Origin of the sequence: Coprococcus sp. AF38-1, assembly GCF_003603945.1 — a bacterium.
Lineage (GTDB): Bacteria > Bacillota > Clostridia > Lachnospirales > Lachnospiraceae > Coprococcus > Coprococcus aceti.
Genome location: NZ_QVGO01000004.1, coordinates 115344 through 163949 on the forward strand (window position 1 = coordinate 115344; position 48606 = coordinate 163949).

The window sequence follows — 48606 nt, forward strand, 5'->3', positions numbered from 1 at the left end:
GCTTCATCGGGCACATCGTACAACAGGCCATGGACAACACCTGCCAAATCAATAATCGGCGGTGCGATGTATATCGGAGAGTCCTACATCAACAAGGGTCAGAACACTCTGTATACTCAGAAGTTCAACGTAACCTACACAGACTGCCTGTACTGGCATCAGTACATGGGAAATGTACAGGCCCCTACAACAGAGGCATGGAAGGTATATGATGCCTACAAGTCTTCAGGAGCACTCAACAAAGCCATAACATTTGCCATACCTGTTTACAAGAATATGCCAAGCACAGCAATGAAGATGCCTGCGGCTAATCCGGGCAACCAGAACAACTACCTGAAAACACTCTCTGTAAGCGGCCAGAAGCTGTCACCTACATTTGCAATAAACAGCACTACACAGTACACGGTAAATGTGCGCTCATCTGTATCAAGTGCGACAATAAACGCTTCACCTGTAAGCAGCTACTCCACAGTGAGCGGAACGGGAACAAAAACCCTGAAATCAGGAAAGAATACATTTAAGATAGTATGTAAATCCCAGAGTAAAGCTACACGTACTTACACCATAATAATTAACAGAGGATAAGGAGGACTCGGTGGATAACCGTATATGAATATTATGAGGACTACAAGATTTAGCTTTAGAACGTTTATGACAGAAGTTGCATGTGTGTTGACTATGATGCTTTTCATGCTTCATACCACTTATGCCGCTACAGTCGCATTTAGTGTTGAGGTTCCATCCACCACGGTCGTTGTTGGCGATACCGTGGAGATCAAGGTAAGTATAAACGCAGCCGATCAGGCTTTATCAAGCTACAGCTACAATATCACATATGATTCCACATTGCTCAAGGCTGTGAGCGGCGGCACCGTGGAATCTGAGGGCACCGTAAGCTACTCCCAGGCAAATGTAAAGCCTGGAGATGCAATGACAGCAACATTTACATTTACCGCCATTGCGAGCGGAACTGCCAGCATAGAGACATCAGCAGTTGAGGTCATCTCCGACACAGAAGAGTCGATAGACATGACACCGTCATACAACTCGGTAACCATCAGCGACAAGTCAGCCGCCGCTTCCACCGAAGCAGCTTCATCTACTGTCAGCGATACCGGTTCAGAAGCCGAGCCTGCAACACCTCTTGCATTGATCGACAGCGAGACCAAGCCTGTTGTTACTGAGGATGAGGTAGGAACACTCACAGAGGCAGATCAGAACGCATCCGCACCTGCAGATACCCTTGTAAGCGTTCACTCAAACAACAACACTTATAACATCATTCCAAAGCCTAATTCAGTCTCAGTGCCAACCGGATATCTTCCAGTGAAGATCAACCTGAACGACACGGACATCAGAGCTTATATGAAGGGAAGCAGTTCCAACACCGTTCTCCTCTACGCAGCAACAAACGACGGACACCAGGGCTGGTATTTCTTCAATCCAAATGAAGGAACTTTCCTTGACGCAACGGATCTCATCGAGGAGACGGATTCGCTGTCCAGCTTCATAGACAAGCACAAGTTCGTAATAATGCTCATAGCCATCATAGTTCTTGTGATACTGGTCGTTGTCATCATCATCCTTGCTGTCTCACTCAAGGGTCTCATCGCTGATTACGAGGCTCAGATAGACAAGCTGAAGAAGGACAACGAGGAGAAGGAAAGCACAGCAAATGAAACATCAGAAGCTGCCGAGCCTTCCGCAAAAGCCGCTGAACACGTCAGAATGCCTCACCACGACAATAGCGAGGTGCCCACCATCAACAACAAGGCGCTCTTCCCTGGGGACGACGAGGTTATCCACGAGAGTTACGCAGACTCCGATTACGACAATCAGGTATCTCCTGATGAGGACGATGTCATCCACACTGACGACTATGACGACACTGCATTTGAGGATGTCGCCGATGACAGCGAGCCTATAGATTCAGCATTTGACGTCAAAGAGGATACGGAGAGCAAGATCCAGGCATCCCTCGACGAGATAGATGCGGCACTTGAATCCGCAAAGAAATACAAAGATTAATACTCACGGAATAACGTGATATACAAAAAGCACATGTATCAGTTTCAATCTGATACATGTGCTTTTATATTTGTCTGAATTTTTTTAATCTGCTTATAAGTATGCTTTCAGCACATCCACCTTGTCCAGCTTCTCCCATGGGAGATCAAGATCTGTTCTTCCGAAGTGTCCGTAAGCTGCTGTCTGCTTGTAGATAGGTCTTCTGAGGTCAAGCATCTTGATGATACCTGCTGGTCTTAAGTCAAAGTGCTCTCTAATGATCTCGACAAGCTTCTCATCTGAAAGCTTTCCTGTGCCAAATGTGTCTACCATGATGGATGTAGGTCTTGCAACACCGATAGCGTATGAGAGCTGTATCTCACACTTGTCAGCCAGACCTGCTGCAACTATGTTTTTAGCCACGTAGCGGGCCGCATAAGCCGCTGAACGGTCTACCTTGGTACAATCCTTGCCTGAGAAGGCTCCGCCGCCGTGACGGGCATATCCGCCGTATGTGTCAACGATGATCTTACGTCCTGTGAGACCACTGTCACCATTTGGTCCACCTATTACGAATCTTCCTGTTGGATTGATGAAGAACTTGGTATTCTCATCGATGAGCTCCTGTGGAAGAACCTCGTCGAATATATACTTCTTAACGTCTGCGTGGATCTGCTCCTGGCTGACTTCCTCTCCGTGCTGTGTTGAGAGAACGACTGCATCAAGTCTTACAGGCTTGTCATTCTCATCGTACTCAACTGTTACCTGTGTCTTACCGTCCGGTCTTAAGTATGGGAGTGTTCCGTTCTTTCTTACCTCTGTGAGCTTTCTTGCAAGCTTGTGGGCAAGTGCTATTGGATATGGCATGTACTCAGGTGTCTCATTTGTTGCAAATCCGAACATCATACCCTGATCTCCGGCACCGATCGCCTCGATGTCATCCTCGCTCATGAGGTGCTCCTTTGCCTCGAGTGCCTTGTCAACTCCCATGGCAATATCTGATGACTGCTCGTCTATGGCTGTGATAACGCCGCATGTATCGCAGTCAAATCCGTACTTTGCTCTGTCGTATCCGATCTCTCTGATCGTCTCACGAACGATCTTCTGAATATCCACATAAGCGTTGGTTGTGATCTCTCCCATGACAAGCACAAGACCTGTCGTGATGGATGTCTCACATGCCACACGGCTCATTGGATCCTGCTCCATCAGCGCGTCAAGCACTGCATCTGATATCTGGTCACAGATTTTGTCAGGATGTCCTTCTGTTACTGATTCCGATGTAAATAATCTTCTTTCCATACTACTTCCTTTCCTTTTTGTACATAAGAAAAACCGCTTCGTATGAGCGGTTTGATCGTGTCTGTCAAGCCTCTCATTGTTCGAGCACAGATCTTGTATCACCTACATATCTGCGTCGCTCAGGTCGGCACCTTCCGAATCTGACATCGGGGTTGCCATGGCTTCTTCGTCCCTTCTGACTCCACCATTCTGAATAAGAGCGTTTTTCTAATATCTATAAATGCAACCATTACTCTATATCATTGAGAGTTATTAGTCAACATATTTTTGGGGAAAATGATGCTTAATGAGTTTTTTTATATATAATGGGCAAAGGAGATGTGGCTATCCCCTTTGCCCATACCAATAACTTAGTTATTATCCTTCTTTTTCTTTCTTACAAGGAATATAACTATTCCCGCAATAATCAATACCACAATAACTATGATCAGTATAATGATCCATGAGATGCTGCCAGCCTCAGCCATAGCCGTCTGAATAGCATTACTCGATACAGTAAATGTTATTTCTGAACCATTATCCGATGCGCCATTACCTGCTGCATCAAAACATTCCACAACTATTGTGTGCTTCTTTGCAGATGCCTTTATATCGTCAAGCTTAACCTCTCCGCCGAGCTTTTCAATGTCCTTAGCTTCATATCTCGTCTTGACTCCGTCAACCGTGATGTCCGCATATCCCAGCGCAAGATTATCATGGAATGAAACCGACGCACTTACAGAATCCGTATTCTCATACACAGCACCATTTTCAACACCAGCTACATGATACTCCGGTGCTGTTCTATCTATACAGAACTTAACCGCAGCATTCTTTACTTCATTATCTGTTTCTTTTCCCGCTGCATCCTTGGTATGGATAACTATACTGTACACACCCTCGTCCTTGAAGGTATCAGCAGGAATTGTAAATGAACGCTTGTTCCATCCATTTGACGGCTTGTCTTCCTTGACTGTATACTCATTGCTCTCAAGGTTTACTACCTTGTCGCCAACTGTATAGTACACATCAGAATCCGCAAAACCGGCAACATTATACTCATCTATAACTATGTCACCATCGCTCAGATTCGTATAATATCTGTCGACGCTTGCCTTTGCAGCCTTTCCAAGTACGAAATAAGATCCAAATCTATCTACCTTAAATCCTATTTCCTGACTTGTTTCATTTCCAGCCATATCCTTAGCAGTCACAACCAGAGTATAATTGTCATCAACATTCTCGCTCTGTTTAAAGTTAGAATATGAATATTTCTCACCATTTGAAACCATCTCGGCGCTGTATGCCACATCATCACTGCCAGCTTCGCCTCTTGTGCCGGTCACACTTATTGATATGCCATCCTTGTTATAGTTTGTATCCGTTACAGATATAACCGGCGATACCTCATCTGTGTATACTCCATCCTTTTCTACCTGCGATATGCTAATCTCAGGAGCAGTCATATCAATGGTAAATGAATCATCAACTGTATTTGATGCAGTATTTCCCGCACTGTCTGTTGCGCTTACCCTTATACGGAACTTTCCATCTGCAGAGAAATTGACTGTCGCAACGTGCGTATCACCATTTGATGTAAATCCACTTGCTCCCGGAGCTGCGGATGTTCCATCCTCTGATGTTACAGCTATATTAACTCGTGAAGCATCAAAGTTATGCTCCTCAACCCTTATTGTAGCCGTTCTGGATGCATTGTAATATGTGCCATTCTGAGCACTGTTATTATCGTACGAAACCTCCAATACAGGTGCTGTCGCATCCACTGTGAACTTTCCTGACGAATAATCATTTGCCTTATTATCAGCCTTATCTCGACATGTAACTGTAAGAATATAATCTGCATCGTCTGAGAATACATAGTCCATTACATATGTATTACCATCCTTACTGAAGTTATTCTTAAGCTTAGTCACAACACCATTCTTAGACACTGACACAGTAACCTTTTCAGGATCAAAATTCACTTCATCAATTCTGATATGTGCCGTTCTTGCCCTGTTGTAGAAGTTTGAGTCATTATTTGAATCATATGTACAGCTTATAACTGGAGCTATGGTATCAATCACATATCTGCGATATACACCAGATGTAATTACGTTTCCCGCATTATCAGTGAGCGTTGCCATCACACGGTGCTCTCCCTCGTTTTCTTCTGCGGAACCTATCGTGTATGATCCACTGAACTTTGTCTTAATGGATGTTTTATCAGTATTATCACATAGAGTCTGAACGTTTCCATTGTCCTTAAGCACAACATTCTTTATTCCCGAGAAATCATCATTTGCCTTTATTGACAGGCTTACATTCTCATCCTTGCCATAATAATATACGTTACCATATTTTGTTGCAATTGAACTGTTCTCAGTGATATCCACAGATGACGTTCTCTCATGAAGATTACTGTCCTCTCTGACTACACCAAAATACTTTGTCACATCCTCTTTGCTCTGATATGCCTTATTGCCTGCAACATCATATACAGTTATGTTTATTTTACCCTTAAAGTTCTTGTCTATAAGCTTGGTAAACGCCTTAGTTAGCTTCTCTCCTGATCCGCATGTCCATACCTCAGAATCAATTGTGTCACTGTTCTTTTTATCTGCCGATTCAAAATCAATGACAACCTTTCCTACTCCACTGACATCATCATTTGCACTGAATGATAACTGGATTGCTCCATTGGAGAAGGACTTATAATCCTCGTATTTTGTATCGTCAGACATCGGCTTAACAGAAAAACCGGATATATTGGCTGATGTCTTGTCATAATAAAATCTCATAGACAGCCTGCATATGTTACCCACAACATCTTCAGCCTTAAGATTTACTGTATACTTTGCCTCAGCAGGAATCTTGCAGCTTCCGGTACTGTATGTGCCATCATTGTTCTTGACAAACTGTGTGGCCTGACCCGGATATGTAAATGTATCTGTTACGATCTTCTTGATATCCTCTGCGCTCTTTGATGAGTCGCCAACATTAGCAATATCAACGCTCTCTACACTTATACTTTTAAGATTGTTCTCAACAGCCTTTACTCCCCATGCGCTATTACTTGATGCGTTAAGATATGTATAGCTGCTGTCTCCAAACTCCTTGTTCGCAGTCAGTACAGGAGCAGTGTTATCTACTGTAAAATGTGCATGAAGCATATTATCCAGCTTATTTCCTGCAGCATCCTGAACATCCATATACACATCGTATACGCCATCAGCATCACTACCCTTAGGTATATCAAATGTTCCTGTTACGTCATATGCTCCCTGCTCTGTATTTTCTGATACACTTATATTATCTATTGCAATCTTGTTGTTCTGATTTCCAGCCTTAACGTAATAGAACTTGATATAAGCTGTATCTGAGCCATACTCCTTATCCACATCTGTTTCATATATTCCAAATGAACCATTTACTGTGAAATAAACACTGTTTCCAGCCTTTGTAAAACCATCCTTAAGCTCATTTTTATACTTGACTGCGCCACCCTTTATCTGTGGAAGTGCACCAATATCACAGGTGATCATAGTACAGTTTCCGGATTTGTCAAATGTATAGAAATAATACGTATTCCGAGCGTCATTGCTTGGATTCTTATCTGCAGTAACTGTAAGCTCTGCTCTTCCTGAATTGACGGATATTGTCTGATTACTGTACTTACTCAATATCTTATTTACACTGTCCGTAGTCGTATTATTTACATCGATATCTGTCAGCTCGTGATCCGAATACACAACCTTGTCAACAAGGCCTGACTCTGGATCGGATATGTCAAGTGTCACAACCTTCTTATATGCCTCAGGTATTTTCTCAGATGCATTGTCTATCTGAATTTCTGTTGAGTTCTTTGCATAAAATTTCATGTATGAAACCTTTGCTTCAGGAGCATTGAGATCAACATATACAGGGACTTCATCCTTCTTATACTTGAAATTATTCTTATCCGTAGAGGAATCCTGATTTTTGTTATCACCTATTGCTTTGGTTGTAATATTTACTTTAGTTTCCTTTTCAAAATAGCTGTTACTGTCGTCTGCATATATATCTTTCTGAGATGAGTCTCCTATTGATGTATATGCGCCATCATTTACCTTATAGGATACAACCTTATCAGTATCAAAGCCCAGTCGGAGGAATACCGGCCTATTCATCCACACATAGCTGTTGTCAACCATTGTCGGGTAAGTGGTGTTGTTTTTATCTACATATACATAATTGAAATTGTCAAACTGACCATACTTCACCGTTCCCTTGATAGAAACCGTCTTCTCAGTATCACATATTTTGTATGTTGCCTTAATCTCAAATGTAGAATTCTCCTGAGCATCCTCCGCAATTGTGAATACTCCGGTTTTTGCATTGATCGACTCTATTGCAGCAGAGTCAGAGCTAAATTTCACGCTATACTCATCTATTGCATTCTCCGGTTTCACGTTTCTCGTTGTGAAAAATGCAGTATATTTATATGTAGGATAGAACTCGTTACTCTTTATATTCTTTGCAAAGGACAATACTCCCTCGCCCTGTGCATCGGAAGTCTCAATCTGAACTTCATGATTATTTCCATCAAAAGCTATATCTACGCTCGTCTGAGAATACACCGTGCTGTCAGATTTGCCAGAAGCCGTTGAAGTAAATGCCAGGTTATTTCCATTGTCAGTTATACTGCTTATAATTGGCTTTGGTGAATTTGCCTTTATTTTTAATGTTATCTTCTGATTTTTTAAAAGAGTATATCTGCCATCTATAGCTGTCTGGTCATTTTTTCCGCTGACAGCTAAAATCTCTACATTGTCAGGATACTTAACCGTAAGATATGTCGAATTCGTCACAACTTTTGTAGTTACCTCTGCCAATGCGTTTCCATAAGCATCTATACCGGATACTTTCACATAGAAATTCTTTTCCGAGATATTCTTTACAATTGAACTGAGCTCTATTTCACTTGTTCCATCTGATGTAACAAGCTCATATGGCTGTCCCGCAAGAGACTTTCCATCATCTGTTCCAATTATATCTACACTGTATTTTCTTTTGCCCTCAAAGCTTGTGTTTATATTAAGCTTATAGCTGCCGTTATCCTCAGATACATATGCTCTGTCAATTCCATGTATTATATTTATATCTGAATCAACATTGCCGGTCCATGCAGTAAAATCACCCTGAAACGGATAGAATCTGACACTCAGCTCATCCCCGGCTTTCAACTGGGAACCCAATAAATCAAAATCATAATATTCTTCATCCACATAATCTTTAGTGTGAATACAGCTTGCACATATAGACCCTATCCAGAACTCCACCTTATCAACACTATTCTTGAATTCTTCTCCATTGTCTATGGCTACCCTCAAGCCCGTTGTAACCTGTCCAAGCCCGCTTTTGATCTCATTCTGTATAAATGTGATATCACCGACTCCTGCCGGTTTTTTAAATTCTTCTGAAGCAGGCTCTTTGAGCTGATCCTTCTGGCTCTGCCCATCCTGTCCGTCCTGAGATACAGGTGTGCTCTCTACTGCTCTTGATGTAAGTACACTTCCTGCATTTGCGGTTATCATAATCACAACCAGTGTCCATGCCATCAACGCTTTAAAAAACCTTGATTTTCTCATTTCTCTTTGCTCCTCTCTTATACTTATATGATTTCTTCTGTATTAATCAGAATTATCTGCTGCGTTATATTGAACACACTGCTTCTTGTTGACTTCTCCGGCTTTGCTTTGGCAACCAGAACATCAGTCGCCCCTGCACCACCGCCATTGTTTGATAACAATACAGTGTTTTCAGAATTTGCCAGCTTGACAGTCGAATCAATGTTACTCGAATTCTGCCCCGCCAGCATTGTCGTCTGCATTTGTCCGGCATTCATCTGGTATGCACTATTCTGCTGAACACCAGGTGGCTCAGGCTGTACAGTTTTTCTTTTCTGTACCGACTTATGCCGTGCAGTCTGTGCCTCTGTTCCGACATTCTCCGTGATCTCCTTGATCTGGCGTTTTCTCTCAATACCTGTGAGGTTCATGAACACCCTTGGAATACGAAACACAATAAACAATACAACCGCTGCAACAAGAAATACACATGCCGCTATCATACACACAAGCCACGCTGTATGATATGTATTCATGGTACGTTCTATCTCATCTACACTAAGTGACATTACTTCTCACCCCCAGTCTTACCTGATCCGGTGACTGCACTGTTCACCTTTCCCCGCGCTGTATCTATAAGGCTGTCAAACACTCCATCATAGCTGTTACCGACAACCTCCACCAAAGCACCCTTTACCTGTGTCTCTATGTTGTCTATCATTTCATACATTTGGGACGCATCTATATAACCGTTATATTCCCTTGCCTTTGCAACAATCTGGTTAAGAATAAGCTGATATGTATACGCTTTGAATTTATCATCAGTATAATTGTCATCCTGTGATATCGTGAGGTCATACAAGCTTACCAGATCATCCCACTCGGCAGAATAATCTACATCCTCATCAAATATATCCACTCCGCTTCCACCTGAAGAATTCACATATCCTCCAAGCCTTATGAAAAGTTTTGCATTTGACGCATTCTTATTGTTGTTTTTATTTCCATCCGAATATGGTTCAACCTTGCTAAACCACGCTATTGCGTCGGAGCTTCCGTTATTCATATATGCCCACAAATTAAGTCCGAGATTGTAACAGAAATTGTAATATTCAAGAGGATCTGCTTTTTTGAAATTATCCAGATGTCCATCCTTTTCAATCAGTTCCTTTATACTGTTGAGCTCATTGAATGTTATCGATTTATCCCCAGAACCCTGAGGCTGTCCATTCTCAAAATATTCAAGATACTTAGTACGTATAAGATCATATGTCTCAGGTGAAGTATCATCCAGGCTTAAAGCATTGCTAACCATGTCTTTAAACTCCGCTTCCGATGTCGCCGTACCCGCATATGTATAATACGTATCAAAGTTCTGACTCTTGTAAGATTTCTCTTTGTAATTCATATATCCTGCTGTACCAAAGAGCGCCGCCGACAACACAACCGCCGTTGCGAAGCCGAACATTTTTCTTTTCTGTGATTTCTTATATGTAATGTCCAGCTCGTTGTAATGCTCCAACGCATACATCAATTCACTACATGACTGATATCTGTCATCAGGGTTCTTTCTGGTACATTTTAGAATTATCTCTTCAAGTCCTGATGAAAGCTTCGGATTCCACTGTCTTATCGGATACATCTCATATGGAGGTTTAGCCGGATTATGACCAGTAACCAGATGATACATAGTTGCTCCCAGGCAATAAATATCCGTTCTGGCATCAGTCTGACCATGCCCTCCAAACTGCTCCGGAGCCGCATATCCCTGAGTTCCAAGACAGGTTGTATCCTCCACCATGTTCTTATTTTTGTATTCTCTGGCAGTACCAAAATCAATAAGCATAACATTGCCGTCAGGCTTTAGCATTACATTGGACGGCTTCATATCTCGATAAATAATAGCCGGTGTTCTGCTGTGAAGATATCCAAGCACATCACACAACTGTTTTGCCCAATCGATCACGTCCTCCTGCGACTGGGCTCCCTGTTCATTGACCAGAACATTTAAAGGATTACCTTCGATATAATCCATAACTATAAGGAAGGTACCATCTCCATCTATAACATCGACTATACTCGGCAAATGCGGATGCTTTAGCCTTTTAAGCATGTCCGTCTCTACAACAAGCCCCTGCCGTATTACGTCAAAGTCCTTCTTGCCATCTTTTCGGACCTCCTTAATCGCCCACTGCTTATTTGCCTTCTCGTTCATGGCAAGGTATACAACACTCATACCGCCCTGTCCGATTTTATTCAGGATCTTATATTTTCCATCTACAAGAGAACCTATCTCAAGCATAGCGCTCCCCTCCTATGATACTATTCTCGCCATTGCAACTGATATATTGTCCGTCTCTGCCCTGTATTTATTGAGCTCTGTGAGATATTCCATATTATTCTTCATTCTCACCTCATCCGGAGTCATTCCGGCGTTCAGGTATTTATATATCTCGTTCATGCCTATTTTGTGTCTGAAACCGTCGGAGCACAGAACAAAGCTGTCACCAGGACTGGTAGTTCCTGAAAAGAAATCGGGAAATATATCATCCGAAGCACCTATACACTGCAATATTACGCTTCGCTGAGGACTTACCTCTGCTTCCGCCTCTGTCATTCTTCCCGCATCTATCTCTCTCTGAACATATGAATGGTCTTTTGTTATAAGCTCTATTCCATTGCTCAATCTGTATGCTCTGGAATCCCCCAGATTGCATATGATATACCGGTTACCGTAAAATAATGCAGCCACAATCGTAGTACCCAGACTTATTCCATTTACTGCTCCATATGCTTTTATTATTTCATTCTGTTTTTTTAACAGATCATTCCATTCCCTGCGCACACCGTCATCGCTGAATCCGCTGCCAACCAGATAGGTTAATCTGTTGGCAAACCAGTCATTTAAGGCTCTTATAACCGTGGCAGATGCCAATTCTCCTTTAGCAAATCCACCCATTCCATCACATACGGCAATCAGTGAAATTTCACCCATATCCGTATCAGCCTTAACAGCGAGAACCGAATCCTGATTGGTACTCTTTTTTATTCCGATATCACTATGTACAACTAATAAGCAACTCATAAACCCTCTCCTCCATTTCGGCAGATTTAGTCGTATCTAAGTTCAAATTCCTCATCGCCCAGCTTCACTCTTGAACCTACACGAACCATTGTTTTACAGTTACTTGTTATCTGCTGATCATCAACAAATGTTCCATTTGTTGAATTAAGATCCTCTATGTAGCAGGCATCATCAACTCTATAGAAAATTGCATGACATCTGCTGATCGCCGGATTTCCATCTATGCATATGTCTACAACCTCTCTATTTTTACCGATTCTGTTTGTTTTCTTATCTAAGTATATCTTTCGGCCATTCTTGACCTGATACAAATATGGATGTCTCTCAACCTTTGTTGCCGCATTGAGCACCGTTGTTCCAGCATCATCCGTATTACCAGTATTTTTTATAAGCGTTGTCTGATCATAGTCATCCTGCATTCCGCCCATCGCTGGCATCTGTGGTGCCGGATATGGATTGTTCATAACTGGTGCCTGTGGCTGTGCCGGTGCTGTCTGATATGGACTGTTCATAGCCGGTGCCTGTGGCTGTGCTGGCGCCGCCTGATATGGATTTGCCATTGCTGGTGCCTGTGGCTGTACAGGGGCTGCCTGATATGGGTTATTCATTACTGGTGCCTGTGGCTGTGCTGGCGCCGCCTGATATGGATTTGCCATTGCTGGTGCCTGTGGCTGTACAGGGGCTGCCTGATATGGGTTATTCATTACTGGTGCCTGTGGCTGTACCGGTGCTGCCTGATATGGGTTATTCATTACTGGTGCCTGTGGCTGTGCTGGCGCCGCTTGATATGGATTGCCGACAGGCGGTTGCTGAACTGCTGATGCTGCCATCGGCTTGATCACTGACGCCTGCTTCTTTGCAACAGGAGCCTCTGTAGCTGTACTTCCAGACTTCTTTCGCTCCTTTGCCGCTTTATATTTTTCTTTATTTTCTTTGCTGTAATGCTGCATCAGATAGAACAATGAGATGTCATCCTCTGATGAACCACTGTTCTTCTTTCCCTTAGAAGCCTTCTGTGCCGGTGCTGCAGATACTGCTTTCGGTTTACTTGCGTACTGGTTTGTACTCATGCCCGGAACTGCAAATCCCATATCGACATTCTCCGGTGCTATAGGATTCCTTGCCATCTCCCTAGCTCTTTCTTCCTCCTGCTGCTTGAGCATTTCCTCTCTTTTTGCCAGTTTTATATCCTTTGCACTCGCCCCAGAGGACACATATACATTCTGTATAGCAGGTTCCTGGCCAATATCTGTTGGTCTGTTCTGTGGCTGTACAGGTGGAACCGGCTGCTGCATAACAGCAGGTTTCATATTCATCTGCGGCTGTGCCGGAGCTCCCGCAGGAGTCTGCTGATAAGGATTGTTCTGCATGTAAGGAGCACCCATGGCAGGCTGTACATTCTGCATACCGGCCGCAGGCTGCTCTGACATAAGCCCCTCAAGCATCTTCTTGAAATCCTGAAGCTGGAAGAGTTCAACACTATTCAAATAAGCAAGTATCCTTGCCACATAGTCTCCATTCTCATTTGCCGCAAAGCTGACAGAGAAAATAATGTTTTTAAAGAATTCCCTCTCATCTATAGGAGCAAACTCATCTACAACAGGCACGCATATCATAGATACGTCTGATGTTGACGCATCCACATATATGTAATCTCTGTCCAGCATGATTGTTCTTCTATCAAGCATATACGCATCAAGCATCTGCATTGCATCCACAATATTGACGAATGTCTTAAGAAGACGCATCTTGCGGACATCTCCCATAAAGAGCTTACTGAGTGTTACATGTGACGACACATTGTACTTGATGAATTTCTGATTATCTATCTCTGTATATATAGCCGGAGCAAACCCCTTTATCTTATTGTTGGTCAGCATACCAAGAGCCATTGTATCTATCGGTCTGTCGTCAAACTGATATACAAGATATGTATTCTGTCCCTGATTTTCATAAGTAAATCCCTGCATGTGTGTTCTCTCCTTTACTAATTCTCGTATCTGAGCAGTTTTAACATCTGCCATGTTCCACAGTCCTCTACAAGGGCATTCCCTGCATCATTAAAGTCTCTGGCATCGCTAAATATATTTTCAATGACCATTTCATTATTTTTGTCTATATATCCCCATTTGCCATTTTTCTTTACTGCTGCCACCCCATTTGCAAAGCTTCTGGCATCCTCATATTCAGGTTCGATCACCTGTTTTCCTGAGGCATCAACAAATCCCCATTTGCCATTAATCATTACTGCGGCATAATCACTTCCCGGATTAAATAATCTTGCATTATCAAACACTCCATCGCCTATTGCATTGCCATCAATATCATACATTCTGTACTTTCCATTCTGTTTTGCAAAAAAGCAGTATCTATATGCAATTCCTTTATCATCAACAACTATATCTGTATATATCTTGTCTGTAGCCTCTTTACCTTTTTCATTTATCAACTGCCAAGAGTTCCCTTTTCTGACTGCAGCATAACCATTCGCCATTGCCATTGCCTCGTCATATCCTTCAGATATCAGTTTCTGGCTGTCAGTATAATAGGCCCATGTCTCACCATTAAATACAGGAATCGCATCACACACATATCCAATTCCTTTTACGTTTTCTATCTTGTTAAGAACCTTCTTCTTATTACCTTCCTTATCTATGAAATACCAGATATTATTTACAGTCTCTACAGGTGCAATTTCATTGATAAACGGACCCGCATATTTGTACTTGTAGTCTATCTCTCTTCGTCCTGTACTTCCTATATACCCCCATTCTGAACCATCGTCCCCTCTTTGTACCGCACATAAACCATTAGAAAAGCACGATACCTCAGAACCATATTCATTTCCAATCTCATACAACCACTTTATTTCTGAATATAATTTGTCCAACTCATCATTTTGTAAATTTTTCTTTTTATATTTTTCATATATCTTATATATTTCTGAATAATTTTCATAATTTTTATATATTTGCGCGCAATAATTATAAGCCATCCCATCTTCTGGATATGTGCTCACTAACTTATCTGCTATTTCTTCCGCCTCACTCTCTTTGTTATCTTCCATATAAATTTCTGCAAGTTCGTTGTAAATAGAAAGACTTTTTTTTATTTCAAGAGCCTTCAAATAATCAGTCTCTGCATCCACATAAATCTCATACGAAGCAGCCTCCCTAGCTTGATTTATATATTCGTTATAATTATCAACTTTTTCACTATTGTTTTTTGCTGTAGAAAATATTGAAACTATCAGTAATCCTGTTAATGCTGGTGGAAATAAAGCTCTATATTTCATATTTTTCTCCTAATTTTGTTATTTATTATATTCCTGTCAAAAATATTGACAAATAAGTACCTATTAAAATTGCCGGTGCAAATGGAATGTTATCCTTTCTATTTACCCTTTTAGTTGCCAACGAGAATACTGCGATAACAAATGATACGATCAACGAGCAGAAAATTGCACTCCATATTCCCTCTAACCCAAGATATATCGCCATAACACAAAAGAGTTTAATATCTCCCATTCCTATTGCCCCTTTTACAATAAGGCAACACAAGACGCAGGCAATTATTACAGCTACTGTCGCAATCACCATAGATATCAATGTTTGTGATATATTTCCAAGAAGTGCAAGTTCTGGTATTAAAATAACCGCCCGCGCAATAAGCATAATTATTAAAATTTTATTTGGAATTCTCTTTTCTTTGAAATCGATATACGCAATAGGCCACATCATAGATATAAGAATCATAAGCTTGGCATTAATAATATTTGATCCGTTATAGATATAAACAATAAAATTAGCCAATATAATATTCATCGCAAACATAGCAACTACAAATATTTTGTTAACAGATTTTTTTTCATTATTTCCATGTTCATATCTAAACGCATATAGATTTAGAATGTTTACCAATACTGTGATTATATTGATTACTACATAAGAATTTATTTTCATAATATAATATTCCCCTATTTACTCATTTTCTATATCTGTTTTACTTCTCTTTGTATTGGTCCACAAATATGTAATAGTTCCACTATGAAATTTGTATGTTATATCAATGTTCAAAAGATCTATCACTTTCACCTCATAATAGGCTCCAGCAACAAGGACATCATTATTTGTAATAATCGCATGAACTTTTGGTTCTGTATCCATATTCAACCATTTTACCAGTGATGATGAATTTCCATTTTTAGACAACTTAAATTCTCTATCAACCAAACTCTGCATTGTCGCCCGAGCACCTTCATTAACAAGAATTCCGGTCAAACTTGTCTTTCCCAACATTTCGGACATTCCGCTCAAAGTTTCATTTTGAATCCCCCACTCATTCATTGTTTCATTCAACTTCGTACTTATCTTCTGGGTCATATCTGACGATTTGCCGTCTGAATATCCCCCAGCATCAGCTAAATTACTTGCATATGCAACGTATGCAATCTCAGAAAACTGTCTAGCTGCTGAATTAAGTGCTATTTGAACCTTTGCCTGTGCATAACATATATTAACTAATGTCAAGATAGTAAATATAATAAATGCATACACCGGCACAGCAATAGATGCCTCTACAACAATTGCCCCTTCATCGTTATTTTCCCTCATAACCACAATCCTCTCTTATTTTTCTAGAGTTATAAACTCTATTTTATTTTAGTTTTTGTATCAGATTTTGTCAATAATTAAACATAATTAAGTTCTAATGCCTTTTTAGAGTTATGTACTCTAAAAATGTGAAGAATAAAGGGATGGTCTGTCAATAAACCACCCCTTCATTCTTATAAGCTCATACATATTCTATTTTGTCTTCAAAAAATCTGACACAGCATTTGTGCCATACACGTCCTCCAAAGAACCATATGTCGAAGGAACATAGCTTACACTTATGTTGCCAACGCTTACACACAACGATTGCTCATCCTGGGAACTTATTTCTAATAAACGTACCATAATTCCACAATCTTCAAACTGCCATCCAACATATGTGCTGTATACCGTTGTATTATCGCTACTATACTTAGCTGGATTTCTCATTGTATCAATATATCTCTCTGTATTATATAATGAACCATATTTAGTCTCATTATCAAAACCGCAAGCCCAGCCTACAAAATTTGGGCATCCAAGCATATCATACATCTTGTCCATTAAAATATAATTTACATCGGCATTATAATTTTCATTGCATATCTTATTATACTCGATCTCTGTAAATCCTAGATCGCTGAATGACAATATCGACAATGGCATTATCCAGTTTCCATCACGAAGCGCTTGACTGATTGTTGTTTCTATACCACTATCCATAGTACCTAATGTAATGTCTGGTACATATCTACTTAAAGTTCCCGACTCATCATATACTGTCATATCCATAGTCTCAAAACTATCTGTATAACAATCAACCATCGAAGAAAAAGTTTTCTTCCCATCCCGGCCAGCTATCTGTACCTGACAGTCCATAAGGTCATAAAGATTTAGCGGCATTGCCAACTGACCTGTAAACATGCGTACACCCTCTGGTAAATCCAAGACAACTCTGTCTGTTACATCTTTATCCAGTATCCATGGTATACCACCAGTATTCTCATCGTCGTTTTCTTCATCAACCACTGGATATGGCGCACTACATCCATAATCATCTTTAAGAAGATCATCCATACTTACACAGCCAGTCAAGAGCGACATCCCTATTATTGTCTGCACCAGCAATGATATTTTCTTTGTTCTATTCATATTCTAACTATTTTGCTGCCAAAAAATCAGCTATTGCATTTGTACCGCATTCATCCTCGATGGTGCCATAAGTCGCCGGAATGTAGCTAATCACAACACTGTACACGCTTGATTTCACATCACCACCATAGTTATCACTTGTCTCCGAAATATCTAATGCAATTCCATAACTATCAAACTGCCATCCAACGATTGTTTCATAAGATGTAACTCCATCACTTCCATATTTTCCAGGATCTCTCATCATATTAAGATATGCTTTTGCATCATATCCCTTTCCATATTGTGTGGAATTTTCTGAATCGCAATACCAACCAATATAATTTGGAGTTCCTAATCTATCATATATTTTGTCTGCAATTATATACAAGCCATCTTTATCTGGATTCTCATTACATATAGAGTTATATTCATCCTCCGTAAGTCCAACAGTTTCATATGTCACCATAGATGGTCCAAGTTTCCAATTTCCATCCGTTATAGCCTGTTTTACAGTTGTTTTCTCTTCACTATCTTCCTTTCCCAGTACAAGATCAGGCATATATGAATACGTTGTTCCTGTCTTATCGTATATTGTAAATTCCTCAAACGTGAAAGTATCTGTATAACTGTCAACTATTGAAGATAGCTTTCCCTGTTCAATGCCAACTGCTTCCGCAGGATAATCCATTAAAGTGTTTATATCAATCGGTAAAGTCAAATTGTCTGCAAACATCGCAACACCTGATGGTTCATCCAGAATCTGTTTATCCGTAAATTCCTTTCTTAACACCCAAGCACTTTTTTCTGAATCCATATAACTATCTTCAGATTCACTATTAGTATCTTGTGAATCCTGTGTATTTATTACCTCAGTCGTATTCACATTATTAGCCCCATCACTTGCTTTGCTTCCACATCCTGTTATCATCGATAATGCAGCAACACTAATTATTCCGTATAATATTTTTTTATTCATTTTTACCTCCTGTTTTATACGTTTTATATTAGTAATTCTATTTCTTCTGTTTTTTTAATATCCTCTACTCATTTTTAGAGTATATCGATTCCATTGTCCATTGTCTAGGTATTTTCTATAATCACTTGCCAGTGGTTGATCCATCATCATTGGTGGCACTTCTATTTCTGCTGTGATCGTAAACATTGTTTTTGAATTTTTCAAATCATAGCTTGAATCGCCTGTCACCTTCTGCATATTAGCTTCTATAACCCTTCCAATTCTGCTATACGCCGCGTTTGTTAATTTATCACCTTTTTCCAATGTAGAATACAAAAAGACAAACAAATAATCACTATATTGCATGCGAATCCCATCACCCTTTTGTGGATCTTTAGGATTATTACTAGAAACATCTTCTCCTGAACCACCCATACTGTATGCCCACTGTTTATCTGTTTTTTTATACACCTCCAACGGAATCCCCTTATTCAATATTTTCATATCATTTACACTTTCCAAAGCTGCTAACAAAGCTATTAATACACACTTTGTAACTGGAGCAGGAATTATCCCCTGAGTTGCCTTTTCGATTAACCGTGCAGCACCCCGTATTGCTTTCGCTGTTTCGTTGTCCTTTTTTTCTGGCCAAAAATTTACAAATCCAGACGCAAGATTTAAAGCCATTCTTAATTCGTAAATAGAAAGATACGCTTTTTCTAAATTTTTCTCGTTTGTCTTACCATATAAAATATACTCAATTTCTGCATTATTAGCCGCATTATTCTCCAAATTAATCATCTGATTTGTTAAAGATTTATTATATACAAACGTTTTATTTTCATCCTGCCATTTAGATTCCAATCCTGCATATTTACTGTTACAATTAGAATATGTTATTTCTGCACCATTATTATCCTCGTTATATTTATACTTACCTTCATATACATATGTTCTATAGCTAAACATGTTCATTGCATACAACGTTGCATATAAAGAATCCCTTGTATCTATTCCATTTAGATTTGCGAAGCTTCCTATAGTTTTTGCGAAACTTCCTACTATATCTGTTACCTTAAATTCTGGATTGGATATTTTTTCAACATAAATATTAGATGAACCCGAAATTTCGTCCTTTCCTTTTTTCTGTTTTTTTGATTCCTCCGAATTTTCAGCATCTTTCTTATCATCCTTATAATCATCCAGTTTGGCATCTCTATCCTTGACCTTTTTTTTCAAACTGTTTAATTCGGATGTGTCATATTTTTTTGACAACAAGAAATCATAATATGTATCATCACCTTCGCTCAATACATATTTACAATCAGGCTTAGGTATCAATGCTTCAGTTTTCTTAGGATTCATTAGTTCATAATAAATATTGTCTGCCATTGTTTTCATTTTAGAGTTTATGGCTCTTTTTGTCAATAATTAAATTTTCTCAAATTATACTAATCGTAAACTAAAGGAGGTATGCTAATGCGCTATAATGAAAGGATACGTGAGATTAGGGAAGACAGCTCTTTAACCCAGCAAAAAGTTGCCGATTTATTGCATGTTGGTCAGCGTACATATGCTGATTACGAAAGCGGCAAAACACGGATTCCTGTTGACAGTCTCCTTATTCTTGCCAGGTATTATAATGTATCTGTCGATTATATCAGTGGGGCAAGTAACGTAAAAACCAAATATCCACAAAAGTAAAAAAAGGAATGTAGATTTTTGACATCTACATTCCTTTTACGATTTCCCATATAAGCAGCAAATGCAGGGGATAGAACAGATAGAAGAAATACTTGAGCTTCATTCTCCCCCTCTCACCGCTGTACATATTCACAGGTATCATCGCCAACAGAGCGTATAGCTGATTAATACCCAGGCAGAGGATATATACCAGCGAACTGAGCACCACGATCTCAATGTTCTGCTTCTTATTGAAATATGCCAGAGTATAAGCATCCGCTCCACTCCGCTCCTTCTCGATCAGATAGAACATAACTATGATTCCCACTCCCGCCATGCCGTAGTCGAATCTCAGGAACTCCGCCAGAAGTGCTGCGGCCAGTGCGATCTCGACCTTCCATCTTCCGATTGGCCCCCGGCTATCCATGGCGTATATGGCAAACAGTCCGGCTGTCAGGGTGAATAATATGTTCTGAGCCCCCGGATACCAGATCGTATCGTGCATTGCCAGATCAAATGGTATCTCTGACACCACCGCAAATATTCCAAGTCTCAGAAGATACCTCCTCACGTCGGATGTACGCAGAAGCCCCTGTACAAGCAGGAATGCAAATACAGGAAATGCCAGACGCCCCACAGCGCGCATTATGTAGTTGTTATCCATGAATACTATGCCTATGTGATCTACGGCCATACACACACAGGCTGTCAGCTTGAGCGCATTTGACGACAGCCGCCTCAGCCCTCTTTCCTCAGTTTCTTCATTATACTCCATATACAGTCCTTTCCTACCGCCTACTCTTTCTATCAGTAACACCGTAACAGAAAAAACAGCACACGACTTATGTTCATCATGTGCTGCTCTTCTCACAAAACCTTATATATCTATCTTCAATCGTCTAGATTCTCTTTCTGAGAGCCTTAGACAATGCTGACAGCTCCTCTGTATCAGCCTTACCCGGTATCCAGGTCATAGTCACGTTGTCCTTGATGTATCTTGGAACAAGGTGCATATGGAAGTGGAATACAGTCTGACCTGCTGCCTCGCCGTTGTTCTGAAGGATATTCAGTCCGTCCGGATTCAGCTCAGCCTTCTGTGCCTTTGCCACCTCTGTAGCTATAGTAAATATCTTGGCTGCTGTCTCAGCATCCATGCTGTATATATTGTCAAAATGTTCTTTCGGGATAATAAGCGCATGGCCCTTGTTAGCAGGATTCACATCAAGTATTACTCTGCAGATACTATCCTCATAAACTGTCGCTGATGGAATCTCACCGTTGGCTATCTTACAAAAAATGCAATCGTCCTTATTCATATAAGTTTTACCTCCTCATTGCCTCTATCCATTGTAAACCATCTGACAAAATATTACAAGCACCAAAGAGAACACCAGTTTTATACACCAGTCAAATAATTCTATAATATTGACATGTAAAATTCATTTTTCCTGTCCCTGCCCTGCGGAAATGTCTTTCTGGCACCGGCTATGACCGCAGGATCCAGCTCCGCAACGAGCAGTCTGTCGCTCACCCTCTCCGCCATCTCATTGCCGTAGACATCATATATATGTGAGCTCGGGACATATCTCTCCCTTTTACCCATGCCCACTCTGTTCACGCCTATCACGTATGCCTGATTCTCAATGGCCCTCGCCCTGAGCAGCGCTTCCCACTGGGCAACTCTCTCCTCAGGCCAGTTGGCTATCACAAGTATGGCATCGTAAGAATCCCTCGCCGCCGAAAATATCTCCGGGAATCTGAGATCATAGCATATGTATCCGCCCAGCCTCAGATCCTTGACATTCGCCTGACAAATGCGGCTGCCTGCCCGGTACACCCTGTCCTCACCGCTGAACGAAAAAGGATGTATCTTTGCGTAATCCATGATCACCTCATCACCGCTGACGATCGCCAGCTTATTTTCAAATACCTTTCTTCTGCTCTCATCAAACTCACCGCTTCCATCAGCCATGAAAGCTTCTATATAACCAAATGCCATGGCCATATCGTATTTCCTGCTGTTCTCCATGAAAAACGAAACGCTCTCCGGTATCTCACCATCCCTGTACGCCTCCCACATGCGAGCGGGCATCATGGTAAATCCCGTCAGCGTCATCTCAGGAAACACCAAGAGCTCAACGTCATTCTCATATGCCTCCTGCATAACCCCAAGACAGTGCTCCCTGGCATACTCCTTATCCTCGTATCCAATATCGATCTCCGTGATTCCGACCTTTATCATATCCCGCCTCCTGTGTATACACTCTGTATATCGTTCGAATTCTATATTAAGTATTTTACACAATAACGTGTGTTTTGCAAATGTTAACCTGTGTTCAAAATTTATGGTTGACATTCCTCCCATATGTATATATAATGTCAACCATAGCCCTTGTGTATAGGTTAACAAATCCAGGCAGTATTCGTCATCAGCCCGTCGAAACTACCTGGATTTGTTGTGAATAAGCTGTACACAGGCATTACAATCATTGGAGGATTATTACAAATGAAAAAAGCATTTACCACTGTAGAGCTGGTCATGATGGCCATGTTCACTGCAATTCTGTGTGCATCCGCTTACCTGAGCATTCCAACACCGCTCCCTAACGCAGCACACATCACATTACTCAACTTTATGATAATTCTGATAGCTCTCGTATTTGAGCTCAGAGACTCAACGATCATAATAGCACTTTGGATGATCATGGGTGCCATCGGCGTTCCTGTATTCATCGGCGGAGGCGCAGGCCTTGGATATCTGTTCGGAGTATTCGGTGGATACACCTTCTCATTCATCATTGCATCAATCGTAGTCGGTCTCATCAAAGGCAAAAAGTACAAGAGACTTAAGTATACCATCGTTGCGATCATAGGTGTCGTGATCATTGATATCGTGGGAATGATCTGGTGGAAGTTCAACGGTAACCTCACATGGAAGGTTGCATTCTTATCAGGTTTCGTGGCATTCATTCCACTCGACCTCGTTAAGGCTGTCATCGCCGCACAGCTCGTTCCACTGTTCAAGAGACTTCTCCCTGAGAAGGACGACAAAGAGGCCAATGAACAGGCAAAAGAAGCCTGATTAATGGAAATACACAAACTTAAGTGCAATTATAGCTGTCGGCTATGATTGCACTTTTTTGTTACCATCTCGTTTAGTAAACATATTTACTAAAATTAAAGGGGTCACAAACCCGTATGTTATCATTTTTGCGGGTGATCGAATGCAGTATATGGAATTTAGCAAGGATAAAAAGTATATAGAAAGAATCCGGGGACTGCGGGAAGATCATGACTTTACACAACAATATGTTGCCCGCTATCTGAACACCTCACAGACCATGTACGCACGTTATGAAAGGGGCGCAAGCGCGCTGCCAATCCATCACCTTATATATCTCACCGAGTTATATAACGTGTCATCCGATTACATTCTTGGAATCACCAACAACCCTGTTCCATACGAAGAATATTACAGAGAAGCCGCTGTCACCGACCAGGATCCCAGATCACCGGGAAAATACGATATACACTGGAAGGGCAACAGCTAATTCTTTCCCGCACGTTTGACCACTATCAACCTGTCACCGGCTTTCACGTCATCCCCCTCAAGGCTGTTGAGCTTTCTTATGGAATCAAGACTGGAATAATACTGTTTTGCGATCGACCATATGCTGTCACCATCACGCACAACATAGCCCACTATACCTGGCGCCACCGCTTTCTTCTTCATATCGACCGGAGCCACCGTCATGTCATCGATAAGTTCTATCTCTTTCCGGGTAAATATGGTCATTCCCATATCCACTATGGCTTTTATCTCCACCTCGTCATTGCCCGGCAGCGCCGCCGTGATCTGATTGAGTGCAGGGGTAATCCTGATGGAATCCTGAGTTCTGAGCGGAACAGTCTCCACCCTGTATGAAAATGGAGCTACCACCTCCATCTGACACAGAGGTCTGCTGTCATCCGATGACACATAAAGAACTGCCGCCTTCACAGCACCCTCGACGACCACGGCGTCATCCGCCGGCCTGACATCGTCTATATCCACACTGCCCGTCACATTTACGATCTGGAGAATGGACGGCTGGCTGCTCTTGAGCCTCTCCTTCTTCACGACCCTCGTCTTTGCATTGTTTCTCATGAGAAGGTTCTCGTAGCTGAATCTGCTCCTGACGGGATCGACCTGCGCAGAATATGAGAACATATCCTTGAGAAGGTCTGCCTCCACGTCCTCGTACACCTTGATGTCCACATTGAGGCTGCTCTCCACCTGGAGTATCCTGTCCTCACCGCCGTCATTTGCACGCACGGACACCGAACCGCGGGATGCGGTTATCATATCGTCCAGTATCATATCCTCGTCTATTCCATCGCAGTTCACAGTGTCCTGGAACTCCCTCGTGGCGCTGACATACTGCACCGGAGCCACCTCGTCATCCGGCTTGTATATGACAAATATGTCCATCTTGCCGCTTATATGTACCCCCACGTCCGTGGCACGGCTCTCTATCTCTGAGAAGCTCACCTGATCCCACAGCACACGTCCGATATTCGGCTTATTTGCCGGGATCTCTATGTCCTCCTTTATCTTCATTATGTCTCTGGAAGACGCCGCAAGATTTGTAAAGCTTACCTTCTCCGTCATGCACTCTATACCAGAGCCGTTTGCTATGCCCACGGCGCCATCTGCGGTGATCTGCTGGCACGCCCAGAGCTTCACGCCCACAAGCCCTCTCACCTCGTATTTTCTGGAATTTATCACGGTCACGTACAGATCCTCCAGCACACCCTGTACGGAAACCTTATCTCCCAGCGACAGTTCATCCGCATTTATCGTCTCCTCAAATGGCAGCTCTCCGTCATGGCTCTCAAATGAATCCCCCTCCCGGTCCGTCTGGTATAGGATGGCGTAGCTCACAGTTCCTGTGATGCGCGCCTTGCCCTCCATGACGTCTATGTTTTCTATCGTCACCTGTCCTTTGCTGGCTATCTGTCTGTCTATATCCCCCTTCACATCAGGGACATTGAAATCGTCATCCACGGTAAACTCAACATATTTTGCCGCCTTAAGATTCGTCGTTGTGATCCTGTTCTTAGTAAGCTCCATATTTTCCCCACCTTATTTTTTATGATATACCGTTTTACTTGAATACAACCGGAAGATCCATCTTCACTATCCTGACCACCATATAAGGAAATGATACATTGTCTCCCTTCACGCCATCCGTCGGAGTCGCCACCTGTCTTAAAACTCCCTTGATGTAAATGGCATTGTCGTCCTTGTACATCTCCTCCAGAGTCACCCCAACGTCATCCCTCTCCTGCATGCCCGCAGCGATGACTATATATGTATATGTGCTGTTTGAATATACGAGATTAAATGGGTTTTCCTTCTTTTTGTCTATGATGGTAACCAGTTCATCCGGCAGCATGGTCTCATCGCACACGTCATAGAGCAGCGGCTCACCACTGTCCGACACCTCAAACCTTGCACATCCAACGCAGAATATCATGAGCTCCAGTGCAACCACCAGCAGGAAGGTAAGTCTGCCCCACATTCTCCCTCTTAGAAACTCTTTTTCATTTTCCACATGTATCACCTCCACCATTTGCTTTTTAAGGTGTCTGGCTGTCATTTTAAGCCACTTAACACACTTTGGTATAGTATATGTACCCCATTTGCTCTTTATGTCTGTAAACGCAAAAAAGAGGCGGGATATCCTGTTTGATATCCCGCCTCCGTATCAGAAGCTCGTCCTTCTGTATATTATTCTGTCATTCTACTCTGCGTCTGCAGGTGCGCTCTTCTCAGCCTCGATCTCGGCCTCAGCCTCTGGTGTGACCTCGATTCCAAGCTCAGCGAGCTGTTTGTCGTCTACATAGTCAGGCGCATTTGTCATGAGACATGATGCATCCTTTACCTTAGGGAATGCGATTACGTCACGGATAGAATCCTGCTTTGCCATGAGCATGACCAGACGGTCAAGACCATAGGCAAGTCCTGCGTGAGGTGGTACTCCGTACTTGAACGCATCCAGAAGGAATCCGAATCTCTCGTGAGCCTGAGCCTTTGTAAAGCCAAGGCACTCAAACATCTTCTCCTGAATGTCATCCTGATGGATTCTGACTGAACCTCCACCGATCTCATTTCCGTTTAATACTATATCATAAGCCTTTGCACGAACCCTGCCCGGATCAGAATCGATGTACTGAAGATCCTCCTCCATAGGCATGGTAAATGGATGGTGCATAGCTGTGAATCTGTTCTCCTCGTCTGACCACTCAAGAAGTGGGAACTCTGTGATCCACACGAATCTGTATACATTCTTGTCCACAAGTCCCATGAGCTCTGCCAGATGGCATCTCAGTGCGCCGAGGACTGTCCATACGATCTTTGTCTTGTCCGCTGCGAACAGAAGCAGGTCGCCAGGCTTTCCATCCATGGCTGCCACAAGGGCGTTCATCTGCTCCTCTGTCATGAACTTGGCAAATGATGACTTGTAGCTTCCATCCTCGTTGATAACTATATATGCAAGTCCCTTTGCGCCGTATGTCTTTGCATACTCGATAAGGGCATCTATCTTCTTTCTAGGCATGCTTCCCTGTCCCTCGGCATTGATACCGCGGACTGTTCCGCCATTTGCAAGGGCACCTGTGAATACTCCGAACTCACAGTCCTTGACAACATCGCTGACATCCTTGAGCTCGAGTCCAAATCTGAGGTCAGGCTTATCTGAACCAAATCTGTCCATTGCCTCCTGCCATGTCATTCTCTGAATTGGAAGCTGGATGTCGAGATCAAGTATCTCCTTGAAGAGCTTTGCAAGAAGACGCTCATTTACATCGATTACATCGTCAACGTCAACAAATGAGAGCTCCATATCCATCTGGGTGAACTCCGGCTGTCTGTCTGCACGGAGATCCTCGTCACGGAAGCATCTTGCGATCTGGAAATATCTGTCGTAACCAGAGCACATAAGAAGCTGCTTGAAGAGCTGTGGTGACTGTGGCAGAGCGTAGAATGTACCAGGGTGTACACGGCTTGGCACAAGGTAATCTCTTGCTCCCTCTGGTGTTGACTTGGTCAGCATAGGTGTCTCTATCTCAAGGAATCCCTCATCTGCCATGAACTGTCTGGCGATGGTGGCTACCTTACTCTTCATGATAAGATTTCTCTGGAGGTCTGGACGTCTGAGGTCGAGATATCTGTACTTGAGCCTTATCTCCTCCTTGGTCTTGCTGTTCTCCTCTATAGGGAATGGAGGTGTCTCTGCCTCTGACAGTATACGGAGGCTGCTTGCAACGACCTCGATGTCTCCTGTTGCAAGGTTCTCATTCACTGCACCCGCACGCTTGCACACTGTTCCCTCAATGGCTGCAACGAACTCTGAACGAAGCTTTCCTGCCTTCTCGAAGCACTCTGCGCCACACTGTGACTCCTCAAATATAACCTGTAATATTCCACTTCTATCTCGAAGATCTACAAAGATTATTCCACCTTTATTTCTGCTCTTCTGAACCCAGCCCATCACGGTGACTTTCTCACCTATGTTGGCACTGCTAACCTCTGTACATCTGTGGCTTCTCTTAAGCCCCTGCATAGATTCTGCCATCTTACGCTATCCTCCTAAAATTAAAAACTTTCCTTATGTCACTATACACTTTTTTCATTTTTCGTCAAGACCTGGTATATCGCCGTGAAGCACCTGATCCACCCTGTTCATGATGTCTGTGGTGTTGATCAGCCGCTGGAACGCCAGGAACGCCCTCATGTCGAAGTGTCTCACCTCATCTATCACCATTCCAAATGCCGTATCCGCGTCAAATGCCTTCCTGTATGGTCTGTCGCTGACCAGTGCACTGAACACATCGCACACTCTGATAAGTCTTGCGCCGAGTGGTATCTCCTCGCCCCGCATCCTGTACGGATATCCCGAGCCGTCATAGTTCTCATGGTGATAGTGCACCATATCCACTATGTCCTGATCGTAGCCCTCACGCTTAAGTATCTCCGCGCCAAGCTTGGCATGCAGCCTGACGTATCTCATCTCCTCGATCTTCATCGCACCCTGCCGCCGTCCATATATGTAAGGACTCACCTGCAGCTTGCCCACATCGTGCAGCATTCCCGCCACAGCAACCTTGTGTATGAATTCCTCATCACAGCCCAGCTCCCTCGCCAGCTCAGATGCCAGTACACTCACACACATTCCATGGCGCACCGCATCATTCATATCAACTGAATAGCATTCTTCTGCATCCTTCTCCAATGCTAATCCCATATAAATCCCGCTTTCTTACGCTCGATCATCTCATCTATTCGAGCTATATAATCGTCTACACTCTTACAATTCTCTATTCTGTCTATACGTGTCCCCTCTGTCACTCCGTCATGTCCTGGTCTCACCACAAGCTTCGATGAACTTCCGGCACCGAGACCGATGATGTCAGTCCTCTCCTCCATGATGAGTATATTGTACAGGCACTCAAGCCCCGGCTTCGAGTAACCCACGTTCTCCAGATTGCCGGTCATGTTCTTCTGTCTGTACAGATAGTATGGATCAAGCCCCATCTCAGCCGCCGCCCTCGTAACAGCACCGAGCTGGCTGTCTATATCCGACTTCAGAGTGTCACGGTATTTGTCCATCTCTATGTTCAGATTCGCCGCCCTCTTGATGGCAAGGGTGTGAACCGTCAGACTTTCAGGGGAAAGCTCCTTCACCTGTCTCAGCGTGTTCTCCACACTGTCCGTGTCCTCTCCCGGAAGTCCCACTATCAGATCCATGTTGATGTTGTCAAAGCCCGCTCTCCGGGCATTCTCCATGGCTATGGCCGTCTGCTCCGGCGTATGTGCCCTGCCTATGGTCCTTAATGTCTCCTCGTTCATGGTCTGTGGATTTATGCTTATACGCGTCACTCCGTGGCGCTTCATGACCTCAAGCTTGTCAAATGTGGTACTGTCCGGTCTGCCCGCTTCTATGGTGAACTCCCTCACCTGTGACAGGTCAAATGACTTCTCTATCATGCTGCAGAGTCTGTCCATATGCTCCGCAGATATGGATGACGGCGTTCCGCCTCCCACATATATTGATATGAGCCGTTTTCCGGAATATGCCTCCGCAACGTATGCCATCTCTTTCTCGACTGCGTCCAGATATGCACCCACCTTATTCTTATATACCGCGATCGGATATGAGGTAAATGAACAGTACAAACATCTTGTCGGACAGAACGGTATGCCTATATACAGACAGTATTCGTCCTCCTCCGCCACAGAGTCTATGATTTTTTTCTCCCTGTCAGCCACCGCCACTGCCAGCTCGGCTTTCTCACGGGAGGTTCCATATATCTCCTGGTAGTTTCCTATTATATCCTCTGAGGTCATCCCTGCTTCCATATAAGACACAGCTATCTTCGTAGGTCTGATACCCGTCAGGGAGCCCCACGGAAGTCTGCGGTCTGTATACTCCGAAAGCATGTTGTATATCGCCAGCTTTAACGGATTCCTCACGGCACTCTTATCCCGGCAGTCGCCATCCACAGGAATCTGTGTGCTGCACGCCAAAGTCCGCTCTCCTCCGTCTGCTACAGAATACAGCTCTATATTTATTCTATTGTCATCTATATCCGCCACAAGCGCCTTGTCTATCTCCGCCTTAAGCTCCGGCTTTTTGTCAAATATCTCCGGAACCACTATTCTTTCACCGCCGTAGAAGGCCTGGAGACTCACCCGGAGATCATTGTTGTAATCTTCTATATTCTGTATCAGTAATATCATATTTCCACCATGATCCGCCCATCAGAAGAACGGATTCATCTTCTTCTCTTTTCTTATAAGTGTTGTCTCCCCGTGTCCAGGGTACACCACGGTATCATCAGGAAGCACAAACAGCTTCTCTCTTATGTTCTCGAGCAGCGCATGCTCATCACCTGTAGGGAAATCCGATCTTCCCACACTGTATTTGAACAGCGTATCCCCTGAGAACAGTATATTCTCTGACTCGAAGTAATAGCACATTCCGCCTCTGGTATGTCCCGACACACTGATGCATCTCATCCCAGTGCCAAGCAGCTTCTTCACACTGCCGTCGCTCAGATAGTGATCCGTCTCAGTCTCTATCACCTTTTCAAATACACTGGTCATCATCGCCGACAGGTTCACCCTGCTGTTGCCGAGAACTTCCTTCTCGTCCTCCGAAGCATATGTATCCGCACCTGTGAGCTTCTTCAGATCTCCCATCGCCGCCATGTGATCCACATGACCGTGAGTGAGATAAATGCCAACGCAGGTATACTCATTCTTCTTCAGTGTGTTGTATATATAATTCGCATTCCATGAAGGATCAATGACTATCGCCTCCCCGGTCTGCTCATTTGCCACTATATAACAATTCGTCTGGAATCCTCCCAGCTCACTTCTGATAACTTTTAATTCCGCCATATAAACCTTTCCGGCCATCAGCCCGTAGTTCTCTCTATATCAATTATATTATCAACATTCCTTATCTTGGCAATTATCGTATTCAACTGTTCCTTCGACTTGATCGCAAATGAGATCGTGATCGTAGCCTTGCCCTGCTTGCTTGTACGGCTGTTGATACTGTTTACGTTTATATTTGCCTCGCTGAGGATCTTGGTTATGTCAAATAATATGCCGTTTCTGTCATCTGCATATATATTTATCTCGGTCATGTATGTGTTCGATGCAACAGCGTCATCCTTCCACTCGGCCTCGATGACTCTGGCTCTGTCCGCCTCGCTCATGCACAACACATTTACACAGTCGGTACGGTGTATGGACACACCTCGTCCTCTGGTGATAAATCCTATGATCTCATCCCCCGGAACAGGTGAACAGCACTTGGAGAATCTCACGGCAACGTCATCTATGCCGTTTACGATTATTCCACCCTTGCCGGTATGGTTGCCATGGTTCTTCTTCACCGAATACTCGTCCAGAACCTCAGCGTTCGTGGCAGTCTGTGGCTTGTGCTCCTTGTTGTACTCATCAATCAGACGGTTTACTATCTGACCTTCCTTGATTCCGCCATGTCCAACGGCGGCAACTATGGAATCCCAATCCTGGAAATTGTACTTCTTGTATATCTTCTCCTGATACTCAGGCTTTGAGTACATGGAGTAGTCTATTCCCTTTGATTTGCAGTAGTTCAGTATGAGCTCTCTTCCGCGGCTGATATTCTCATCCTTGAGCTGATGCTTAAACCACTGGTTGATCTTTGTCCTCGCCTGTGTACTCTTGACTATATTCAGCCAGTCACGGCTTGGTCCTGTGGAGTTCTGTGAGGTTATGATCTCCACACGATCTCCGTTGTTGAGCTTGGTATCTATAGGAACCTGTCGTCCGTTGATCCTTGCACCGACCATCTTGTTGCCCACCGCCGTGTGAATGGCATAAGCAAAATCTATAGGTGTGGATCCGCTAGGAAGGTTCTTAACATCTCCGGCAGGAGTAAAGCAGTATACCTGTTCAGCAAAGAGATCAAGGTCAGTCTTGACAAAGCTCATGAACTCCTTGTTGTCATCGGTATCCCTCTGCCACTCAAGGATCTGACGGAGCCAGGAGAGCTTTTCCTCCTCCTTCTGCATGACCGTACCGGTTATGTTCTCCTTGTACTTCCAGTGCGCAGCGATACCATACTCAGCCGTTCTGTGCATCTCGTAGGTTCTTATCTGTATCTCAAATGGCTGTCCCTCAGGTCCGATCAGTGTGGTGTGAAGGGACTGGTACATGTTGGACTTAGGCATGGCTATGTAGTCCTTGAATCTTCCCGGAATAGGCTTGTACATCTCATGAATGATACCCAGTGCTGAGTAACAGTCCCTGACCGTATTCACCTTGATACGTACCGCAAATATATCGTATATCTGATCCAGAGTCTTGTTCTGGTTCTTCATCTTCTTATATATACTGAAGAAATGCTTTACTCTTCCGTCTATCTCAGCCTCAAGTCCGGCATTATCAATATGCTTCTTGACATCGGCAACGACCCTCTTGATATAAGCATCCCTCTCGGTAAGCTTCTCATCTATCTGCGCCTTGAGATCCTTGTACACATCCGGCATGAGGTACATCATGGACAGGTCATCCAGCTCGACCTTGATCTTGCTGATACCAAGTCTGTGTGCGATAGGCGCATATATATCCATGGTCTCTCTGGCCTTCTCTATCTGCTTCTCCGGTGACTGATACTGGAGGGTTCTCAGATTGTGGAGTCTGTCCGCCAGCTTTATCAGTATGACTCTGATATCCTTCGCCATGGAGAGGAACATCTTACGCAGATTCTCCGCCTGAACCTCTATCTTGTCCGTGGTCATCTTGAGCTGTGTCAGCTTCGTAACTCCATCCACAAGGAAAGCAACCTCCTCGGAGAACTCCGCTGCTATCTCCTCAGATGTCATGACTGTATCCTCAACGACATCGTGGAGTATCCCTGCCACTATCGTCTCCTTGTCGAGCTCAAGCTCTGCCAGGATTATGGCCACATTCAGAGGGTGCATGATATAAGGCTCCCCGGACTTTCTGAGCTGTCCCTTGTGGGCAGCGTCCGCCACCTTATATGCCTTCTCTATCATAGTGATGTCGGCAGATGGGTGATATGTGAGTATCCTTGAGATAAGCTCCTTATACAATTCCTCCGGCGGTGTAAAATCTGCCGGTGTGGACAGATCTATCTCTCTCTTCGCCTTCATCTGCTTATTCGCCTGCTCCTCCAGCTTTATAAGTTCATTCTGAGGAACATTCTTGCCAGACGCAAGAGCCTTCTCGATGGCTGCTATTCCATCCTTCGTGGCCTGCTCCGAGGTGATAACACCTGCTTCCGCAGCCCTCTTTGTCTCCTGAGCTATTATATTGTCCTGTGTCTTATCCAATGTCTCTCCCATATGCTCACCACACTTCCTGTTTTATTCTGCCCTGATCATTCGCCCTCAAACTGTACTACTGAAGCCACGTCATATTTGGAAAGTCTCTCTCTTCCCTTCAAGTCTGTCAGCTCTATGAGGAATACCATCTTGACCACGATTCCGCCAAGGCTCTCTATAAGCTTAGCCGCAGCCTCTATGGTTCCACCTGTTGCAATAAGATCATCCACCAGCACAACCTTCTCACCCGGCTTGATGGAATCCTTATGTATCTCTATAGTAGCCTGTCCATACTCAAGATCGTAAGACATCTCCACGGTCTCTCTTGGAAGCTTGCCCTTCTTTCTCACGAGAACAAGTCCTTTGCCGTTCTTGTAGGCCAGCGGTGCTCCAAATATAAATCCTCTGGACTCTGCTCCGGCGATGACATCGTAATCTACTCCCTCCAGCAGCTTATCCATCTCATCGATGGCCAGCTTCATGCCCTCAGGATCCTCAGTTACACTTGTCACATCCCTGAATATGATTCCCGGCTGTGGAAAATCAGGAATACTCTTGATATACTTTTCTACCTCACTCATCTTACGTCCTCCTGTATGATATATATTACAAATGTACTTAATAATATTCTCATCAAAGTCAGCTTATATTCCCTTGTTATAGGCCTCCATCTTCATCTGGAGTGAACGTCTTCCCATATATTCATTGATGGTCGGATAGTATGCTACATCTATCACTACGGCGTTCGGCTGACCATTTAACATTTTAACACATTCATCCTCTCCAAACCACTGTTTTATGTTATTCACAAATGTATCCTGATCAAAATCTATGGCATCCACGCACCTTCCGTACCCAGTATCAAGCTGGAGCTTCAGAAGATTTTTGTTTCTTCCAAGTATCTGCGCCCTTCGCACCGGTACTGCCGCCTGTGCAAACAGCGGTTTCCTGTTGCCCTTTCCGTATGGCTCAAGCCTCTCGATCTGTTCCGTCAGCTCTATGCTGTTGTACGCCAGCGGCATGGCCACATCTATCATCAGCTTAGGTGTTATATCTTCATCCGTCAGCACCGCCGCTTCATTGAGCTTCCGCCTCAGCTCGTCAAGCCTCTCCTTCTCTATGGAAAAGCCCGCCGCCATGGCATGTCCGCCAAATGCAGTGAACATCTCCCGGAACCGGTTCAGCTCCTCGAACATGTTGTAGCTGTCTATGGATCTTCCCGATCCTTTCAGTATCCCCGGCGTCTCTGCGTCCGTGAACACCATCACAGGTCTTGTGTATGCCTCCTTGAGCCTGCTGGCGATTATTCCCACAACACTCTCATGTACAGCCGGTATATACACCACAAGTACCTTGTCCGCAAGGGTAGCCGCCTGTCCGAACTCTCCGTTCACAGTGGCTGTCTCAAGCATATCTGTGATATGCCGGGCTCCGGCCTCCGTCATGCTCTTTCTCTCATTGTTGACAGCCAGCAGTTCCCTAGCCTTTGCCTCGGCGACATTTGGATCTCTCTCAAGCAAGAACTCAAGGCTCTGTTTCGCATCCCCCAGTCTTCCCGCCGCATTGATGCACGGCCCTATCAGAAATCCCAGATCATACGTTGATATCTTCTTCTCATTTCTGCCGCTGAGCATCATGAGGGCATTCAGACCCGGATTGCGGCTGTCCTTCAGACTTTCAAGGGCATATTTTACATAGAGTCTGTTCTCATCCACCAGATCCATCATGTCACAGTTGGTAGCCAGCCCCAGGATCTCCATGAATTCATTTACCTCGCTCTCGGCTATCCCGCATATCCTGTACATGTACTGGATGAGCTTGAACGCAACGCCGGCCCCGCACAGCCCCTTGAATGGATATTCACAGTCCTGCCTCTGATTGTCTATGACCGCATCCGCCTGGGGCAGCATATATACCCGCTCGCCGCCATCACTCTCCTCAAATGGGATCTGATGGTGATCCGTGACGATGACCGTAAGCCCACGCTCCTTCGCATATCTCACCTGTTCTATCGCCGCTATTCCATTGTCGCAGGTTATGATAGTATCAACACCATCCGATATGGCGGCATCTAAAAGTCTTTTATTTATTCCGTATCCATCATGCACTCGATGTGGAATGTCGTAATCCACCACGATGCAATCATCAGCGCAGCTTCCGTGCAGCGCCGCCCATGTTCTCCGAAGACCGAGAAGCAATATATAATTGGAGGTAACCCCGTCCACGTCGTAGTCCGAGATTATCCTTATTCTCCTGTTATCGCTGAGCTTTTCCTTTATTATCTCACCGGCTTCCACCATATCCTTCATCAGTGCCGGATCGTGCATGGAATCCCAGCCGCCATCAAGGTACATAGCTATGGCTTTCTCCCCGGTGACTCCTCTGTTCGTGATAACCCTCGCCACAACAGGACTCACACCGAACCTCTCGCCTATGGCATTAAAGTCCGCTCTTTTGCCCGCCACTCTCCACTCTGGCTTCTTCACATATTTATCTATTATATCCTTCTGCTCCGGTGTCAATGTCATCTTCTGTTCTCCGTATCATTTTATCGCAGGAACATATCCGCATCCCTGCTGTATCCATCCACATATTTTAGCAGACGCATTATGGTATTACCAGTGTAAATGCCGCCATTTTGCCTGTAAATGTTGACATTTCACCTGTTATGTCTATTTGCTTTTTATTGTATAAATGTTATAATAAATATACATTTTGAATATATCTTTTGTGCATTTTGATGGCAGTATCTGAAAGTTCTATCACAAATGCGCAGTGCAAAGGAGGAGATATTTTTATGGCAAACAGATTCGTACTCAATGAAACCTCTTACCACGGAGCGGGTGCCATCGCTGAGATCGCCACAGAGGCAGTCGGCAGAGGCTTCGCCAAGGCTCTTGTGTGCTCAGATCCTGATCTGATCAAGTTCGGTGTGACCAAGAAGGTCACCGATGTTCTGGACGGTGCAGGACTTGCATACGAGATCTATTCCAACATCAAGCCAAACCCTACTATAGAGAACGTGCAGCAGGGTGTGGCCGCATTTAAGGCTGCTGAGGCAGATTACATCATCGCCATAGGCGGCGGATCATCCATGGACACTGCCAAGGGTATCGGCATAGTTATTGCCAACCCTGATTTTGCAGACATCAGAAGTCTGGAGGGTGTTGCACCTACAAAGAATAAATCAGTTCCTATATTTGCAGTTCCAACTACAGCCGGAACCGCAGCAGAGGTAACTATCAACTACGTCATCACAGATGTTGAGAAGAACCGCAAGATGGTATGTGTTGATCCTAAGGACATTCCTGTTGTGGCATTTGTCGATCCTGAGATGATGAGCTCCATGCCAAAGGGACTCACCGCAGCAACAGGTATGGATGCACTGACACACGCAATCGAGGGTTACATCACCGCAGCCGCATGGGAGCTGTCAGACATGTTCCACCTCAAGGCAATCGAGATCATCAGCCGTTCACTCAGAGGGGCTGTTGCCAATACGCCTGAGGGCCGTGCAGATATGGCTCTTGGCCAGTATGTTGCAGGCATGGGCTTCTCAAATGTAGGTCTTGGAATCGTTCATTCCATGGCTCATCCACTGGGAGCTCTGTATGACACACCTCACGGTGTTGCAAATGCCATCATTCTCCCAACTGTCATGGAGTACAACGCAGAGGCTACCGGCGAGAAGTACCGCGAGATAGCAAGAGCCATGGGCGTCAAGGGCGTGGATGACATGACCCAGGAAGAATACAGAAAGGCTGCTGTCGACGCAGTACGCCAGTTGTCCATCGATGTGGGAATCCCTACAAACCTTAAAGACATTGTAAAGCCAGAGGATATTCCATTCCTGGCACAGTCAGCCTACGATGACGCATGTCGTCCGGGCAATCCAAAGGAGACTAGCGTGGAGGATATCACCAAGCTCTACGAGTCATTGATCTAACTGACCCATTAGATCAAAATATGTCAGTCCTTTGCCGGGACTTACATATTATATATGGGACCTCACCAGTCCCCTTAAACCCCTAAAAACTAACTAAAAGAACTCCTGTTACAGAGATTTTGCTCTCTCTGCATCAGGAGTTCTTTTTTTATTCGTCGGATCCATCTGTCATGCTCTGATGGACTCAAGAATATACTCTTGAAACTCATTCATATTCTTAAATATAAAATCTGCCTTATCCCTCATCTCATCATCCGGCTGCACGAGGTCCGGGATCATGGCAATCTTCATCCCTGCCGCATATGCTGCTCTGACTCCGTTGTATGAGTCCTCCACCGCCCATGCACTCTCCGACTCAACTCCAAGCTCTTCACAGGCCTTCAGGAATATATCCGGTGCGGGTTTGCTCCGATCTACCATGTCTCCACATACAAGCTTATCGAAGTAATCTATCACCCCGAGGTTGATGAGCTCCATGGTGACTACCTCTTTTCTGGTGGATGTGGCAAGGGCACATGGTATGCCATTATCCCTGAGCATCTTCAGCATGTCCGTAACTCCCGGCTTCAGCACAAGCTCTCCCTCTGCCGCTGCCCGGTGGAATTCCGCCGCCATCTCAACCTTGAGGCTCTCATATCTCTCCTCATCCAATGTATCCTGTCCTTCATCACATCTTCCTTTGTACATCTGCACGAACAGCTTCTTCGCCGCCTCACGGTTGAGTCCAAGGGCAGCCATACAGAAGCTCTCTATGTCCTCTATGCCATATTTGTCCGCTGTCTTATGCCAGCTCTTGACAACCAATTGTTCTGAATCGAGGATGACTCCATCCATATCAAACACCACTGCTTTACAATTCATATCTCTTCCATCTCCCAATAATACAACAGGCTTCCACAGCATCTCTGCCATGGAAGCCTGTTATCATCTGTCATCTGACATCCGTCCGATAACTTTATTCTATTAAGCATCTTTTTCTGTCTTACCAAGCTTTGTCTTCATGTAGTACCAGAGTGGTCCTGTGATACATACTGAAGAGTAAGCACCGATAACTACACCAGCCATAAGTGTGAGAGCGAACTCCTTGATAGAAGCTACACCCATGATATACAGAACGAATATTGTCACAAATGTTGTGAGTGATGTATATATTGTTCTGCTGAAGGTCTGGTTGATACTCAGGTTGACTATATCCTTGTATGTGGCCTTCTTAGGCTTCATAACACCTATATTCTCTCTTACACGGTCGAATATGATGATCGTCGCATTGATCGAGTAACCCACTATGGTAAGCAGACATGCGATACATGTGTTACCAACTGTAAGTCTCAGTATAATATACAGACAGAATACCATCGCAACATCGTGGAGAAGTGCGATAACTGCACTTGCACCAAACTTCACATCATGGAATCTGATAGCAATGTATATAAGCATCAGAATAGCTGCAAGGATGACTGAGAATATAGCGTTCTTGGACATCTCGCTGCTGACCGATCCACTTATTACATTTGCCTCCTTGACATCTGCGCCAAGCTTGTCTGTGAGTGCGCTACGCACCTTGGACATCTGTGAATCATCTGTTCCGTCATCTGAAAGTTCTGGCATCTTGAACACGATCTCATTTGTTCCGGATACTGTCTGAACTGATATTCCTGCCTCACCGATACCGGCAGCCTCTGCAATGACAGGAACTATATCTTTCTCAGCCTCGCTAAGTGAGTACTCTTTGTCAAAACCTACTGTAAGGCTTGTACCGCCTGCAAACTCAACACTGAAGTTAAGTGGTGAACCCTTTGACTTATTATTAACAGGCATCATACAGAAGCATGCGATGATCACAATGAGTGATCCGAGCATACAGAACTTACCTGCCTTCACGAAGTTTGTCTTCTTTGGCTCTCTTGCAACGCCGAAATACTTGGCATCTGTAACGCCGAGATTTACAAGCGCTGTGAGCAGTGACTGGCTGACTGCCAGAGCTGTAAATACTGAAAGAACAACACCGATAGCCAGTGTGATCGCAAATCCCTTGATAGTACCTGTTCCGAATATTCCAAGTACAAGAGCTGCTATAAGTGTTGTAACGTTACCATCTATGATGGCTGACAGGGCATTGTGGAAACCACCCTTTACAGCCTGCTTTACGGACTTGCCATCCGCCAGCTCCTCTTTGATACGCGTGAATATGATTACGTTGGCATCGACCGCCATACCTACTGACAGGATAACACCAGCTATACCAGGAAGTGTCAGTGTTACGTTGAACAGATTGAGTACCAGCAGATCAAGTATTGTGTAGAATGCCAGAGCAAATGATGCCACAAGACCTGGGATCCTGAATACTATGATCATGATAAGAAATACAAGTGCAATACCGATCGCACCTGCCTTAAGGCTTGTGCTGATGGCATCTGATCCAAGTGTAGCACCTACTATATTAGAACGAACCTGCTTAAGTGTAAGAGGAAGTGCACCGATACGGATAGTAGTAGCAAGCTGCTCGGCCTCCTCGTAGCTTCCGATCTTGTTGATTTCTGCGCTTCCGCCTGTTATGGCTGACTGTACTGTTGGTGCACTTACGACCTTGTTGTCATATATAATGTATACTATATTCCCAACATTTGCCGCGGTAACATCAGCGAACTTCTGAGCTCCCTCATCGGTGAATGCAAGCTGTACCACATTGTCATTGCCGTTATCTGAGTCAATTCCGGCTGTGGCATTCTTGATGTCATCTCCTGTAAGAGCAGCCTCATACTCCTGTCCCTGTGACCACTTTGTATAATTGTCCGGATCAAGAAACTCAAGCTTTCCCTCTATATTCAGAGCATTAAGTATCTCATCTGCATTTGTTACACCCGGGATCTCTGCTGTGATCTTCTTGTCTCCATCTTCATAGACTGAGTACTCATTGGTGTAGGCCTCTACACGCTGCTCAATCTTATACTTGGTATCCTCGAGATCCTTGTCGCTGTAATCATCCTCCTGAATCTCGTAAGTTACACTCAGACCACCCTTAAGGTCAAGTCCAAGCTTGATGTACTCGACTTTACCTCTGTCTGCAACACCGAATATTGCTGTATATATAGCAACACCCAGTATAAGCAGAAAGGCAATGATGACGAGCACAGCGTTTCTCTTTGTCTTCTTCATCGTCTTCTCCTTTTACCCTTTTTATTCCTCTTCTGCCTCATCGGCCATAGCCGCCTTCAGCATGATTGCACATTCTATACGCTTCTTCTGAAGCTCACAACCTATGTCATATGCATCAAGTATATTGCCGTGGAACTTGTATGAGTTGGCCGCACAGCCACCGCTGCAATAGAATCTTGCAAAGCAGTCCTTACACTTATCCTTGGCATATACATTGCACAGCTTGAATTCATTGACTATATCCTGATTCTTGATTCCATCAAATACATTTCCTATACAGAAATCGTCCTCACCAACAAACTGATGGCAAGGATAAAGGTCTCCCCAAGGAGTGACCGCCATGTACTCTGTACCTGAACCACAACCGGAAAGTCTCTTGGCTACGCAAGGTCCACCCTCAAGATCTATCATGAAGTGGAAGAAATTGAAGCCTCTTCCCTCCTTATGTCTCTTGATCATCTCCTTAGCCAGGATATCGTACTGCTCAAGCAGTACCGGTATATCCTCTTCCTTTATAGCATATGGCTCGTCCGGAAGTGATACAACAGGCTCAACGGATATCTGGTCAAATCCCAGATCCGCCATATGAAGCACGTCCTGTGAGAAATCAAGATTGTTATGAGTGTAAGTACCTCTTACGTAGTAGCTCTTGCCTGCTCTCTTCTTGGCAAATTCCTGGAACTTGGATAGTATGACATCATAACTTCCCTTGCCATTCCTGGTAGGTCTCATGTAGTCGTGGACTTCCTTCCTTCCATCTATGCTGAGCACCACGTTCGCCATCTCTCTGTTGGCAAATTCCATGATCTCGTCATTCAGAAGCACTCCGTTGGTAGTAAGTGTGAATCTGAACTTCTTGTCATACTTCTCCTCAAGGCTTCTTCCGTATTCCACGGTCTTCCTGACTACATCCCAGTTCATAAGCGGCTCACCGCCGAAGAAATCCACCTCGAGATTTCTTCTTAAACCGGAATTCGCAACCAGAAAATCCAGGGATTTCTTTGCCACCTCAAGTGACATAAGCGCCCTGTCTCCCTTATATTCTCCCTCACCGGCAAAGCAGTATCTGCAGGCAAGGTTACAGTCATGGGCGATATGCAGACACAACGCCTTGACAACTGTCTTTCTCTTCTTGAAATCTATAATATAATCTTTGTATACGTCATCTGTAAATAATGTTCCGTCCTCTACCAGTTGGGCTACCTCGTCATAAGCCTCGGAAACATCTGCGCTGTCATACTGTGACAGTGCCTTTATAATCTGCTCTTTATCATTCTCCTCATATAAAGAAATAATATCATAGACAAGATCGTCTACGACATGTACAGAACCACTACAGACATCAAGCACTATATTATAACCATTGTTCTTGTACTGATGAACCATAATTCTCCTTCAATATATTTCATCGGATCTATCCGTGAAATTCTAATTCAAGGCGCCACACACGGCACCCTTATACACGCACTAAAGAGGACTGTCATCATAAACGACGGTCCCCTTTAGCTGATCAAATACAAACCTGTTACAAATTACTTGTTGTTAACATTCTCACAGCTCTGATTACCAACTGTGCATGATGTCTTACAAGCTGACTGGCATGATGTCTGGCACTCGCCACATCCACCCTTGACCATTGTATTCTTCATAGTCCTGTTTGTGAGTGTTTTAATTCTCTTCATTCTGGATACACCTCTCTTTTTATGTCATATATCGGGATTATAACACAAAGATATATAAAGTAAAAGTTTTTTTTAACTGAGCATAGCCCCCAGCATCCCGCCTGCAACGCACATAATACACTTGGTTATAACTGCTATTCCCTCTCTGTCGCCTGAACCTGTAAACAGCACCGACACGGTCAATGCGACCGATATGTAAGTCAGGCCATACACCATCCCCCACAGGAAACGCTTCTCCCTGACTTTTCTGCCCGTAACAAAGCCCCCGGCAAATGTGGCCACTATGTATATCACAACAACCAGTATACCGAGCACCTTATCGCTTATCCCCACTTTGTATACGACCACCGCCGTTATAAACAGCATGATTATCGTGAGCAGATAGGACAGGATCAATCCCTTTACAACTCCCATAAATTTCTGACTTGCAGACATACTACCACCATATTCTTTACTCTTTACATTATTATGATGTTCCTCCTCATTTTATTAATAAAAATACAGCCTGTTTACTCAAACAGGCTGCATATATCTTCTATATCATAAAAGGTTTTGTATGCACGCTCGCGCGTGATATCATTTGGGTTTATCAGATCCACCACCATGACCGTACATAGCCCTGCCCGGCTGGCAGATATGATACCATTCACAGAGTCCTCAACGGCCACCGCTTCGTCTGGGTTTACGCCCAGCTTCCCGCAGGCCTTCAGATATATATCAGGCTCCGGCTTTCCGTGGGTGATCTCGTCTCCGCATACCTTTTCATCGAAGTATCCGGCTATTCCAACGCTATCAAGTCTCTGCTGCGCACTCGTCCTCGCAGTGGAGGTTGCAAGTGCCATCTTCACGCCGTGTTCTTTTAAGAATCTCAGCGTGTCCTCGACATGTGGCTTTATGTCTATTCCATACTTTTCCACATGTTCATCGAACAGATCCATTGTTCTCTGTCTGAACGCAAGATAATCAAAATCTTCGCCCATTATTTCCTTAAATACCCGGGCGTTGGAGGTCTTGTTGCCTCCAGCCACCCGGTCACATACATTTTCCATCTGTGCCTCAGGAATCCCTATGCTCATGCCGTTTTCCTTCCAGCACTTCCTGTATATCTTCTCCGTGTCTACCAACACGCCGTCCATATCAAATACAACTGCCCTGTACATAGCACTTTCTCCTACATTAAACAGCGGCGTTTTTCTTTCTTCTTCTGCCAGCTATGATGATGAATGCAAGCAATGCAAGAAGCAGGATCGCTGCGATTATTATTATGATCAGCACAACCGGTGACATCTTTTCGCTGAGCTTGAAGGTGAATACCTCTCCGGTCTCTCTGTCATATGTTGTCGCTATATTACCGGCCTTATCCTGGGCTGTTACCTCAACCGTGTATGTATCATACTGGTCTACCTGCATCTCATACTTGTTATCTGCCTGATAGCTTGCAGGATCTATGGTATTGCCATTTATAACGATGGATGTGATCTCGTCTTCCTCATTCTCAAGACCTATCGTCATGTTGAATGGCTCTCTGAGAGTCTCTCCATCCTCAACACCTGTTATGATGATTCGTGGTGCAGTACCATCATACGTATAATCAAATTCCTGTGTTGCCGTGTGTCCAACCTTGTCAGTTACTGTAAGTGTTATCTTGTGATATCCGTCTGTCATATCTGAGAAATCGATAAGATTTACTCCGTCTATCTTGGCGTCAACCGAGAAGTCTGAAGTATCACTTACATCCCACAGTGCTTCGTAGCCCTTGTCTCGTATATCAGCAAAATCTGATGCATTGAGAAGCAGTGTTCCGTCATCGCTTGCAATGCTCTTGCTCATGAATCCGGCAAGTGTCGATGTAGCCTTGAGCTCAGGTGGTGTGTTATCGACTGTGAATACCAGGCTGTAATCATCAGCCTTATTTCCCAGTTCATCCTGCGCTGTTATTGACACCTCGTATACACCATCCTCAGAGAATCTCTGGCTTCCTGTGCTGAGCTCTGAAGAATTGCTGTAATTTGTAAAGTATGATGATGACACATCCTTGCTGTCCTTCTTCACGGTTATCTTCACATCATCTGTCGAGAAGAATGACTCCTGAACGCTCAGTGACATATCAACATAGTTCGGTGCGGAAGAATCCATACTTCCTATTGGGTCGTAATTCTTTACTTCCTTGTTGTCCTTATCCACTGCGCTCACCTTTACAACAGGTGCCTTTGAGTCAACCTTGAAGGTCTTGGTCTGGCTGGCTGCCACATTTCCTGCAAGATCTCTTGCATTTGCTGTGATCGTGTACTCGCCATCCTCTGTAAAGTTGTAAGTTGCGGTATGTGGATTGCTTCCTGAGAAGCTGCTTGTTCCCAGCGTAGCGATATTCGATGCCGCTGTTCCGTCCGTCTTTCTGGTTATTGTCACGTTAAATGCATCTGCGGCAAGATTGTTGTTCTCATATGCAAATGAGAATGCCTCATCTATGCTGATGGTTGCATTTACCGCCGTTGTCTGTCTGTCGTTCATTCCTGAAATCGATATAACCGGTGCAGTCTTATCGATTCTGAACTTCACTGTTCTGGTCACAGCCTTGTTGCCCGCCTTATCCTCTGCGGACACGGTGACTGTGTAATCGCCCTGGGCGTCAAATGTCACACCACTGAGTACCTCTCTGACTGTGCTGACTCCATCGCCCTTTGTTCCCCAGGTAACATTCTTTCTGATATCTCTGTTCTCTACAACAGATCCACCCTCATTTGTTCTGACTACATGAATGGTGTACTTTCCACCTCTCATGTTATCTGTAAGTGTTACAGGGACTGTCACATCGCTGTTGTTTATAGTGTTGACATTTCCAAGCTGTATCTCAGGCTTGTGCTTGTCTATGTAGAAATGGGTTCCTGTTGTCCCTTCATTTCCACACTTGTCGGTAACGGTCATGGTGAGATCATACTCACCTTCCTTATCATATGTGTACTTCTTGCCCCATGTTCCGCCGTTACTCTTTATATAGAAGTATTGCGGATTCTCATCCACTGCTGCATTTCCATCATTCTCTGTGATAATAGTGTTCTGAAGCGACTTGAACTGTTCCTCCACACCAACTCTGAATGATATTGAAGTCTTGAAGTAATTGTTATTATCCAGTCTGTACTCAGGATCATCGTCCACATACACAAGTGGCTCTGTGGTGTCGACGTAATAATTCTTTGTATTGAGAGCACTTGTGCCCTCCTGAACACTGAACGCCTCGTCTGCTGCCGGCTTCAGTGCATTGCCGGAATTATCGGCTCCCTCAACTGTGAAATAATATACAGTTGCCTTGCCGCCCTTAGCTGTCATCTTATATGCTGCAGTGGTCTTGCCATCTGCTGTCTGGAACGGAACCGTTGTCTCTGACCAGTTCGAATCACTGTAGGTCTTGTAGTGTACCTTAAGCGTTGCATTCTGTGCATCCATTCCATAATCATCTTCTATGCCAAATGTAATAGTTCTGCTCCTGTTAAGGAATCTGCTGCTTCCACCGGACACAACTGATATCTCAGGGCTCTTCTTATCTATTACAAATGAAGTTGTTGCCTTACCCGACTCATTGCCAACCTCATCGACAGCAACGATCGTGATATTATAAAGTCCAGGCTCTTTGAATGTTGTGGACTTTGCTGCATTTGCAGTGTAATCCGCATCCAGCTCATACTTGCTTATGCTCCTGCCATCGCGTGTTCCTGTCACAACGAACTTCTCCACGAAGTAATTGTCAGTTCCCCTTGCTGTTATGGTCACATTGCTGTTATTCCAGTAATTTATCAGCTTTCCGCCGGCAGTTCCATCTATTGACACTGATGGCTTGACGGTATCAACTATCAGGTGTATCTCCTGGCTGGCCTTGCTCTCGTTTCCTGCTCTGTCCTTCAGCTTAACAGTCATCGTGTACTCTGTATTTTCATCTGTTATGCCAAGGGCCTTTGCATCCAGTGTCTTTTCTATATCATTTCCTGATACATTAATGCTTCCTGTAATGTCCTGTGATCCGGCTGCGCTGCTTCTGCCTACTGTATATGTAACTTTGCCATTGCTGTCATTGTTATCGGAACCAGAGACCTTGATCTTCACGTCACTCTTTGATCTGTAATAGAATGTCGATCCTGATTTGTATTTCTGGTTTGCACACTCCAGCTTCACATTTGCCGGTGCAGTCTTATCATAGTAAACCTTTATGCTCTGTACTTCTTTGAACTTCGTGTCAGCATTGTTCGGATCGTGTATTCTCGCCATGAGTGAGATCTCGTACACACCCTCATCTGGAAGCTCGTAGGATATGTTGACCGTATTCTTGTCATATGCAGCGGCAACTGTACCCTTTACCTCAACTGCCTTATCATTCTTTCCTGCAAATGATGTTCTGGTGATCACCAGCTTTGCGTCATCTGCTGCAAGCTGGAAGCCTGATACTGCACCCTCTACAGTCAGAGTATCATCATTTCTCCAGAATATAGCGCCGTTGTCAGCATCTGTACCGTTCACAGATAACTTCTCTCCTGAAAGGCCATCCACATTGACATACACATATGTGTTCGTCTCTGTCTTATTTCCAGCCTCGTCAGTTACCACAACTGTCAGGACATAACTTCCTGAACCATCTATGCTTATCTCTTTTCCGCTCTGCAGGCCATTGTCACCTGTAGATGTTGAATACCAGTTCTTGACCGATGTATATGATCCATTTGCATCTGCCTTCTTGAGTGAAGCGACCGCCGATGCAACACCTGATGTGGCATCGCTGTACTTTATATTAAGAACAGCTTCCTTTGCGTCTGTGACTGTGTACTGCTGATCATTGTTTGTCCTGTCTGTTCCGGCGTTGTCCGTAACCTTTACAACAGGTGCTGTATTATCCACCTTGACTACAGTCTCTATCCTGCCATCTATTCCGGCGAAGTCCTTTGCCGCAAATGTGATGGTATGCTCTCCATCAGCCAGATATATGTCTGACTTTGTTGAATCCTGTACATCTCCACCGCTCACACGGACATCGCTGCTGTATGTGAACTTGTTTCCTTTTTCAAGGATCGTTTCCTTCTTGCCATCCACGCTGTATGACACGGTGTCTATGTAAGAATACTCTCCAGTTGCCTTCACTGTCAGCTTTGTGGATTTCACATAGCTTGTGGAACCGCCTGTAACTGTGAGTTCAGGCTTTCCTTCCTTTACAAATACAATGTCGCCATCCTCATCTGCGCCGACTGAGTTATTGCCAAACTCGTTCTCCTTGGCGTAAATGACAAGCTTCTTGGCATTATCTGCATTATCTGCATTGTCCTTCTTGAACCACTGTGCACTTATCTCGAATTCATATTCATATCCGCCGGACACAGCCTTTTTGCCTGTGCACTCCACTGCTGAAGCTGCACCCGTAAGCTCGTAGTACAGGCTCACGTCATCTATCTCAGTGTTATCACTGCCGACTGTAACCTTCTTCACCTGTACAGTGAACTTATAAGCATCATCTACCTTGAGCTGAGGGAATCTGTAATCCACTCCGTTCTTCTGTATGATCTCAGGGGTAACACTTGTTATGACAGGAGCTCCGTTGAGCTTCTTGACGATAACACTGGTCTCCTCTGACTTGTTTCCTGCAACATCGACCGCTCTGAACTTGTATGTTCCACTCTTATCAGGTGCAACAAACTGGGATGTGCTCTCAGTCTTGCTCCAGGTCTTTCCATTGTCTGATGAATACTCCACATAGTCTATTCCTGTGGCATTTCCCTCTGCTGCATCTGTGGTATCCTTGGCGTCTATCACAAATGTTCTGTCGGCATCACTGCTTGTGAGGTTCAGGAGATAATAGCCATCGCTCACCTTGTTGTGAAGGTTGTAGTTATCATCAGCCTCAACCGATATTGTAGGTGCCTGCTTATCCACGGCAACCTTTATGGTTCCAAGCAGCTCGAAATCACCGCTCTCATCAGTACCTGTATAATAGTAAATAGCTATCTTCTGTACCGCTGTGTCATTCTTCAGCTCATACACATTATCAAATGTGACAAGCTTTCCTGCTGCATCTGTGGCTGTAGCGATCTTATCGTCCGCTGTAGCTCCTTTGTAAACAGCCACTCCTAACTTGCTGCTGTCGATTCCGTCAACTTTGTCGGACTTGATCTTGAACTTTATTGCCTTGTCAAAATCCTTGAAGCCATACACCATATCCGCCTTATCGCCCTTTACAATGGCCGTTACATCTATGGTCTGTATATCTTCCTCCTCCGCAAACAAATGAAAATGTGAATCGATCGCCACAAGAGTGAGTGTCATAACTACCGCCATCGTAAGCGCGATCAGTCGATGCAAAAGTGATTTATTCTGCATAACCTTTTTCATGTCCCTCTCCTCCTATATCTCTTCATCGGAATGTACTATAATTACATTCTTTATCATTCTTACCGAGCTCGCTGCGCGTCCTCCCTGAAGAACGGCTGTGGAATCATCTGCGTCATCGCTTCTAAGTACATCCGTTGCTTCCTCGTCCGCCTCATCACTTCTGAGTATGTCCGTTGCTTCCTCGTCCGCCTCATCACTTCTGAGTATGTCCGTTGCTTCCTC

At 44.1% G+C, this 48606-nt stretch carries 37 protein-coding genes, 1 pseudogene and 1 riboswitch (1 of these 39 cut by a window edge); of the genes and pseudogenes, 6 read left to right on the forward strand and 32 right to left on the reverse strand.

The window, feature by feature from the left end; all coding sequences use genetic code 11:
- Positions 1 to 585, forward strand: the end of a protein-coding gene (locus DW025_RS06895; RefSeq protein ID WP_242992637.1) for a cadherin-like beta sandwich domain-containing protein. It extends 1536 nt beyond the left edge of the window; the window shows 585 of its 2121 coding nt (coding positions 1537–2121); its start codon lies off the left edge, out of view; its stop codon occupies positions 583 to 585.
- A gap of 24 nt (positions 586 to 609) precedes the next feature.
- On the forward strand, positions 610 to 2028 hold the full coding sequence (locus tag DW025_RS06900) for a cohesin domain-containing protein (protein WP_118757962.1): 1419 nt from the start codon (positions 610 to 612) through the stop codon (positions 2026 to 2028).
- Between the two features lie 93 nt (positions 2029 to 2121).
- On the opposite strand, the gene metK is transcribed toward DW025_RS06900, so the two are convergent.
- The 12 genes from metK to DW025_RS06960 all read right to left on the reverse strand — a co-directional run bounded on the left by metK (position 2122) and on the right by DW025_RS06960 (position 20064).
- Positions 2122 to 3309 carry a methionine adenosyltransferase gene (gene metK, locus DW025_RS06905; protein WP_022217499.1) on the reverse strand — a complete coding sequence of 396 codons (1188 nt, stop codon included), beginning with the start codon at positions 3307 to 3309 and terminating at the stop codon, positions 2122 to 2124.
- 70 nt (positions 3310 to 3379) lie between these two features.
- A riboswitch (SAM riboswitch) is annotated at positions 3380 to 3509 on the reverse strand.
- Between the two features lie 150 nt (positions 3510 to 3659).
- Entirely contained in the window at positions 3660 to 8918 is a 5259-nt protein-coding gene (locus tag DW025_RS06910) for an Ig-like domain-containing protein (protein WP_119999307.1), read from the reverse strand.
- A 23-nt stretch (positions 8919 to 8941) separates the two neighbouring features.
- Complete coding sequence (locus DW025_RS06915) at positions 8942 to 9466, reverse strand: hypothetical protein (protein WP_055222437.1); 525 nt, start codon at positions 9464 to 9466, stop codon at positions 8942 to 8944.
- The gene (locus DW025_RS06920; RefSeq protein WP_119999309.1) at positions 9466 to 11199 is read right to left on the reverse strand and encodes a serine/threonine protein kinase; all 1734 of its coding nucleotides are present in this window, start codon (positions 11197 to 11199) and stop codon (positions 9466 to 9468) included. The genes DW025_RS06915 and DW025_RS06920 overlap by 1 nt, the downstream gene beginning before the upstream one ends.
- Before the next feature lie 12 nt (positions 11200 to 11211).
- Positions 11212 to 11982 carry a PP2C family protein-serine/threonine phosphatase gene (locus DW025_RS06925; RefSeq protein ID WP_055222436.1) on the reverse strand — a complete coding sequence of 257 codons (771 nt, stop codon included), beginning with the start codon at positions 11980 to 11982 and terminating at the stop codon, positions 11212 to 11214.
- Positions 11983 to 12008: 26 nt separating this feature from the next.
- Positions 12009 to 14006, reverse strand: a complete 1998-nt coding sequence (locus DW025_RS06930; RefSeq protein WP_133302881.1) for a DUF6382 domain-containing protein — start codon at positions 14004 to 14006, stop codon at positions 12009 to 12011.
- Positions 13970 to 15277, reverse strand: a complete 1308-nt coding sequence (locus tag DW025_RS06935) for a WG repeat-containing protein (RefSeq protein ID WP_119999313.1) — start codon at positions 15275 to 15277, stop codon at positions 13970 to 13972. The genes DW025_RS06930 and DW025_RS06935 overlap by 37 nt, the downstream gene beginning before the upstream one ends.
- Positions 15278 to 15302: 25 nt before the next feature.
- Positions 15303 to 15944 carry a prepilin peptidase gene (locus DW025_RS06940; protein WP_119999315.1) on the reverse strand — a complete coding sequence of 214 codons (642 nt, stop codon included), beginning with the start codon at positions 15942 to 15944 and terminating at the stop codon, positions 15303 to 15305.
- 18 nt (positions 15945 to 15962) lie between these two features.
- Positions 15963 to 16595: a TadE/TadG family type IV pilus assembly protein gene (locus tag DW025_RS06945; protein WP_119999317.1), complete on the reverse strand. Its 633-nt coding sequence runs from the start codon at positions 16593 to 16595 to the stop codon at positions 15963 to 15965.
- Positions 16596 to 16787: 192 nt separating this feature from the next.
- The gene (locus DW025_RS06950; protein ID WP_119999319.1) at positions 16788 to 17726 is read right to left on the reverse strand and encodes a hypothetical protein; all 939 of its coding nucleotides are present in this window, start codon (positions 17724 to 17726) and stop codon (positions 16788 to 16790) included.
- A gap of 7 nt (positions 17727 to 17733) precedes the next feature.
- Positions 17734 to 18684: a hypothetical protein gene (locus DW025_RS06955; RefSeq protein ID WP_119999321.1), complete on the reverse strand. Its 951-nt coding sequence runs from the start codon at positions 18682 to 18684 to the stop codon at positions 17734 to 17736.
- A gap of 54 nt (positions 18685 to 18738) precedes the next feature.
- Positions 18739 to 20064, reverse strand: coding sequence for a DUF5702 domain-containing protein (locus DW025_RS06960; protein ID WP_119999323.1), 1326 nt, complete (start codon positions 20062 to 20064; stop codon positions 18739 to 18741).
- A 78-nt stretch (positions 20065 to 20142) separates the two neighbouring features.
- Between DW025_RS06960 and DW025_RS06965 the strand changes: the two genes are divergently transcribed.
- Entirely contained in the window at positions 20143 to 20367 is a 225-nt protein-coding gene (locus tag DW025_RS06965; protein WP_119999325.1) for a helix-turn-helix domain-containing protein, read from the forward strand.
- A gap of 25 nt (positions 20368 to 20392) precedes the next feature.
- Here the strand turns inward: DW025_RS06965 and DW025_RS06970 are convergent, their stop codons facing one another.
- The 3 genes from DW025_RS06970 to DW025_RS06980 form a co-directional block, all read right to left on the reverse strand.
- Entirely contained in the window at positions 20393 to 21121 is a 729-nt protein-coding gene (locus tag DW025_RS06970; protein WP_119999327.1) for a TraX family protein, read from the reverse strand.
- Positions 21122 to 21245: 124 nt separating this feature from the next.
- Complete coding sequence (locus DW025_RS06975) at positions 21246 to 21662, reverse strand: HIT family protein (RefSeq protein WP_015534318.1); 417 nt, start codon at positions 21660 to 21662, stop codon at positions 21246 to 21248.
- A gap of 101 nt (positions 21663 to 21763) precedes the next feature.
- The gene (locus tag DW025_RS06980; RefSeq protein WP_119999329.1) at positions 21764 to 22588 is read right to left on the reverse strand and encodes a nitrilase-related carbon-nitrogen hydrolase; all 825 of its coding nucleotides are present in this window, start codon (positions 22586 to 22588) and stop codon (positions 21764 to 21766) included.
- 264 nt (positions 22589 to 22852) lie between these two features.
- Between DW025_RS06980 and DW025_RS06985 the strand changes: the two genes are divergently transcribed.
- The gene (locus tag DW025_RS06985; protein WP_015534320.1) at positions 22853 to 23428 is read left to right on the forward strand and encodes a biotin transporter BioY; all 576 of its coding nucleotides are present in this window, start codon (positions 22853 to 22855) and stop codon (positions 23426 to 23428) included.
- 151 nt (positions 23429 to 23579) lie between these two features.
- Positions 23580 to 23897 (forward strand): helix-turn-helix domain-containing protein, encoded by a 318-nt coding sequence (locus DW025_RS15125; RefSeq protein ID WP_308936787.1) that lies wholly within the window; start codon positions 23580 to 23582, stop codon positions 23895 to 23897.
- Here the strand turns inward: DW025_RS15125 and DW025_RS06995 are convergent.
- The 9 genes from DW025_RS06995 to recJ form a co-directional block, all read right to left on the reverse strand.
- On the reverse strand, positions 23894 to 25459 hold the full coding sequence (locus DW025_RS06995; RefSeq protein ID WP_117549774.1) for a DUF3794 and LysM peptidoglycan-binding domain-containing protein: 1566 nt from the start codon (positions 25457 to 25459) through the stop codon (positions 23894 to 23896). The genes DW025_RS15125 and DW025_RS06995 overlap by 4 nt on opposite strands.
- A gap of 34 nt (positions 25460 to 25493) precedes the next feature.
- Positions 25494 to 25943, reverse strand: a complete 450-nt coding sequence (locus tag DW025_RS07000; protein ID WP_238051193.1) for a protease complex subunit PrcB family protein — start codon at positions 25941 to 25943, stop codon at positions 25494 to 25496.
- A gap of 189 nt (positions 25944 to 26132) precedes the next feature.
- Positions 26133 to 27965 carry an aspartate--tRNA ligase gene (gene aspS / locus DW025_RS07005; RefSeq protein ID WP_015534324.1) on the reverse strand — a complete coding sequence of 611 codons (1833 nt, stop codon included), beginning with the start codon at positions 27963 to 27965 and terminating at the stop codon, positions 26133 to 26135.
- A gap of 54 nt (positions 27966 to 28019) precedes the next feature.
- The gene (locus DW025_RS07010; protein WP_119999330.1) at positions 28020 to 28634 is read right to left on the reverse strand and encodes an HD-GYP domain-containing protein; all 615 of its coding nucleotides are present in this window, start codon (positions 28632 to 28634) and stop codon (positions 28020 to 28022) included.
- Positions 28625 to 30130: a coproporphyrinogen dehydrogenase HemZ gene (gene hemZ / locus DW025_RS07015; protein WP_119999332.1), complete on the reverse strand. Its 1506-nt coding sequence runs from the start codon at positions 30128 to 30130 to the stop codon at positions 28625 to 28627. Before hemZ ends, DW025_RS07010 begins: the two co-directional genes overlap by 10 nt.
- A gap of 21 nt (positions 30131 to 30151) precedes the next feature.
- Positions 30152 to 30793 carry an MBL fold metallo-hydrolase gene (locus DW025_RS07020; RefSeq protein WP_243104926.1) on the reverse strand — a complete coding sequence of 214 codons (642 nt, stop codon included), beginning with the start codon at positions 30791 to 30793 and terminating at the stop codon, positions 30152 to 30154.
- Between the two features lie 17 nt (positions 30794 to 30810).
- Positions 30811 to 33255 carry a RelA/SpoT family protein gene (locus tag DW025_RS07025; protein WP_015534327.1) on the reverse strand — a complete coding sequence of 815 codons (2445 nt, stop codon included), beginning with the start codon at positions 33253 to 33255 and terminating at the stop codon, positions 30811 to 30813.
- A gap of 35 nt (positions 33256 to 33290) precedes the next feature.
- Positions 33291 to 33815, reverse strand: a complete 525-nt coding sequence (locus DW025_RS07030; RefSeq protein ID WP_015534328.1) for an adenine phosphoribosyltransferase — start codon at positions 33813 to 33815, stop codon at positions 33291 to 33293.
- Between the two features lie 63 nt (positions 33816 to 33878).
- Positions 33879 to 35762, reverse strand: coding sequence for a single-stranded-DNA-specific exonuclease RecJ (recJ, locus tag DW025_RS07035; protein ID WP_119999336.1), 1884 nt, complete (start codon positions 35760 to 35762; stop codon positions 33879 to 33881).
- A gap of 269 nt (positions 35763 to 36031) precedes the next feature.
- On the opposite strand from recJ, the gene fucO reads away from it, so the two are divergent.
- On the forward strand, positions 36032 to 37180 hold the full coding sequence (gene fucO / locus DW025_RS07040; RefSeq protein WP_119999338.1) for a lactaldehyde reductase: 1149 nt from the start codon (positions 36032 to 36034) through the stop codon (positions 37178 to 37180).
- 168 nt (positions 37181 to 37348) lie between these two features.
- Here the strand turns inward: fucO and DW025_RS07045 are convergent, their stop codons facing one another.
- From DW025_RS07045 to DW025_RS15130, 8 genes and pseudogenes are all read right to left on the reverse strand, one after another.
- On the reverse strand, positions 37349 to 38041 hold the full coding sequence (locus tag DW025_RS07045) for an HAD family hydrolase (RefSeq protein WP_243104927.1): 693 nt from the start codon (positions 38039 to 38041) through the stop codon (positions 37349 to 37351).
- Between the two features lie 102 nt (positions 38042 to 38143).
- Positions 38144 to 40336 carry a protein translocase subunit SecDF gene (locus DW025_RS07050; protein WP_015534332.1) on the reverse strand — a complete coding sequence of 731 codons (2193 nt, stop codon included), beginning with the start codon at positions 40334 to 40336 and terminating at the stop codon, positions 38144 to 38146.
- 21 nt (positions 40337 to 40357) lie between these two features.
- On the reverse strand, positions 40358 to 41722 hold the full coding sequence (gene scfB / locus DW025_RS07055) for a thioether cross-link-forming SCIFF peptide maturase (RefSeq protein WP_055146142.1): 1365 nt from the start codon (positions 41720 to 41722) through the stop codon (positions 40358 to 40360).
- Positions 41723 to 41868: 146 nt separating this feature from the next.
- Complete coding sequence (gene scfA / locus DW025_RS07060; RefSeq protein WP_015534334.1) at positions 41869 to 42018, reverse strand: six-cysteine ranthipeptide SCIFF; 150 nt, start codon at positions 42016 to 42018, stop codon at positions 41869 to 41871.
- A 72-nt stretch (positions 42019 to 42090) separates the two neighbouring features.
- The gene (locus tag DW025_RS07065) at positions 42091 to 42453 is read right to left on the reverse strand and encodes a TIGR04086 family membrane protein (RefSeq protein ID WP_015534335.1); all 363 of its coding nucleotides are present in this window, start codon (positions 42451 to 42453) and stop codon (positions 42091 to 42093) included.
- Between the two features lie 74 nt (positions 42454 to 42527).
- Positions 42528 to 43178, reverse strand: coding sequence for an HAD family hydrolase (locus DW025_RS07070; RefSeq protein ID WP_119999341.1), 651 nt, complete (start codon positions 43176 to 43178; stop codon positions 42528 to 42530).
- Positions 43179 to 43194: 16 nt separating this feature from the next.
- Positions 43195 to 48384 (reverse strand): Ig-like domain-containing protein, encoded by a 5190-nt coding sequence (locus tag DW025_RS07075; protein WP_119999343.1) that lies wholly within the window; start codon positions 48382 to 48384, stop codon positions 43195 to 43197.
- A 12-nt stretch (positions 48385 to 48396) separates the two neighbouring features.
- Positions 48397 to 48606: pseudogene (locus DW025_RS15130) on the reverse strand (hypothetical protein); the annotation flags it as partial.

Coding starts and splice junctions, on each gene's coding strand:
- DW025_RS06900 (WP_118757962.1), top strand. CDS start 610: ATGAATATTATGAGGACTACAAGATTTAGCTTTAGAACGTTTATGACA.
- metK (WP_022217499.1), bottom strand. CDS start 3,309: ATGGAAAGAAGATTATTTACATCGGAATCAGTAACAGAAGGACATCCT.
- DW025_RS06910 (WP_119999307.1), bottom strand. CDS start 8,918: ATGAGAAAATCAAGGTTTTTTAAAGCGTTGATGGCATGGACACTGGTT.
- DW025_RS06915 (WP_055222437.1), bottom strand. CDS start 9,466: ATGTCACTTAGTGTAGATGAGATAGAACGTACCATGAATACATATCAT.
- DW025_RS06920 (WP_119999309.1), bottom strand. CDS start 11,199: ATGCTTGAGATAGGTTCTCTTGTAGATGGAAAATATAAGATCCTGAAT.
- DW025_RS06925 (WP_055222436.1), bottom strand. CDS start 11,982: ATGAGTTGCTTATTAGTTGTACATAGTGATATCGGAATAAAAAAGAGT.
- DW025_RS06930 (WP_133302881.1), bottom strand. CDS start 14,006: ATGGCAGATGTTAAAACTGCTCAGATACGAGAATTAGTAAAGGAGAGA.
- DW025_RS06935 (WP_119999313.1), bottom strand. CDS start 15,277: ATGAAATATAGAGCTTTATTTCCACCAGCATTAACAGGATTACTGATA.
- DW025_RS06940 (WP_119999315.1), bottom strand. CDS start 15,944: ATGAAAATAAATTCTTATGTAGTAATCAATATAATCACAGTATTGGTA.
- DW025_RS06945 (WP_119999317.1), bottom strand. CDS start 16,595: ATGAGGGAAAATAACGATGAAGGGGCAATTGTTGTAGAGGCATCTATT.
- DW025_RS06950 (WP_119999319.1), bottom strand. CDS start 17,726: ATGAATAGAACAAAGAAAATATCATTGCTGGTGCAGACAATAATAGGG.
- DW025_RS06955 (WP_119999321.1), bottom strand. CDS start 18,684: ATGAATAAAAAAATATTATACGGAATAATTAGTGTTGCTGCATTATCG.
- DW025_RS06960 (WP_119999323.1), bottom strand. CDS start 20,064: ATGAAAACAATGGCAGACAATATTTATTATGAACTAATGAATCCTAAG.
- DW025_RS06965 (WP_119999325.1), top strand. CDS start 20,143: ATGCGCTATAATGAAAGGATACGTGAGATTAGGGAAGACAGCTCTTTA.
- DW025_RS06970 (WP_119999327.1), bottom strand. CDS start 21,121: ATGGAGTATAATGAAGAAACTGAGGAAAGAGGGCTGAGGCGGCTGTCG.
- DW025_RS06975 (WP_015534318.1), bottom strand. CDS start 21,662: ATGAATAAGGACGATTGCATTTTTTGTAAGATAGCCAACGGTGAGATT.
- DW025_RS06980 (WP_119999329.1), bottom strand. CDS start 22,588: ATGATAAAGGTCGGAATCACGGAGATCGATATTGGATACGAGGATAAG.
- DW025_RS06985 (WP_015534320.1), top strand. CDS start 22,853: ATGAAAAAAGCATTTACCACTGTAGAGCTGGTCATGATGGCCATGTTC.
- DW025_RS15125 (WP_308936787.1), top strand. CDS start 23,580: ATGGAATTTAGCAAGGATAAAAAGTATATAGAAAGAATCCGGGGACTG.
- DW025_RS06995 (WP_117549774.1), bottom strand. CDS start 25,459: ATGGAGCTTACTAAGAACAGGATCACAACGACGAATCTTAAGGCGGCA.
- aspS (WP_015534324.1), bottom strand. CDS start 27,965: ATGGCAGAATCTATGCAGGGGCTTAAGAGAAGCCACAGATGTACAGAG.
- DW025_RS07010 (WP_119999330.1), bottom strand. CDS start 28,634: ATGGGATTAGCATTGGAGAAGGATGCAGAAGAATGCTATTCAGTTGAT.
- hemZ (WP_119999332.1), bottom strand. CDS start 30,130: ATGATATTACTGATACAGAATATAGAAGATTACAACAATGATCTCCGG.
- DW025_RS07020 (WP_243104926.1), bottom strand. CDS start 30,793: ATGGCGGAATTAAAAGTTATCAGAAGTGAGCTGGGAGGATTCCAGACG.
- DW025_RS07025 (WP_015534327.1), bottom strand. CDS start 33,255: ATGGGAGAGACATTGGATAAGACACAGGACAATATAATAGCTCAGGAG.
- DW025_RS07030 (WP_015534328.1), bottom strand. CDS start 33,815: ATGAGTGAGGTAGAAAAGTATATCAAGAGTATTCCTGATTTTCCACAG.
- recJ (WP_119999336.1), bottom strand. CDS start 35,762: ATGACATTGACACCGGAGCAGAAGGATATAATAGATAAATATGTGAAG.
- fucO (WP_119999338.1), top strand. CDS start 36,032: ATGGCAAACAGATTCGTACTCAATGAAACCTCTTACCACGGAGCGGGT.
- DW025_RS07045 (WP_243104927.1), bottom strand. CDS start 38,041: ATGAATTGTAAAGCAGTGGTGTTTGATATGGATGGAGTCATCCTCGAT.
- DW025_RS07050 (WP_015534332.1), bottom strand. CDS start 40,336: ATGAAGAAGACAAAGAGAAACGCTGTGCTCGTCATCATTGCCTTTCTG.
- scfB (WP_055146142.1), bottom strand. CDS start 41,722: ATGGTTCATCAGTACAAGAACAATGGTTATAATATAGTGCTTGATGTC.
- scfA (WP_015534334.1), bottom strand. CDS start 42,018: ATGAAGAGAATTAAAACACTCACAAACAGGACTATGAAGAATACAATG.
- DW025_RS07065 (WP_015534335.1), bottom strand. CDS start 42,453: ATGTCTGCAAGTCAGAAATTTATGGGAGTTGTAAAGGGATTGATCCTG.
- DW025_RS07070 (WP_119999341.1), bottom strand. CDS start 43,178: ATGTACAGGGCAGTTGTATTTGATATGGACGGCGTGTTGGTAGACACG.
- DW025_RS07075 (WP_119999343.1), bottom strand. CDS start 48,384: ATGAAAAAGGTTATGCAGAATAAATCACTTTTGCATCGACTGATCGCG.